The 55025-nt window shown below is 66.9% G+C and carries 59 protein-coding genes (2 of these 59 cut by a window edge); 34 read left to right on the plus strand and 25 right to left on the minus strand.

From position 1 onward, the window contains the following. Positions 1 to 422 carry the 3' portion of an aldolase/citrate lyase family protein gene (locus tag AC3ANW_RS19600; RefSeq protein ID WP_488342509.1) on the plus strand. The gene continues 391 nt to the left of window position 1, outside the view, so only the last 422 of its 813 coding nucleotides appear in the window; the start codon falls outside the window, past its left edge; the stop codon is at positions 420 to 422. A 13-nt stretch (positions 423 to 435) separates the two neighbouring features. Here the strand turns inward: AC3ANW_RS19600 and AC3ANW_RS19605 are convergent, their stop codons facing one another. Genes AC3ANW_RS19605 through AC3ANW_RS19615 form a run of 3 tightly spaced genes read right to left on the minus strand, consistent with a single transcriptional unit; the run spans position 436 to position 2644 of the window. After that, the gene (locus AC3ANW_RS19605; protein ID WP_488342510.1) at positions 436 to 1317 is read right to left on the minus strand and encodes an EamA family transporter; all 882 of its coding nucleotides are present in this window, start codon (positions 1315 to 1317) and stop codon (positions 436 to 438) included. Next, the gene (locus tag AC3ANW_RS19610; protein ID WP_488342511.1) at positions 1314 to 1886 is read right to left on the minus strand and encodes a phosphonate degradation HD-domain oxygenase; all 573 of its coding nucleotides are present in this window, start codon (positions 1884 to 1886) and stop codon (positions 1314 to 1316) included. Before AC3ANW_RS19610 ends, AC3ANW_RS19605 begins: the two co-directional genes overlap by 4 nt. A gap of 5 nt (positions 1887 to 1891) precedes the next feature. Then, positions 1892 to 2644 carry a phosphonate utilization associated transcriptional regulator gene (locus AC3ANW_RS19615; RefSeq protein WP_488342512.1) on the minus strand — a complete coding sequence of 251 codons (753 nt, stop codon included), beginning with the start codon at positions 2642 to 2644 and terminating at the stop codon, positions 1892 to 1894. 170 nt (positions 2645 to 2814) lie between these two features. Here AC3ANW_RS19615 and AC3ANW_RS19620 point away from each other — a divergent pair, with 170 nt between their 5' ends. From AC3ANW_RS19620 to phnX, 6 genes are read left to right on the plus strand one after another with little or no spacing between them, the layout of a single operon-like run. Then, a complete protein-coding gene (locus AC3ANW_RS19620; RefSeq protein ID WP_488342513.1) occupies positions 2815 to 3852 on the plus strand; it encodes a putative 2-aminoethylphosphonate ABC transporter substrate-binding protein in 1038 nt (345 codons plus the stop codon). 15 nt (positions 3853 to 3867) lie between these two features. After that, positions 3868 to 4950 (plus strand): putative 2-aminoethylphosphonate ABC transporter ATP-binding protein, encoded by a 1083-nt coding sequence (locus AC3ANW_RS19625; RefSeq protein ID WP_488342514.1) that lies wholly within the window; start codon positions 3868 to 3870, stop codon positions 4948 to 4950. Then, a complete protein-coding gene (locus AC3ANW_RS19630) occupies positions 4950 to 6677 on the plus strand; it encodes a putative 2-aminoethylphosphonate ABC transporter permease subunit (protein ID WP_488342515.1) in 1728 nt (575 codons plus the stop codon). The genes AC3ANW_RS19625 and AC3ANW_RS19630 overlap by 1 nt, the downstream gene beginning before the upstream one ends. A 14-nt stretch (positions 6678 to 6691) precedes the next feature. Then, positions 6692 to 7369 carry an HAD family hydrolase gene (locus tag AC3ANW_RS19635; protein WP_488342516.1) on the plus strand — a complete coding sequence of 226 codons (678 nt, stop codon included), beginning with the start codon at positions 6692 to 6694 and terminating at the stop codon, positions 7367 to 7369. Continuing rightward, entirely contained in the window at positions 7366 to 8496 is a 1131-nt protein-coding gene (locus AC3ANW_RS19640) for a TIGR03364 family FAD-dependent oxidoreductase (RefSeq protein ID WP_488342517.1), read from the plus strand. Before AC3ANW_RS19635 ends, AC3ANW_RS19640 begins: the two co-directional genes overlap by 4 nt. 32 nt (positions 8497 to 8528) lie before the next feature. Beyond that, entirely contained in the window at positions 8529 to 9374 is an 846-nt protein-coding gene (gene phnX / locus AC3ANW_RS19645; protein ID WP_488342518.1) for a phosphonoacetaldehyde hydrolase, read from the plus strand. Here phnX and AC3ANW_RS19650 read toward each other — a convergent pair. Further along, positions 9277 to 10065, minus strand: coding sequence for an NUDIX domain-containing protein (locus AC3ANW_RS19650; protein WP_488342519.1), 789 nt, complete (start codon positions 10063 to 10065; stop codon positions 9277 to 9279). The genes phnX and AC3ANW_RS19650 overlap by 98 nt on opposite strands. A 69-nt stretch (positions 10066 to 10134) precedes the next feature. Between AC3ANW_RS19650 and AC3ANW_RS19655 the strand changes: the two genes are divergently transcribed. The 3 genes from AC3ANW_RS19655 to AC3ANW_RS19665 all read left to right on the plus strand — a co-directional run bounded on the left by AC3ANW_RS19655 (position 10135) and on the right by AC3ANW_RS19665 (position 12952). Beyond that, positions 10135 to 10428 carry a putative quinol monooxygenase gene (locus AC3ANW_RS19655; protein WP_488342520.1) on the plus strand — a complete coding sequence of 98 codons (294 nt, stop codon included), beginning with the start codon at positions 10135 to 10137 and terminating at the stop codon, positions 10426 to 10428. Between the two features lie 105 nt (positions 10429 to 10533). Beyond that, complete coding sequence (locus AC3ANW_RS19660) at positions 10534 to 11448, plus strand: NAD(P)-dependent oxidoreductase (RefSeq protein WP_488342521.1); 915 nt, start codon at positions 10534 to 10536, stop codon at positions 11446 to 11448. A 13-nt stretch (positions 11449 to 11461) separates the two neighbouring features. Next, positions 11462 to 12952 (plus strand): aldehyde dehydrogenase family protein, encoded by a 1491-nt coding sequence (locus tag AC3ANW_RS19665; protein WP_488342522.1) that lies wholly within the window; start codon positions 11462 to 11464, stop codon positions 12950 to 12952. A gap of 15 nt (positions 12953 to 12967) precedes the next feature. Here AC3ANW_RS19665 and AC3ANW_RS19670 read toward each other — a convergent pair whose 3' ends face one another. Then, positions 12968 to 13921 (minus strand): LysR family transcriptional regulator, encoded by a 954-nt coding sequence (locus tag AC3ANW_RS19670; protein WP_488342523.1) that lies wholly within the window; start codon positions 13919 to 13921, stop codon positions 12968 to 12970. An 86-nt stretch (positions 13922 to 14007) separates the two neighbouring features. Between AC3ANW_RS19670 and aptA the strand changes: the two genes are divergently transcribed. From aptA to AC3ANW_RS19705, 7 genes are all read left to right on the plus strand, one after another. Further along, positions 14008 to 15366, plus strand: coding sequence for an omega-aminotransferase AptA (aptA, locus tag AC3ANW_RS19675; RefSeq protein ID WP_488342524.1), 1359 nt, complete (start codon positions 14008 to 14010; stop codon positions 15364 to 15366). Between the two features lie 6 nt (positions 15367 to 15372). Continuing rightward, a complete protein-coding gene (locus AC3ANW_RS19680) occupies positions 15373 to 15894 on the plus strand; it encodes an ureidoglycolate lyase (RefSeq protein ID WP_488342525.1) in 522 nt (173 codons plus the stop codon). Between the two features lie 129 nt (positions 15895 to 16023). Next, entirely contained in the window at positions 16024 to 17136 is a 1113-nt protein-coding gene (gene rutA / locus AC3ANW_RS19685; RefSeq protein ID WP_488342526.1) for a pyrimidine utilization protein A, read from the plus strand. 19 nt (positions 17137 to 17155) lie between these two features. After that, on the plus strand, positions 17156 to 17899 hold the full coding sequence (gene rutB / locus AC3ANW_RS19690; RefSeq protein ID WP_488342527.1) for a pyrimidine utilization protein B: 744 nt from the start codon (positions 17156 to 17158) through the stop codon (positions 17897 to 17899). A gap of 28 nt (positions 17900 to 17927) precedes the next feature. After that, the gene (gene rutC, locus AC3ANW_RS19695; RefSeq protein ID WP_488342528.1) at positions 17928 to 18320 is read left to right on the plus strand and encodes a pyrimidine utilization protein C; all 393 of its coding nucleotides are present in this window, start codon (positions 17928 to 17930) and stop codon (positions 18318 to 18320) included. Positions 18321 to 18324: 4 nt separating this feature from the next. Next, the gene (gene rutD, locus AC3ANW_RS19700; RefSeq protein WP_488342529.1) at positions 18325 to 19110 is read left to right on the plus strand and encodes a pyrimidine utilization protein D; all 786 of its coding nucleotides are present in this window, start codon (positions 18325 to 18327) and stop codon (positions 19108 to 19110) included. A 120-nt stretch (positions 19111 to 19230) separates the two neighbouring features. Beyond that, on the plus strand, positions 19231 to 19791 hold the full coding sequence (locus AC3ANW_RS19705) for a hypothetical protein (RefSeq protein ID WP_488342530.1): 561 nt from the start codon (positions 19231 to 19233) through the stop codon (positions 19789 to 19791). Between the two features lie 191 nt (positions 19792 to 19982). Here the strand turns inward: AC3ANW_RS19705 and rutR are convergent, their stop codons facing one another. Next, the gene (rutR, locus tag AC3ANW_RS19710; RefSeq protein ID WP_488342531.1) at positions 19983 to 20651 is read right to left on the minus strand and encodes an HTH-type transcriptional regulator RutR; all 669 of its coding nucleotides are present in this window, start codon (positions 20649 to 20651) and stop codon (positions 19983 to 19985) included. 80 nt (positions 20652 to 20731) lie between these two features. Further along, positions 20732 to 21187: a hypothetical protein gene (locus AC3ANW_RS19715; RefSeq protein ID WP_488342532.1), complete on the minus strand. Its 456-nt coding sequence runs from the start codon at positions 21185 to 21187 to the stop codon at positions 20732 to 20734. A gap of 289 nt (positions 21188 to 21476) precedes the next feature. Here AC3ANW_RS19715 and AC3ANW_RS19720 point away from each other — a divergent pair, with 289 nt between their 5' ends. From AC3ANW_RS19720 to AC3ANW_RS19740, 5 genes are all read left to right on the plus strand, one after another. Continuing rightward, positions 21477 to 22724, plus strand: coding sequence for an efflux RND transporter periplasmic adaptor subunit (locus tag AC3ANW_RS19720; RefSeq protein ID WP_488342533.1), 1248 nt, complete (start codon positions 21477 to 21479; stop codon positions 22722 to 22724). A 52-nt stretch (positions 22725 to 22776) separates the two neighbouring features. Beyond that, positions 22777 to 25962 carry an efflux RND transporter permease subunit gene (locus tag AC3ANW_RS19725; RefSeq protein WP_488342534.1) on the plus strand — a complete coding sequence of 1062 codons (3186 nt, stop codon included), beginning with the start codon at positions 22777 to 22779 and terminating at the stop codon, positions 25960 to 25962. After that, the gene (locus AC3ANW_RS19730; protein WP_488342535.1) at positions 25955 to 27388 is read left to right on the plus strand and encodes an efflux transporter outer membrane subunit; all 1434 of its coding nucleotides are present in this window, start codon (positions 25955 to 25957) and stop codon (positions 27386 to 27388) included. The genes AC3ANW_RS19725 and AC3ANW_RS19730 overlap by 8 nt, the downstream gene beginning before the upstream one ends. A gap of 18 nt (positions 27389 to 27406) precedes the next feature. Beyond that, the gene (locus tag AC3ANW_RS19735; RefSeq protein ID WP_488342536.1) at positions 27407 to 27658 is read left to right on the plus strand and encodes a hypothetical protein; all 252 of its coding nucleotides are present in this window, start codon (positions 27407 to 27409) and stop codon (positions 27656 to 27658) included. 94 nt (positions 27659 to 27752) lie between these two features. Further along, the gene (locus AC3ANW_RS19740) at positions 27753 to 28304 is read left to right on the plus strand and encodes a glutathione peroxidase (protein WP_488342537.1); all 552 of its coding nucleotides are present in this window, start codon (positions 27753 to 27755) and stop codon (positions 28302 to 28304) included. A 3-nt stretch (positions 28305 to 28307) separates the two neighbouring features. Here the strand turns inward: AC3ANW_RS19740 and AC3ANW_RS19745 are convergent, their stop codons facing one another. After that, complete coding sequence (locus tag AC3ANW_RS19745) at positions 28308 to 29558, minus strand: arsenic transporter (protein WP_488342538.1); 1251 nt, start codon at positions 29556 to 29558, stop codon at positions 28308 to 28310. A 100-nt stretch (positions 29559 to 29658) separates the two neighbouring features. Here AC3ANW_RS19745 and AC3ANW_RS19750 point away from each other — a divergent pair, with 100 nt between their 5' ends. Continuing rightward, the gene (locus AC3ANW_RS19750) at positions 29659 to 30438 is read left to right on the plus strand and encodes a molybdate ABC transporter substrate-binding protein (RefSeq protein WP_488342539.1); all 780 of its coding nucleotides are present in this window, start codon (positions 29659 to 29661) and stop codon (positions 30436 to 30438) included. Between the two features lie 8 nt (positions 30439 to 30446). Here the strand turns inward: AC3ANW_RS19750 and AC3ANW_RS19755 are convergent, their stop codons facing one another. From AC3ANW_RS19755 to AC3ANW_RS19785, 7 genes are read right to left on the minus strand one after another with little or no spacing between them, the layout of a single operon-like run. Continuing rightward, positions 30447 to 30773 carry a hypothetical protein gene (locus tag AC3ANW_RS19755; protein ID WP_488342540.1) on the minus strand — a complete coding sequence of 109 codons (327 nt, stop codon included), beginning with the start codon at positions 30771 to 30773 and terminating at the stop codon, positions 30447 to 30449. A 23-nt stretch (positions 30774 to 30796) separates the two neighbouring features. Beyond that, positions 30797 to 31489 (minus strand): orotate phosphoribosyltransferase, encoded by a 693-nt coding sequence (locus tag AC3ANW_RS19760; RefSeq protein ID WP_488342541.1) that lies wholly within the window; start codon positions 31487 to 31489, stop codon positions 30797 to 30799. Then, positions 31486 to 32394, minus strand: coding sequence for a helix-turn-helix domain-containing protein (locus AC3ANW_RS19765; protein ID WP_488342542.1), 909 nt, complete (start codon positions 32392 to 32394; stop codon positions 31486 to 31488). Before AC3ANW_RS19765 ends, AC3ANW_RS19760 begins: the two co-directional genes overlap by 4 nt. 43 nt (positions 32395 to 32437) lie before the next feature. Continuing rightward, positions 32438 to 33706 (minus strand): hydantoinase/carbamoylase family amidase, encoded by a 1269-nt coding sequence (locus AC3ANW_RS19770; protein WP_488342543.1) that lies wholly within the window; start codon positions 33704 to 33706, stop codon positions 32438 to 32440. Further along, positions 33703 to 34665, minus strand: a complete 963-nt coding sequence (locus AC3ANW_RS19775) for a dihydroorotate dehydrogenase (RefSeq protein ID WP_488342544.1) — start codon at positions 34663 to 34665, stop codon at positions 33703 to 33705. The genes AC3ANW_RS19770 and AC3ANW_RS19775 overlap by 4 nt, the downstream gene beginning before the upstream one ends. Next, on the minus strand, positions 34658 to 35509 hold the full coding sequence (locus tag AC3ANW_RS19780) for a dihydroorotate dehydrogenase electron transfer subunit (RefSeq protein WP_488342545.1): 852 nt from the start codon (positions 35507 to 35509) through the stop codon (positions 34658 to 34660). The genes AC3ANW_RS19775 and AC3ANW_RS19780 overlap by 8 nt, the downstream gene beginning before the upstream one ends. Continuing rightward, a complete protein-coding gene (locus AC3ANW_RS19785) occupies positions 35502 to 36644 on the minus strand; it encodes an MFS transporter (protein ID WP_488345466.1) in 1143 nt (380 codons plus the stop codon). The genes AC3ANW_RS19780 and AC3ANW_RS19785 overlap by 8 nt, the downstream gene beginning before the upstream one ends. A gap of 217 nt (positions 36645 to 36861) precedes the next feature. Between AC3ANW_RS19785 and AC3ANW_RS19790 the strand changes: the two genes are divergently transcribed. Next, positions 36862 to 37068, plus strand: a complete 207-nt coding sequence (locus AC3ANW_RS19790) for an acyl-CoA dehydrogenase C-terminal domain-containing protein (protein ID WP_488342546.1) — start codon at positions 36862 to 36864, stop codon at positions 37066 to 37068. 124 nt (positions 37069 to 37192) lie between these two features. Continuing rightward, positions 37193 to 37483: a hypothetical protein gene (locus AC3ANW_RS19795; protein WP_488342547.1), complete on the plus strand. Its 291-nt coding sequence runs from the start codon at positions 37193 to 37195 to the stop codon at positions 37481 to 37483. Here the strand turns inward: AC3ANW_RS19795 and AC3ANW_RS19800 are convergent. Further along, on the minus strand, positions 37458 to 37922 hold the full coding sequence (locus tag AC3ANW_RS19800; RefSeq protein ID WP_488342548.1) for a ribonuclease HI family protein: 465 nt from the start codon (positions 37920 to 37922) through the stop codon (positions 37458 to 37460). The genes AC3ANW_RS19795 and AC3ANW_RS19800 overlap by 26 nt on opposite strands. Before the next feature lie 25 nt (positions 37923 to 37947). Further along, positions 37948 to 39516: an AMP-binding protein gene (locus AC3ANW_RS19805; protein WP_488342549.1), complete on the minus strand. Its 1569-nt coding sequence runs from the start codon at positions 39514 to 39516 to the stop codon at positions 37948 to 37950. 105 nt (positions 39517 to 39621) lie between these two features. Between AC3ANW_RS19805 and AC3ANW_RS19810 the strand changes: the two genes are divergently transcribed. The 7 genes from AC3ANW_RS19810 (at position 39622) to AC3ANW_RS19840 (ending at position 47951) form a co-directional block, all read left to right on the plus strand. Continuing rightward, positions 39622 to 40008, plus strand: coding sequence for a holo-ACP synthase (locus AC3ANW_RS19810; RefSeq protein ID WP_488342550.1), 387 nt, complete (start codon positions 39622 to 39624; stop codon positions 40006 to 40008). A gap of 100 nt (positions 40009 to 40108) precedes the next feature. Beyond that, on the plus strand, positions 40109 to 40354 hold the full coding sequence (locus AC3ANW_RS19815) for an acyl carrier protein (RefSeq protein WP_488342551.1): 246 nt from the start codon (positions 40109 to 40111) through the stop codon (positions 40352 to 40354). A gap of 37 nt (positions 40355 to 40391) precedes the next feature. Then, entirely contained in the window at positions 40392 to 41552 is a 1161-nt protein-coding gene (locus tag AC3ANW_RS19820) for an acyl-CoA dehydrogenase family protein (RefSeq protein WP_488342552.1), read from the plus strand. A gap of 34 nt (positions 41553 to 41586) precedes the next feature. Continuing rightward, positions 41587 to 42492, plus strand: a complete 906-nt coding sequence (locus AC3ANW_RS19825) for an amino acid--[acyl-carrier-protein] ligase (RefSeq protein WP_488342553.1) — start codon at positions 41587 to 41589, stop codon at positions 42490 to 42492. Further along, positions 42489 to 43544 (plus strand): DUF1839 family protein, encoded by a 1056-nt coding sequence (locus AC3ANW_RS19830; protein ID WP_488342554.1) that lies wholly within the window; start codon positions 42489 to 42491, stop codon positions 43542 to 43544. The genes AC3ANW_RS19825 and AC3ANW_RS19830 overlap by 4 nt, the downstream gene beginning before the upstream one ends. Positions 43545 to 43554: 10 nt before the next feature. Beyond that, positions 43555 to 46092, plus strand: a complete 2538-nt coding sequence (locus AC3ANW_RS19835) for a glycoside hydrolase family 2 protein (RefSeq protein WP_488342555.1) — start codon at positions 43555 to 43557, stop codon at positions 46090 to 46092. After that, positions 46089 to 47951, plus strand: a complete 1863-nt coding sequence (locus tag AC3ANW_RS19840; protein WP_488342556.1) for an alpha/beta fold hydrolase — start codon at positions 46089 to 46091, stop codon at positions 47949 to 47951. Before AC3ANW_RS19835 ends, AC3ANW_RS19840 begins: the two co-directional genes overlap by 4 nt. Before the next feature lie 189 nt (positions 47952 to 48140). On the opposite strand, the gene AC3ANW_RS19845 is transcribed toward AC3ANW_RS19840, so the two are convergent. Genes AC3ANW_RS19845 through AC3ANW_RS19855 form a run of 3 tightly spaced genes read right to left on the minus strand, consistent with a single transcriptional unit; the run spans position 48141 to position 50652 of the window. Continuing rightward, a complete protein-coding gene (locus AC3ANW_RS19845) occupies positions 48141 to 48944 on the minus strand; it encodes an aldolase (protein ID WP_488342557.1) in 804 nt (267 codons plus the stop codon). Positions 48945 to 48984: 40 nt separating this feature from the next. After that, entirely contained in the window at positions 48985 to 49647 is a 663-nt protein-coding gene (locus AC3ANW_RS19850) for a glutathione S-transferase family protein (RefSeq protein WP_488342558.1), read from the minus strand. Positions 49648 to 49653: 6 nt separating this feature from the next. Continuing rightward, complete coding sequence (locus tag AC3ANW_RS19855) at positions 49654 to 50652, minus strand: Bug family tripartite tricarboxylate transporter substrate binding protein (protein WP_488342559.1); 999 nt, start codon at positions 50650 to 50652, stop codon at positions 49654 to 49656. Positions 50653 to 50752: 100 nt separating this feature from the next. On the opposite strand from AC3ANW_RS19855, the gene AC3ANW_RS19860 reads away from it, so the two are divergent. Continuing rightward, the gene (locus tag AC3ANW_RS19860; RefSeq protein WP_488342560.1) at positions 50753 to 51280 is read left to right on the plus strand and encodes a helix-turn-helix domain-containing protein; all 528 of its coding nucleotides are present in this window, start codon (positions 50753 to 50755) and stop codon (positions 51278 to 51280) included. On the opposite strand, the gene AC3ANW_RS19865 is transcribed toward AC3ANW_RS19860, so the two are convergent. Then, entirely contained in the window at positions 51277 to 52143 is an 867-nt protein-coding gene (locus AC3ANW_RS19865; RefSeq protein WP_488342561.1) for a hypothetical protein, read from the minus strand. The genes AC3ANW_RS19860 and AC3ANW_RS19865 overlap by 4 nt on opposite strands. A gap of 145 nt (positions 52144 to 52288) precedes the next feature. Between AC3ANW_RS19865 and AC3ANW_RS19870 the strand changes: the two genes are divergently transcribed. Beyond that, positions 52289 to 52498 (plus strand): TOBE domain-containing protein, encoded by a 210-nt coding sequence (locus tag AC3ANW_RS19870; protein ID WP_488342562.1) that lies wholly within the window; start codon positions 52289 to 52291, stop codon positions 52496 to 52498. A 3-nt stretch (positions 52499 to 52501) separates the two neighbouring features. Here AC3ANW_RS19870 and AC3ANW_RS19875 read toward each other — a convergent pair whose 3' ends face one another. From AC3ANW_RS19875 to AC3ANW_RS19890, 4 genes are all read right to left on the minus strand, one after another. Next, positions 52502 to 53275, minus strand: a complete 774-nt coding sequence (locus tag AC3ANW_RS19875; RefSeq protein ID WP_488342563.1) for a sulfate/molybdate ABC transporter ATP-binding protein — start codon at positions 53273 to 53275, stop codon at positions 52502 to 52504. Further along, positions 53272 to 54033 carry a molybdate ABC transporter substrate-binding protein gene (gene modA / locus AC3ANW_RS19880; protein ID WP_488342564.1) on the minus strand — a complete coding sequence of 254 codons (762 nt, stop codon included), beginning with the start codon at positions 54031 to 54033 and terminating at the stop codon, positions 53272 to 53274. The genes AC3ANW_RS19875 and modA overlap by 4 nt, the downstream gene beginning before the upstream one ends. A gap of 32 nt (positions 54034 to 54065) precedes the next feature. Continuing rightward, positions 54066 to 54752 (minus strand): molybdate ABC transporter permease subunit, encoded by a 687-nt coding sequence (gene modB / locus AC3ANW_RS19885; protein ID WP_488342565.1) that lies wholly within the window; start codon positions 54750 to 54752, stop codon positions 54066 to 54068. A 106-nt stretch (positions 54753 to 54858) separates the two neighbouring features. Next, positions 54859 to 55025 carry the end of an organic hydroperoxide resistance protein gene (locus tag AC3ANW_RS19890; protein ID WP_488345467.1) on the minus strand. Its footprint extends 256 nt past the window's final position, so the window shows 167 of its 423 coding nt (coding positions 257–423); its start codon lies beyond the right edge, outside the window; the stop codon is at positions 54859 to 54861.

The following is a 55025-nucleotide window of genomic DNA, read 5'->3' on the forward strand; positions in this document are numbered from 1 at the left end:
GCCAGCGCTCCGACTATCTGGACGTGGCCGACGACGAGGTGTGCCTGCTGGTGCAGGCCGAAACGGTGACCGCGCTCGACAACCTCGAAGCCATCTGCGCGGTGGACGGCGTGCACGGCGTGTTCATCGGCCCGGCCGACCTGGCGGCCTCGATGGGCCACCGCGGCGCTCCGGGCCATCCCGCCGTCCAGGAAGCCATCGAGAACGCCATGCGCACCATCATCGCCAGCGGCAAGGCGGCCGGGACGTTGACGTCCGACCCCGCACTGGCGCGGCGATACCTCGACCTGGGCTGCACCTTCGTGGCGGTGGGCGTGGATGTGCTGGTGTACGCCAAGGCCGCGCGTGCGCTGCGGGCCGGTTTTGCGCCCGGCGCCGGCCCAGTCACAACTGCGGTCGGCACGGCCAGCGCCGCCTACTGAAGAAGAAGCCCGCCTAGCTGAAACGCAGCGTGACCACACCCGCCACCACCAGCCCGGTGCCGGCGGCGCGGCCCCAGCCAAAACGTTCGCCGAGCAGCAGCGTGCCGATCAGCGCGGCAAAGATCACCGAGGTCTCGCGCAGGGCGGCGACCAGCGCGACGGGCGCATGGCTCATGGCCCACAGGGCAATCGAGTAGCTGCCCAGCGAGGCGATGGTGCCGCCGATGGCCACCGCCACGCGCACGCGCATGTAGCGAAGGGCGTCTCGCCGCCCCGGACCCGCGCGCCACATCACCAGCGCCATGTAGGGCAGGCCGTCGAACAGGAAGATGGCTGCCGCATAGGCAAAAGGGTCGCCCGAGGCGCGCACGCCGAAGCCGTCGATGACGGTGTAGGCCGCGATGATGCAGGCGTTGAGCAGCGCGAAGGCCAGCGCCTTGCGCCGGTTGCCGCCGCCCGGATGGTCGAGCGTCGCTTGCGCCAGCCCGACCAGCAGCACCCCGGCGCAGATCACCAGCACGCCCGCCCAGGCCTGGACCGACAGCCGGTCGCCGCCCATCACCGCGCCCGTCAGGGCGACCAGCAGCGGTGCGGACCCCCGCATGACCGGATAGGTCAGCCCCAGGTCGCCGTGCCGGTATGCACCCGACAAGGCCACGTAATACGCGATGTGGATCACCGACGATGCGGCGATGTAAGGCCAGGCCGCAGCCGCCGGCAAGCCGAACCAGCAGGCCGCGGGAATGGCGAACAGCACGCCCAGGCTGTGGATCAGCGCGGTGTCCAGCGACTTGTTGCCGCCCGACTTGATGAGCGCGTTCCAGCTGGCGTGCAGCAGCGCGGCGAACAGCAGCGTGAGGACCAGCGGAAGGGTCAGGCTGGCGGCCGGGTTCACGTCACCGTGCCTTCGCCGATACGGCAGCGCCGCGCGCGTGCCAAGTAGTGGGCCAGGTCGGGCGTGACCAGGCCGTCGACCTTGGCCCGGTCGTCCCATAGTCGCAGGCGCACCGCGTCCGCGGCATGCGGTCGGGCGATGAAGACCGCAGCATCGTCTGCCGAAAACACGCCGCCCTGCAGGACCAGGCTGCGCTGCGAATCGGCCGAGAGGCCCGCCTGGTAGGCCGGCCGCGTGGCACACAGGTAACGCTTGGCATCGACATGCCAGCGGATGGCGTCCAGCACACGTTGGGAAAACAGCCCGCGCAGGAAAGGCAGGGCGCTGAACTGGTGCAGGTCGTCCACACCGCGCAGCGTGGGCGTCTCGCCGTGGTCCTGTGCACCCGGCAGCAGATGGCCCAGGTCGTGCAGCAGGCCGGCGGTGACCAGTTCGTCGTCGGCGCCGTCTTGCTCGGCGAAGAAGGCCGTCTGCAGCGCGTGTTCGGTCTGGGTGACCGGCTCGCCGCTGTACCGGGCTGCGCCGTGCCGGCGGAACAGGGTCTCGATGTCATCGAAGCTCAACGACATGCGGTTCAGCCTTCCTGGGTGACGGCACGCAGTGCACGTTTGCGGGCGGGCGCCGTGGGCGTTTCGGGCTCGCCGGCAGGTTTGCCGCCGTAGTTGACCAGCGTGCGCTCACGGCTGTTCATCACATGGTCGAACATGGCCTGGCCCGCGGCCTCGACATCGTGCGCTGCGATGGCCCGCACGATGGCGCGGTGTTCGCGGGTGTAGACAACCATCGACTCACCGGACAGGTTCTGCCGGCGGATCAGCGACAGTTCCTTGATGAGCCGGCGATAGGTGGCCGCGAACTTGGCATTGCCCGCCAACGCCAGCAGCCGGTCGTGGAAGGCCAGGTTATGCAGGTGGTATTCCTGCGCATCGCTCGCCTTGGCGGCGAGGTCCATGGCTTCGACCAGCTGGCGCAGTTGCTTGACCTGCGCGCCGGTGGCGGTGAGCGCCAGCTTGCGGCCCACGTACATCTCCATGACGGCGCGCAACTCGAAGATCTCGAGCGCTTCGTCGAGGTCGATGGAACGCACGAACACTCCGCGGTTCTTTTCGGTGCGCACCAGTCCGGCTTCCTCGAGCATACGGAAGGCTTCGCGCACCGGGCCGCGCGACACACCCAGCTGCGTGGCGATGGTGATTTCGGTGAGCTTGGCCCCGGGCGCCAGTTCGCCGTTCAGGATGAGGCGTTCGACTTCGTTCTGCACCAGCCCGGCAAGCGAGTTTTCCTGCAAGTGAGCGATAGCGTTGCCGATGGGGGAAGGCAGGTTCACGGAACGATTTTCCAGGGACGTTTCAGGTGCAATTTTTCCAGATTGTCTACGATCTGCAAAAAACAATCTACTGACATGGCCTCGATTTTGCTTGGAGCCCGTGTCACGAGGATGACTTCTTCGGCCACCAAAGTTCCGCCCTTTACTCCCCCTCACCCAGGAGCATTTCGATGAAACTCGCAGCCAGGCAACTGATCGCCGCCGCCCTCGGTCTCGTCTTCGCCGCATCGGCGTTTGCGCAGAAGACCCAACTGGTCGTCTACACCGCGCTGGAGACCGACCAGTTGAAGGCCTACCAGGAGTCGTTCAACCGGGTGAATCCGGACATCGACATCAAGTGGGTGCGTGACTCGACCGGTGTCATCACCGCCAAGCTGCTGGCCGAAAAAGCCAACCCGCAGGCCGACGTGGTGATGGGCGTGGCCGCCACCAGCCTGGCGCTGTTCGAACGCAACGGCATGCTCGAGCCCTACGCGCCGCTGAACCTCGACGCCATCATGTCCGCCTACCGCGACAAGAAAAACCCGCCGGCCTGGTTCGGCATGGACGTGTTCGGCGCCACCGTGTGCTTCAACACGGTCGAGGCGAAGAAGAAGAACATCCCCCTGCCCACAACCTGGAAGGACCTGACCAGACCCGAATACAAGGGCCAGGTGGTGATGCCCAACCCGGCGTCGTCGGGCACCGGTTACCTGGACGTGGTGTCGTGGCTGCAGCTGTGGGGCGACGACGCCGGCAAGGGCGGCGGCTGGAAATACATGGACGCCCTGCACGACAACATCGCGCAGTACACCCATTCGGGTTCCAAGCCCTGCAACATGGCCGCGGCGGGTGAATACGTGGTGGGCATTTCGTTCGAATACCGCGGCCACGCCAACAAGGCAAAGGGAGCACCGATCGAGCTGGTGTTCCCGAAAGAAGGCCTGGGCTGGGACCTCGAAGCATTTGCCATCTACAAAGGCACCAAGAAGCTCGAGGCCGCCAGGAAACTGGCCGACTGGGCTTCGTCCAAGGACGCGATGATTCTGTACGGCAAGAACTTCGCCATCACCGCGCAGCCGGGCGTGGCGCCCAAGCTGGCCAATATTCCGGCCGACTACGAATCGCGCCTCATCAAGCTGGATTTCGACAAGGCCGCCGCCGGCCGCGAACGCACGCTGGCCGAATGGGTCCGCCGCTACGACGGCAAGAGCGAAGCCCGCAAATAACCGACGGAGCCGCCCGTGACCTATCTGCAGTTGCAAGGCATCCACAAGAGCTTCGGCGGGTTCACCGCGCTCGACGACATCGACCTGTCGATAGAGCGCGGCGAATTCGTGTGTTTTCTCGGGCCTTCGGGCTGCGGCAAGACCACCCTGCTGCGTATCGTCGCGGGCCTGGAAACCCAGACCTCCGGCCGCATCGTGCAGGCCGGCCGCGACATCTCGGTGCTGCCGCCGGCACAGCGCGACTACGGGATCATGTTCCAGTCGTATGCGCTGTTTCCCAATCTCACCGTGGCGCAGAACGTGGGTTACGGGCTGGTCAACCGACGCGAGGGCAAGGCCCAGGTCGGCAAGCGGGTGGACGAACTGCTGGCGCTGGTCGGCCTGCCGGGCAGCGGTGGCAAGTTCCCGGCGCAGATGTCCGGCGGCCAGCAGCAGCGCATCGCGCTCGCGCGGGCGCTGGCCACGTCACCCGGCCTGCTGCTGCTGGACGAACCGCTTTCCGCGCTGGACGCCACCGTGAGGGTGCACCTGCGCAACGAGATACGGGCGCTGCAGCGACAGCTTGGCGTGACCACCATCATGGTCACCCACGACCAGGAAGAAGCGCTGTCGGTGGCCGACCGCATCGTGGTGATGAACCACGGCGTGATCGAGCAGGTAGGCACACCGATGCAGGTCTACCGCGAGCCGGCGTCGCATTTCGTGGCGAATTTCGTCGGCAAGGTGAACCGGCTCGATGCCGTGGCCGAGGGCGGCCACTGGTTCCGCTGCGGCGAAAAACGGCTGCAATGCGCGGCGGGCGGCGACTCGGACTTCCGCCCCGGCCGCGAGGTTTCGCTATACCTGCGGCCCGAAGACCGCGTCGTCGGCCAACTGCACGCCGACGACCCGATGCGTTGCGCCGGCACCGTTCGGCATATCGAGTTCCTGGGCGGCAATTGCCTGGCCGAAGTCGATGTCGACGGCCTGCCCGGCCAGCCGCTGCAACTTCAATATTCGCTCAATCAGATGGATGAATTCAACGTGCGCGAAGGCGCGTCGGTGCAGTTCTCGCTGCGTGCAGACCGGCTGCGGGTGTTCCCCGCGGCAGCCGCCTGATGAACGCCGCCGCGGCCGTGGTGTCGGTGCGGCCGCCGCCGCTCAAACAGCGGGTGCCGCCGGCCGACCGCGTCGCCCACGCCGGCCTGCTGGCCGTCGTGCTGTTGCTGGTGGTGGGCCTGCTGGCGCCACTGGCGGTGATCCTGTCCAAGGCCTTCGACGCTCCCGAGGGCGCGGCCGGTTCGGGCCTGGGCGCCTTCGCCGCCTACCTGGCTTCGCCGTCGCTGTTGCAGAGTCTGTGGCACAGCGTCTGGGTGTCGCTGGCCGTGACCGCCATCGTGGTGCCGCTGGCGTTTGCCTTCGCCTACGCCCTCACCCGCAGCTGCATGCCCTTCAAGGGCCTCCTGCGCACGGTGATGCTGCTGCCGCTGCTGGCGCCCTCGCTGCTGTCGGCCATTTCGATCATCTACTGGTTCGGCAACCAGGGCGTGGCGAAGGACTTCTGGACCGGCCTGGGCTTCAGCGGCATCTACGGTGCGCCGGGCATCGTGCTGGCAGAGTGCTTCGCCACCTTCCCGCATGTGCTGATGATCCTGGTCACCGCGCTGGCGCTGGCCGACGCGCGGCTGTACGAGGCGGCACAGGCGCTGGGCACCGGCACGCTGCGCAAGTTCATGACGATCACGCTGCCGGGCGCCAGGTACGGCCTCATTTCGGCCGCGCTGGTGTGTTTCACCCTGGTCATCACCGACTTCGGCATACCGAAGGTGGTGGGCGGTAATTTCAACGTGCTGGCCACCGATGTGTTCAAGCTGGTGATCGGCCAGCAGGACTTCCAGCGCGGCGCGGTGGTCGCCTTGCTGCTGCTGTTGCCGGCGGTCGCCACCTTCGGCATCGACTGGTGGGTGCAGCGCCGGCAGACCGCCACCCTCACCGCCCGCGCGGTCGCCCTGGTGCCCAGGCCGTCGCGCGGTTTCGACGTGGCCATGACGCTGTATTGCCTGCTGATCGTCGGCCTGGTGCTGGCGATGTTCGGCATGGCGGTGTTCGCGTCCTTCGCCAAGCTGTGGCCGTACAACCTGACGCCGAGCTTCAACCACTACGTGTCGGGCCTGATCGACGCCGAACTGGGCAACGCCATGCTCAACAGCCTGAAGCTGGCGGCCGGCACCGCCGTGTTCGGCACGGTGGTGGTGTTCGTGGGCGCCTACCTGCTGGAAAAGACCCGGGGCTTCGACGCCATGCGCCCGGTGGTGCGACTGCTGGCCATGCTGCCGATGGCGGTGCCGGGCCTGGTGCTGGGGCTGGGCTACATCTTCTTCTTCAACGCGCCGGCGAATCCACTGAACGGCCTGTACCAGACGCTGCCGCTGCTGGTGCTGTGCACCGTGGTGCATTTCTACACGACCGGACACCTGACGGTGGTGACCGCGCTGAAGTCCATCGACGCCGAATTCGAGGCCGTGTCGGCATCGCTGAAAGTCCCTTTCTACAAGACCTTCTGGCGGGTCACGCTGCCGATCTGCCTGCCGGTGCTGCTCGACGTCTCGCGCTATTTCTTCATCAACGCCATGACCACCATCTCGGCGGTGGTGTTTTTGTATTCGCCCGACACCAAACTGGCGTCGGTCGCCATCCTCAACCTCGACGAAGCCGGCGACACGGGTCCGGCTGCGGCCATGGCGGTACTGATCGCCGGCACCTCGGGTGTGGTCACGCTGCTGTACCTGGCGGTCGGCAAACTGGTGGAACGGCGCACCCAGGCCTGGCGGGCACCGTCGCGATGAAACCGGCGAAGACCATGGCACGCCTGGCCATCTTCGACCTCGACAACACGCTGCTGACGGGCGACAGCGAAGTGATGTGGGTGGAGTTTTTGCTGGCGCGCGGCGAGCTGGGCCGGACCTTCGCCGCCGGCAACGCCGAGATGGACCGGCGTTATCACGACGGCAGCGCCACGCCGGCCGAGTTCTGCGCCTTCTATGCATCGACCTTCGCCGGCCGCACACCCGAGGCCTGGGCCGCCATCCGCATCGCGTTCTTCGAGCAGGTGGTGCGCCCCCGCCTGCCGGCCGCCGCATTCGACCTGGTGCAGCAGCACCGCGACCGCGGCGACCTTCTGGTGCTGAGCACGGCGGCCAGCCGATTCCTGTCGGAACCGTCGGCCGCCGCATTCGGGTTCACCCACCTCATCGCCACCGAGATGCGCCAGCGCGACGACGGCCGGTTTGCCGGCGAGACCCAGGGCACGCTGAACATGCGCGAAGGCAAGGTCACCCGCCTGCTGGCCTGGCTGCACGACCAGGGACTGGCGCCGGACGCACTGGCCGACGCCACGTTCTACAGCGACTCGATCAACGATCTGCCGCTGCTGCGTTCGGTCGGCCAGCCGGTCGCCGTCGATCCCGACGACCGCCTGCGGGCCCATGCCCAGGCAGTGCACTGGCCCGTTCTTCAACTCAACCGAGCATTGGCATGAGTCCCTCGAACCCCCATCATTTCGACCTGATAGTGGTCGGTGCCGGCATCGTCGGCCTGGCCCATGCCTATACCGCCGCCCGACGCGGACTGAAGGTGTGTGTGGTCGAGCGCGACGCAGCCTGCGTCGGCGCGTCCATCCGCAATTTCGGTTTCATCACCGTCACCGGCCAGGGAGCCGGCGATACCTGGCGACGAGCCCGGCGCGCCCGCGAAATCTGGGGCGCGATCGCGCCGCAGGCCGGCATCGAGGCGGTGCACCACGGCCTGTACCTCACCGCATTCCGGCCGCAGGCGCTGAAGGTTCTTGAAGAGTTCATGGCCACCGAAATGGGCGCCGGCTGCCAGCTGCTCGACACGGCCGCCGCAGCCCGGCGCACACCCGTCCTGCAGCTCGACGGAGCGCAGGGCGTGCTGTACAGCCCGCATGAAATGCGCGTCGAGTCGCGCACCGCCATCGGCCAGCTCACCCGCTGGCTGGCCGAATCGCTGGGCGTCACCTTCCGTTTCAGCGAGGCGGTACTGGAAGTCACCACGCCGCGTGTACGCACCTCACGCGCCGTGCTGTCTGCCGAACGGGTGGCCGTGTGTACCAACACCGACCTCAACGGCCTTTTCGCAGAACGCCTGACGCCGCATAACCTCAGCCTGTGCCGGCTGCAGATGCTGCGGGTGCAGCCCGAAGCGGGCTTCCAGTTGCCCGGCTCGGTGATGGCCGACCTGAGCCTGGTGCGTTACCACGGCTACAGCAAGTTGCCGGCCGCCGCACCGCTGCTGGAGCAGATGCGGCGGGAAGAAGGCGAGTCGCTCGACAACGGCATCCACCTGATCGTGGTGCAGAGCGCCGACGGTTCGCTGGTGGTCGGCGATTCTCACCACTACGGCGCCGCGCCCGGGCCGTTCGCCGACGAAAGGGTGGACGACCTCATCCTGCGACACCTGCATGAAACCCTGAAGCTGCGCGAAGCCCGGGTGACCGAACGCTGGGTGGGCATCTATCCGTCGTCGCCGGTGACCGATTGCCTGATCGACCGACCCGACGACGCCACCCGGCTGGTACTGGTGACCAGCGGCACCGGCGCCAGCACCGCCTTCGGCATCGCCGAAGAAGTCTTCGCCGCCTGGTGAAACCCATCCAAAGCATTCGCAAGAGAGACACCATGACATCCAGCAGCCATTCCCGCGACACCCTGAGCGCCGTCGTCTTCGACTGGGCCGGCACCGTGCTCGACTTCGGCTCCTGCGCGCCCATGGGCGCATTCGTGCGGCTGTTCGAGCAGTTCGGCATCGAGCTGACCATCGAGCAGGCACGCGGCCCGATGGGTGTCGCCAAGTGGGACCACATCCATGCGCTGGGCAGCCTGCCCGCCATCGCCGCGCAGTGGCAGGCGAGGTACGGAAAACCCTTCACCAATGCCGATGTGGACCATCTCTACGAGGTGTTCACCCCCATGAACGCCGCAGTGGTGGCCGACTTCGCCGACTTCATCCCGGGCGCGCTGGACACCATCGCCGCCATCCGGGGGCGCGGCCTGAAGATCGGTTCGACCACCGGCTACAACCGGCCCATCATGGAGATCGTCACCCCGCTGGCCGCAGCCGCCGGTTATCTGCCCGACAACCTGGTGTGTGCCGGCGACCTGCCCGCCGGCCGACCGTCGCCGCTGATGATGTACCGCACTTTCGCCGACCTGGGCGTCTGGTGGCCGGAGACGGTGGTGAAGGTGGACGACACCGAGGTCGGCATCCTGGAAGGTCTGCGTGCCGGAACCTGGACGGTGGGCGTGGCCGTCAGCGGCAACGCGGTCGGCCTGCCGCTGGCGGACTGGCAGGCGCTGCTCCCCGCCGAGCAGGACCGGCTGCGGCAGATCGCCGTCGCCAAACTCAAGGGCGCCGGGGCCCACTACGTCATCGACTCGGTGGCCGAACTGCTGCCGGTGCTGGACGAGATCGGTGCGAACCTGGCGCGCGGCACAAGGCCACCGCAGCCGCCGCTTCCTGCGTGAGCCGGCCGGCGGCCACGAGGCGGTCGATTCCGGCATCGGGATAACACGCGAACTGCAGCACCTCGCCGTCGCGGTTGGCCGGCACCAGCCCGTCCGGCAGCGTGCATTCATAGGCGTGCATGGTCTCGACCAGCCAGCCGCAAGAGCCTGAATCGGTCACCGGGCGCTGGACGGTAACGGAACCGGCCGCCCGCAAGTCGATGCCTTCGAGGTCGATGCCGGCCTCTTCCCAGGTCTCGCGGAACAGTGCGTGCTCCACCGTTTCCCCGGCGGCCACCATGCCGCCCATCAGCGTGTCCCAAAGACCCGGATCGGTTGCCTTGTCGAGCGCGCGTTGCTGTAGCCACCAGCCTCCGCCCTCACCCGCGCGGCCGTGCAGTTGGACGGAGGTGGTGGCGATGCCGAGGACACGCACCACGCCGCGTTCGACCGATGCCAGCACCCGGCCCTGCTTGTCGGCGACCGCCAGTTTTTCATCCCGCCAGCGACCGGCGTGGCCGTGCTGCCGCAGCCAGTCGGCGATGCGCGCCAGGGCGGCGTCCGGGTCACCGAAGAGCGTTACCGAATTGCAGGAAGACCGCAGCGGCAGGTCGGTCTGCCGGAGCAGGTCGAACAGCGGCGCCGCGATGGAGCCGACAGCGTGTCCGTCGATCAACAGGGACAGGCGGCCGGCGTCAGGCTGAGGATTCATGCGCGGGAGCGTACCTCGCCGAAAATGGACGGCCCCATTTCGATTCGCAACGGCCTTACAGAAAACACCATGCACAAGATCGTCATCGTCGACTTCACCACCCATGCAGACCATGCGGAAGACTTCGCCGCCGCCATCGCCGAGAACGCCACCCGCTCGGTAGCGGACGAGGCCGGCTGCCACCAGTTCGACGTCGGCCGCGACCCGGCGGACCCGACCGCGTTCTTCCTGTACGAGGTGTACGAGGACGACGCAGCTTTCCAGGCTCATCTCGCATCTGCGCATTTCAGGAAGTTCGATGCGTTGACCGCGCCCTGGGTCACCGGCAAGGTAGCGCGCCGACTGGACCGCGCGGTCCCCTGAACCCTGCCGAAAGGCATCCTGCTCCGGGGCTTTCCCCATTCATCCGGGACCCCCCCGGTTGTACGATCTTTCGACAAGACGACAACTCCGGAGACAGGACAAATGATGCAGCAGCAGAAGCCGCGTGTCGGCATGGTCGGCATCGGCCTGATGGGCCACGGCATCGCAGGCAACATCGTGCGCAAGGGCTGGCCGCTGGCGGTGCTTGAGCATGCAGGCAACCAGCCGCTGGATGACCTGCTGGCAGCCGGCGCCACCTCGCGCAGCTCGGTGGCCGACCTGGCGGCCGAAAGCGACATCGTCCTGCTGTGTGTCACCGGCACGCCCCAGGTCGAGGCCGTGCTGCTCGGTGAAGCCGGCGTGCTGCAGGGCATGCAGCCGGGCACCGTGGTGATCGACTGCTCCACCGCCGTGCCCAACTCCACCGAACGGGTTGCGCATGCAGTGCAGATGGCCGGCGGCCGGTTCCTGGACGCAGCCATGACCCGCACACCGCGCGAGGCCGCGGAAGGCCGGCTCAACCTGCTGGTGGGCGGCGATTCCATGCTGCTGGCCGAGGTGCGACCGCTGCTGGAGGCCTTCGCCGAGAACATCTTCCATGCCGGCCCGGTGGGTGCCGGCCACCGCATGAAACTGCTGCACAACTTCGTGTCGCTGGGCACCGTGTCGCTGCTGGCCGAGGCTGCCGCCTGCGCCCAGCGCGCCGGCATCGACCCCGCCGTGCTGATCGACGTGCTGAGCAAGGGCGGCGGCGGCGGCGCGGCGCTGGAGCGGCTCAAGCCCTACCTGCTGGCGCAGGACCCGTCGGGCCTGAAGTTCAGCCTGGCCAATGCCTGCAAGGACCTGGGTTACTACAACACCATGGCCGAGGACGGCGGCGCCGAACACGGCATCGCGTCGGCCGTGCTGGCCACGCTGGAGCAGGCGCTGGACGAATCCACGCCGCAGACCCTGCTGCCCGAACTGGTGAGTGTGCTGGCCGCCCGTACCGCGCCGGCAGGCTCTTCGATCACCGCATAAGGAGACTCGCCCCATGGACCGCCACCCTTCCGCCATCGAACCCGCCGGCGGCTCGCCCGCCATCCTTGCGGAATTCTTCAATTTCATCGACGGCCGCCAGGTGCCAGCCCATGGCGGCGGCACGCTGGACGTCATCGACCCGTCCAGCGGCGAGACCTTCACCACCATCCCCCGCAGCGGCGCCGCGGACATCGACGATGCGGTGAAGGCCGCGCGCCGGGCCTACCACGGCGACTGGGGAAAACTCACCGCCACCGACCGCGGCCGGCTGCTCCACAAGCTGGCCGCCGCCATCCTGGCCCACCAGGACGAACTGTCGCTGCTCGAATGCCGCGACACCGGCAAACCGATGGCCCAGGCCCGCGCCGACATCGCCGCCTGCGCGCGCTATTTCGAGTATTACGGCGGCGCTGCCGACAAGCTGCACGGCGAGACCATCCCGTATGCCGCCGGCACGACCGTGATGGCGGTGCGGGTGCCGCACGGCATCACCGGCCACATCATTCCCTGGAACTATCCGGCGCAGATCTACGGCCGCTCGGTGGCCGCCGCCCTGGCCGCCGGCAACTGCTGTGTGGTCAAGCCGGCGGAAGACGCCTGCCTGACACCGCTGCGCGTGTCTGCGCTGGGGCTGGAAGTCGGCATGCCGCCGGGCGCCATCAACGTGGTGTGCGGCCTGGGCAGCGAAGCCGGCGCGGCGCTGTCGGCGCATCCGGGCATCGCCCATATTTCCTTCACCGGCTCCACCCAGACCGGCGCCGCCGTGGCCGAGGCCGCCGCGCGCCGGCATGTGCCGGTCACGCTGGAGCTGGGAGGCAAGTCGCCGCAGGTGGTGTTCGCAGATGCCGACATGGAGCAGGCCATTCCGACCATCGTCAACGCCATCATCCAGAACGCCGGCCAGACCTGCACCGCCGGCAGCCGGGTGCTGATCGAGCGCTCGGTGTATGCCGAAGTAGTGGCGGAACTGGCCGAACGCTTCAAGGCGCTGCGGGTCGGTCCGGGCGAACAGAACCTGGACCTGGGCCCGGTGGTCAACCGCCGCCAGCAGCAGAAGGTGCGCGGCATGATCGACGCAGCCGTGGCGGAGGGCATCACCGTCGCAGGCCAGGGCCGGCTGGCCGAAGGTGCGCCGCCCGGCGGCTTTTATGTGCTGCCCACGCTGTTCGCCGACGTGCCGCCCGATAGCGCCATGGGCCAGGACGAAGTCTTCGGCCCGGTGCTGGCCGCCTTTGCCTTCGACACCGAGGCCGAAGCCGCCGAACTGGCCAACGGCACCGACTACGGCCTGACCGCCGGGGTGTGGACCCGCGACGGCGGCCGGCAACTGCGCATGGCGCATGCCATCGAGGCGGGCCAGGTGTTCATCAACAACTACGGGGCCGGCGGCGGCATCGAACTGCCGTTCGGCGGCATGAAACATTCAGGCTACGGCCGCGAAAAAGCCTTCGAGGGCATGCGCGGTTTCACCACCATCAAGACCATCGCCATCAAGCACGGTTGAGGCGGCAGCGGACCGCTAGCCGCCAGGCTCGCGGTGCGCCTCTTCGAGGCAGGCCTGAAACGCCAGCACCGTCCGCGACGGTTTGGGCGAACGCCGCAGCAGGCTGACGAACCTGCAGGGGTAGTGGAACCGCTCCGGCTGCACCGCCCGCATCAGGCCGCGCTGCTCGAACACCTGGGCATAGTGGTCCGGCAGAAACCCCAGGTAACGCCCCGACAGGATCAGCGTGGCGATGGCCTCCTGGTCAAAACCGGTGGCGGCGCGGGCCAGCCTGGCACGGTGACTCAGTTCCATGTTCGGCGAGTGGTAACCCAGGCCGGCGAAACGATGCTCGGCCAGCCTGGCCCAGGTCAGCTTGGCGCCTTCGGCACCGAACAGCGGATGCCGGGCGCCGCAATACAGCAGCATGGTTTCGTCGAACAGGTCGGCATAAAGCAGGCTCCTGGAGGCCCGGTGCGCCGGGATGATGCCGACCTGGTAGCTGCCTTCGAGCACGCCCTGCTCGATCGCGTTGATCGACCCCACATGCACCGACAGCGCCACCTCGGGCGCCCGTTCGGTGAACAGCGCGATGGCCTCGCCGATGCGGGCCGCAGGATTGGTCGCCGTCTTGTCGAACAGCGCCAGTTCGAGCGTGCCGCCCATTCGCTGGTGGATGTCGTCGATGCTGCCGCGGAAGGCGTCGACCGATGCCAGCAGGCGCAGGGTTTCGTCGTACACCCGCTGGCCGTCGGCGGTCAGCGCAAAACCGGCCCGGCCGCGCCGGCACAGGGTCAGGCCGAGGCGGGTTTCCAGGTCCTTCACATGGCGGCTGATGGTCGATGTGCCGATGTTCAGTTCCAGCTCGGCTGCTGCCATGCCGCCGCAGTCGACCACGCAACGGAAGACCTTCAGCAGGCGCAGGTCCATGTCGCTGAGCTGGCCCAGCACCGCCTTGTTGCGGGTGTTGTTCGCTCTGTTTACTTGCATGGATTGCCAAGTGAAGATGGAGATTGCGCCATTCTCCACACTGACGGCGGCGAGAACAATTCCAGGATCTTTTGATGGGAGCCACCATGCCGCACACCACGCCCGACATCGCGCCGAGCACCTCCACGGTACGCACCGACGCCGCGTGGCTGGATGCGCACTGGATGCCCTACACCGGCAACCGCCAGTTCAAGGCCGACCCGCGGTTGATCGTCGAGGCGAAAGGCGCTTATTTCACCGACCACGAAGGCCGCAAGATCTTCGACGGCCTGTCGGGCCTGTGGTGTTCGGGCCTGGGCCACGGCCGGCCGGAGATCACCGCCGCGGTCAGCCGGCAGATCCACACGCTGGACTATTCGCCGGCCTTCCAGTTTGGCCATCCGCTCTCCTTCGAGCTGGCCAACAGGATCAAGGAACTCACGCCCGCCGGCCTGGACTATGTGTTCTTCACCGACTCGGGGTCCGAAGCCGCCGACACCTCGCTGAAGATGGCGCGCGCCTATTGGCGTGCCAAGGGCATGGCCGGCAAGACCCGGCTGATCGGCCGCGAGAAGGGTTACCACGGCGTCAATTTCGGCGGCATTTCGGTAGGCGGCATCGGCGCCAACCGCAAGCTTTTCGGCCAGACGCTGGAAGCCGACCACCTGCCCCACACCCAGCTGGCGGCCAACAATTTCAGCCGCGGCCAGCCCGAGGCCGGCGCCGACCTGGCCGACCGCCTGCTCGACCTCATCACCCTGCATGACGCTTCGAACATCGCGGCGGTGATCGTCGAACCCATGTCCGGTTCGGCCGGCGTGGTGGTGCCGCCCAAGGGTTACCTCAAACGCCTGCGCGACATCTGCACCGCGCACAACATCCTGCTGATCTTCGACGAGGTGATCACCGGTTTCGGCCGCATGGGCGCGATGACCGGGGCCGATGCCTTCGGCGTGACACCCGACATCATGAACATCGCCAAGCAGGTGACCAACGGCGCGCAGCCGCTGGGCGCGGTGGTCGCCAGCAAGGAGATCTACGACACCTTCATGTCGGTCGGCGGTCCCGACTACATGCTCGAATTCCCCCACGGCTACACCTACAGCGCCCACCCGGTCGCATGCGCCGCCGGCATCGCCGCCCTGCAGGTGCTGCAGGACGAAGACATGGTGGGCCGGGTGCAGGCGCTGTCGCCGCATTTCGAAAATGCGGTGCACAGCCTGAAAGGCCTGAAACACGTGACCGACATCCGGAACTTCGGCCTGGCCGCCGGCATCACCATCGCCGCACTGCCCGGTGAGCCGGCACGCCGGCCCTACGAGATCGCGATGAACTGCTGGAAGAAGGGCTTCTATGTGCGTTACGGCGGCGACACGATCCAGCTGGCGCCGCCCTTCATTTCCGAAAAGGCCGAGATCGACCGCATGGTCAACGCCCTCGGCGACGCGCTGGCCGAGACGGCCTGACCGCCCATGGCCGAACTTCCGCTGCTGCCGCATCTGCCATTGGCACCCCTGACGGCGGAAGCCTTCGCGCCTTTCGGTGACGTGATCGAGACCGACGGGCGGCACCACTTCCCGATCAACGGCGGCATGGTGCAGCGTTTCCACGACCTGGTTAAGGTCGACACGCTCGAAGGTGGCGGTGCGCCCGGCATCAGCCTCTTCGTGGCGCAGCCCTACGCCATGCCCATGGCGGTGAGCGCACTGGAGCGCCATCCGCTGTCCAGCCAGGCCTTCGTGCCGCTGGACGACCGCCCCTTCGTGTTGGTGGTGGCACCGGCCGGCGCCGAACCCACACGCGACACGCTCCGGGGTTTCGTCACCGACGGCCGGCAGGGCGTGAACTACGCGCGCGGCGTGTGGCACCACGTGCTGATCGCCGTGGGTGGGCAGCAAAGCTTCGTGGTGGTCGACCGCATCGGCAGCGGCCCCAACTGCGATGTCTTCGAACTGGGCGACGACAACGCCTGCCGCATCGACCTGCCCGGCTGAACGCACCAGCGACGGGAACCCGACCGCACCAGCAGCGGGAATTCGCGCCACCCGGCGAACCGACTTGGACCATTTGGTCAAAAAATGGCTGGCACACGAAATGCGTAGCTCGGGGACCAGGAGGTCCTCATGAAAGTCGGAGTCTTCATCCCCATCGGCAACAACGGCTGGTTGTTGTCCGAGAACGCGCCCCAGTACAAACCGACGTTTGCGCTGAACAAGCAGATCACCCTGTCCGCCGAGCACTACGGCATGGACTTCGTGCTGTCGATGATCAAGTTGCGGGGCTTCGGCGGCAAGACCGAGTTCTGGGACCACAACCTCGAGTCCTTCACCCTGATGGCCGGCCTGGCCGCCGTCACCACCAGGATCAAGCTGTTCGCCACGGCGGCTTCGCTGGTGATGCCGCCGGCCATCGTGGCCCGCATGTCGGCCACCATCGACTCGATATCGGGCGGGCGTTTCGGCGTGAACCTGGTCACCGGCTGGCAGAGGCCGGAGTATTCGCAGATGGGCCTGTGGCCCGGCGACGAGTTCTTCGCCACCCGCTACGAATACCTGTCCGAATACATCCAGGTGCTGCGTGACCTGTGGGGCAAGGGACAGTCCGACTTCAAGGGCGACCATTTCCAGATGGACGACTGCCGGCTCAGCCCGCAGCCGCAGGCCGACATGAAGGTGATCTGCGCCGGCGCCAGCGATGCCGGCATGGAGTTCTCGGCCCGATACGCCGACTACAACTTCTGCTTCGGCAAAGGCGTCAACACACCCAGGGCGTTCAAGCCGTCGGCCGACAAACTGATCGCCGCAGCGGCAAAGACCGGCCGCAACGTCTCGACCTACGTGCTGATGATGGTCATCGCCGGAGAGACCGCGGAAGCCGCCCGCGCCCGGTGGGACCACTACCGGGCCGGCGCCGACCACGAGGCCATCGCCTGGCTCGGCGGGCAGGCGGCCGTCGACACCAAATCGGGCGCCGACACCAACGTGCGCCAGATGGCCGACCCCACCTCGGCGGTCAACATCAACATGGGCACCCTCATCGGCTCCTATGCCGACGTGGCCCGCATGCTCGACGAGGTGGCAGAGGTCGAAGGCACCGAGGGCGTGCTGCTGACCTTCGACGACTTCGTGGAAGGCGTGAAGGCTTTCGGCGAACGTATCCAGCCGCTGATGAAGAGCCGTGCCGACGCCGACACACCCGTGCCGTCGGTCGCGTTCGCCGAAGCCCAGGCGGCCTGAACCTTGCAACCTTCTCCACATGACCGAAAAGAACCGCACCATCACCTCCACCGTCCCGGTCGGGGCGCCGCAACCGTCCGGCGCGCCTGCGCCGCGGGTGATTTCCGCCCGCCCGGAGCCGGTGGCCTTCCAGCCCGGACAGACCGCGCTGATCGTGGTCGACATGCAGAACGCCTATGCCACCGAAGGCGGTTACGTGGACTCGGCGGGTTTCGACATCTCGGGCGCCCGGGGCGTGATCGCCAGCGTGGTGAAAGCCATCGAGGCGGCCCGTGCGGCCGGCGTGCTGGTGGTGTTCCTGCAGAACGGCTGGGACGCCGCCTACGTGGAAGCCGGCGGCCCGGGATCGCCCAACTGGTACAAGTCCAACGCGCTGAAGACCATGAGAAAGAAGCCCGAACTGGCCGGCAAGTTTCTGGCGAAGGGTGGCTGGGACTACGAGCTGGTCGACGCGGTCGAGCCGCTGCCGGGCGACATCGTGGTGCCCAAGACCCGCTACAGCGGCTTCTTCAACAGCACGCTCGACAGCACCCTGCGTACCCACGGCATCCGCAACCTGATGTTCACCGGCATCGCCACCAACGTGTGTGTGGAGTCGACCCTGCGCGACGCCTTCCACCTCGAATATTTCTCGGTGATGCTGGAAGACGCCACCCACGAACTGGGCGGCGGACCGATCCAGCAGGCCACGGTCTACAACGTGGAGACCTTCTTCGGCTGGGTCTCGACGGTCGACGATTTCTGCGCCGCCATCGCGGCCTGACGCAACCCAACCTGCCCCTAGAACACCCATGCCCAAACAAGCCATCATCCCGCCCGGAACCACCACCCCCATCGCGCCTTTCGTGCCCGGCACCATGGCCGACGGCGTGGTCTATGTGTCCGGCACCCTGCCCTTCGACAAGGACAACAACGTGGTCCACGTGGGCGATGCCACGCTGCAGACCCGCCATGTGCTGACCACCATCCAGAGCGTGATCGAGACCGCCGGCGGCACGATGGACGACGTCACGTTCAACATGATCATGATCAAGGACTGGGCCGACTACGCCAAGGTCAACGCGGTGTATGCCGAGTTCTTCCCGGGCGTGAAACCTGCTCGTTACTGCATCCAGTGCGGCCTGGTGAAACCCGATGCGCTGGTCGAGATCGCTTCCATCGCCCACGTCGGCAAGGCAGGCTGATCGAATGGCAATGTTCTTCGAAGTCCTGGGTGAAGGCGCTCCCGGAGCGCCCGGCGTGTTGTTGTCCTCCGGCCTGGGCGGGTCTGCCAACTACTGGAAACCCCAGACCGCCGCGTTGGTCGCGGCCGGCTGGCGTGTAGTGGCCTACGACCAGCGGGGGACCGGCCGCAGTCCGGCCGAACTGGCGGATCCGTATTCCATCTCGGACATGGCCGACGACGTGCTGGAGGTGATGGAAAAAAGCGGCACTGCCAGCGCGCACCTGGTCGGACATGCGCTCGGTGGACTGGTGGGCCTGCAGCTGGCGCTGGATGCGCCGGCCCGCATCAGGAGCCTGACGCTGATCAACGCCTGGGCCGAACCCAATGTCCATTCGGCACGCTGTTTCGATGCCCGGCTGGCCTTGCTCGGCGCGGTGGGCGTGCGGGCTTATGTCGAGGCACAGCCGCTGTTCCTGTATCCGGCCGCCTGGTCGCTGGAAAACGCCGGACTGGTGGTGGCCGAGGTCGAGCATTCGATTGCGCATTTCCCGGGCGAATCCAACATGCGGGCCCGCATCGCGGCGCTGCGGGCCTTCGACGTATCTGCGCGCCTGGCGGAAATCAAGGTGCCGGTGCTGGTGAGCGCGTCGATGGACGACCTGCTGGTGCCCTGGACCATGTCGACCCGGCTGGCCGAAAAACTGCCGGCGGCGGTGCTGGATTTATTACCGCACGGCGGCCACGCACATAATATTACCCAGCCAGCCGCCTTCAATAAAACCCTGCTGGATTTTCTGAAAAACAGCTGACAGGCATTTCGACTTCGTGAATCGGCTACAAATCACCCGCTTTTGTTCCTGTGTCCGGCCGTCTACGTAGACCATACCGGCTCACTACAGGAAGAAGTAAACGAGATGTACCCGATCCCCATGAGTAACCCCCTGCAGCCATTGCAATATGCCGTTCCGGCCCTGCCGCTTCAGGTTAATGGCAAAAACGATCCGACAGCGGAAAAATCAAAATACGACCACGCATATGACGACGTGCTCGGCAGATTGAACAGGATCGAAAGATCAGGCACGCGGCAGGATTTGAACGACATTGGCGAACATCAGACCGGCGAGTTGGTCGAAGATATTTTCAACGGAGAAAGGACCTGCTACGAGTGGGCCGATTCTTTTCATAAATTCGGGTTCTACTCCCAGAAGAATTGGCGACCGACGCCTTGCCCCGACAAAGCCCTGCCCGCCAAACCGACAGAGCCGCCCACGACGACGACGACAGCGACGACGACAACCACTGAAATCCCCGCAGGCCCTCATGCGCGTGGGCGCATGTGTGTGCTGGAAGAATTGGTCGCGGCAACCGGCCCGGGCAAAGCGGGACTGCGCGGCCACACCGACACCCGATATTCGTTGGTCCTCTGTTCAGAGTTGAAGGCAAGGAAAGACAAGGAAGACGAGGACAGCTGGAAGTGCTGGCCGTCATAAGGCGCGGCTTTGCGACGCCGTGAATGCATTTCCTCATGTGACCATCAAAGCCGTTTTTTTTCCTCGAACCAGGTAATGCATTCGCGTCGGCTGCCATTCCTGGCAATACGGATCGCGTCCTTCCTCGGCGCCTGCAAGGTGCTTTCACGGTGGCTGGCGAGCTGCTGCAACAGCTGACGCGGCCGATCGTGTCAGGCCCGCGGCAGAACCCCTGACAACACGATCCGCTGCACGTTGGCCACCGTCTCCTCGAAGAAAACCGGATCGGCCAGCGTGCGGCCGGTCAGAGCCTCGACCTGCACCGCGAAATCGGCGTAATGCTGGGTGATCGACCAAAGGGTGAAGATCAGGTGGTATGGCTCCACCGGGCTCAGCCTGCCGTCGGCGATCCATGCGCGGATGACGCCGGCCTTGCGCTCGACCAGGTCACGCAGCTCAAGCGCCAGCTCCTGGCCGAAAAGCGGAGCGCCCTGGACCAGCTCCAGACAGAACAGGCGCGACGCCTGAGGATCGTCGCGCGACGCCTCCAGCTTGCGGCGGATATAGGCACCGATGGCTTCTGCCGGATCCTGCGATGCACTGAAGGTGCGCAACGGCTCCAGCCACAAGGCCAGCAACTGCCGCAGCACCGAGAGGTAGAGCACTTCCTTGCTCTCGAAGTAATACAGCAGGTTGCCCTTGGACACCTCGGCCAGCGCAGCGATCTGGTCCACGCTGGCGCCGTGCACGCCCTTCTGTGAAAACAGCGCCAGGGCGGCATCCAGGATGGACTTGCGCTTGTCCGCGAACTGCTGCTGCCGGCGGCGGGCGGGCGGCTTCGGGACCGATTTCCCGGTGGGGGCTTGACTGCTTTCTTCCACGAAAAAATCCTCGGCGACAGAGTGCTGGACTCTACCGTGCGAGGACGTTTTTCGGTCCCTTCCGGGACCCGATGGTCTGCTTACGAGCAGTTGACCTGGATCGATTCGATGCGGCCGCCGAAGCCCAGCTTCTTGCGCAGGCTGCCTTCGCGGCTGTTGGCACCGAACTCGACCGAGCGGTCCTTGAACAGGCGATGTTCATACACCGTCAGCTTGGTGTTGGGACCGGTGACGATGCTGTCGATGTCGCGCTTGAGTTGTTTGGCAGTGCCCTTGTCCAGGCTGTCCAGCTGGGTCGGGCCGACCAGCGTCAGCATGTCGCCCTTGAAGTCCTTGGCACCGTAGAACTGGGCCCAGCAGCCCGCTTCGAGCGCCTTGTTCTGGATCTCGACCGGCACCAGCAGGATGGTCGGTGCGGGACGGTTGTCGCCGCTGGCGGTGGTGCCTGCGGGCGGGACCGCGGCGGTCTGGGCGAAGGTCATGGAAGCGGTGAGTGCCAGACCGGCACCGATGAGGACTTGCTGCAGTTTTTTCATGTTTTCAAGTTTCATTGAACCCCGATGCGACTGTCGCATTCGGCTGGTGTGCGGACGATTCTGGCCGGCATCGGGGCGGCCGGTTGTCAGGCAATGGCGCTGCCGGCCGCCAGCCTGAATCTTGAAGGTCCGCAGAGCCATAGCCGGGCTTTGCTGACCGAGACCTGAATGCCATTCGCAGGTTGCAGGGCTCTGCCTCCGTTAAGCAAACCACAAGCATGGGCCGCCAAAACTCGCCCGCAGACAGGCCTCTACCGGAGGCCGCACCGTTCGGATCCGAGGCAAAAAAATGAGCAGCAGCACCCGCAACAATCACGGCAGTTCATCGTTCGACCTGCGCCGCCACGGCTGGTGGGTGGCCGGTGCCGTCGCAGTGGCGGCGCTGGCCGCGGTCTACGCCATGTCGGGCAAACCCCACGCCGAAAACATGCCCGATGTCGAAACGCCGGAAGCCTCGCATGCCGGCAAGGTCGCCGCCGAAACGGTGCGAGTGGCGGCCGGCCAGATGGCAGCGCTGGACATCGGCCCGGCCGGCCAGCGTTCTTTCGCCGACCTGCAGCAGGCCATCGGCAACATCGACTTCAACCAGGACCGTACGGTGGCCGTGTCGACCGCCTACGCCGGCCGCATCGCCCGCGTGCTGGTGAAGGCCGGCGACGACGTGAAGGCAGGCCAGACCCTGTACACGGTCGACGTACCCGACATCGCCCAGGCCGCGTCGACGCTGATCGCCACGTCCGGCACGCTGCGCACCGCCAATGACACCCTCAGGCGCGCCCAGGCGCTGGCGCAGGACAGCAGCATCCCGCAGAAGGAGTTTCAACAGAACCAGTCGGACCAGCAGGCCGCCGACGCCGCCTACCGTGCGGCGCGCAAGACGCTGCAGCTGTTCGGCCTGGCCGAGGCCGACATCGCCCGGATCGAACGCGACAAGGCCATCGATGTGGAGATGCCGGTGAAGAGCCCGATCGATGGCCGCGTCACCGCCCGCTCCGCCCAGGTCGGACTGCTGACCCAGCCGGCCGCATCTCCGGCGCCGGTCACCGTGTCGGACCTGCGTTCCCTGTGGATGGTGGCCAGCGTGCCCGAGTCGGATTTTTCGCTGTACCGCATAGGCCAGCAAGTCAGTGTGCGGGTGCAGGCCTGGCCGGGCAAGACCTTCAGCGGGCGCATCTCGTACCTGGGTGACGCGGTGGACGCCAACACCCACCGCATCGCCGTGCGCGCCGACGTGGCCGACCCGCAGCATGTGCTGCGGCCGCAGATGCTGGCCGATTTCAGCATCGCGCTGTCGGCACCGACCGAGGGCACCGCCGTGCCGGCCACCGCCGTGGTGCGCGAGCCCTCGGGTGCCAGCGTGGTCTGGGTGGCGGCCGGCCAGGACAAGCTGGGCATGCTGCTGCGCCGCCGCAACGTCACCGTCGGCCGCAGCGACGACGGCCAGGTGCAGATCAGTTCGGGCCTTGCGCCGGACGACAAGGTGGCCCGGCGCAATGCGCTGTTCCTGAGCAACCTCTACGAGACCGACGCGGAATAAGGCTCCGGCCCGATCTTTTCCAGCGTTCGCCCGAACTTCTCAGGAGCCGCCCGTGTTTCGTTCCCTTCTGGCCATGGTGCTTTCGCGCCGGCCCGTCACCCTGCTGTGCCTGCTGGCCTTCATGGCCGCCGGCGTCTTCGCCTTCCTCAAGCTCAACGTCGAGGCCTATCCCAACCCGGCGCCGGTGATCCTGGAAATCACCGCCCAGGCCCCGGGCCTGTCGGCGGAGGAGATCGAGCGTTACTACACCCGGCCGATGGAAGTCGGCCTGGCGACCACACCCGGCGTGGACAACATCCGCTCGACCTCGTTCTACGGCCTGGCTTTCGTGCGGCTGACATTCAAGTACGACACCGACTACTACTTCGCCCTGACCCAGGTGGCCAACAACCTGCAGGCCAACGTCAACCTGCCGGGCGGCGTGGAGCCGCAGATCCAGGCGTCCAGCCTGGTCGGCGAAATCCTGCGTTACCAGGTCAAGGGTCCGGCCGGCATGGGGCTGACCGAGCTGCGTTCGCTGCAGGACTGGGTGATCCAGCGCCGGCTGCTGACGGTGCCCGGTGTGGTGCAGGTGGTGACCTGGGGCGGCACCACCAAGGAATACCACGTCGAGCCGGACCCGAAACTGCTGGAGTCGCGCGGCATCACGCTGCAGCAGGTGATCGCGGCCATCGGCAACGCCAACCTCAACGTGGGCGGCCGCTCGGTGAGCCTGGGCGACCAGTCGGTGAACATCCGCGGCCTGGGCCTGGTCGAGAACCTGGCCGACATCGGCAACGTGGTGATCACCCAGCAGAACGGACTGCCGGTGCAGGTGAAGGACGTTGCGAGGATCGTCGAGGGCACCGTGCCGCGCCTGGGCGAGGCCGGCCGCGACGGCGAGAACGACGTGGTGACCGGTGTGGTGATCATGAACCGCACGCTGCACACCAAGGACGTGATCGGCCGGCTGGAAGAAGCCGTGAAGAAGATCAATTCGGACCACAGCCTGCCGGCCGGCGTACAGCTGGCCCCGTACTACGACCGCTCGGTGCTGGTGAACGTCACCACCCACACCGTGCTGCACAACCTGGTCTTCGGCTGCCTGCTGGTGTTCCTGATCCAGTGGATCTTTCTGGGCGACCTGCGCAGCGCGGTGATCGTCAGCGTCAACATTCCTTTCGCGCTGTTCTTCAGCATCATGATCCTGGTGCTGACCAACGAGTCGGCCAACCTGCTGTCGCTGGGCGCGGTCGATTTCGGGATCATCGTGGACTCGGCGGTGATCCTGGTCGAGAACGTGTTCCGCAACTTCCAGCGCGGCACGCCCGAAAAGGCCCTGCTGCTGCGCGCCATGGCCCGCAGCCAGCACGGCTCGGCGCTGACGCCGAAGCTGGGCTGGACCAAACGCCTGCGGATGATCTATCTCAGCGCCACGCAGGTCGACAGCTCGGTGCTGTTCTCCACCTGCATCACCATCGCCGCCTTCACGCCGCTGTTCACCATGCAGGGTGTCGAAGGGCAGATTTTCGGGCCGATGGCGCGCACCTACGGTTACGCCCTGGCCGGTGCTCTGCTGGCTACCTTCACCATTACGCCGGTGCTCGCCAGCTACCTGCTGCCGCGGAAGATCGAAGAGAAAGAAACCATCTTCGTGCGGGCCATCGAACATGTGTATCGCCCGGCCCTGCACTGGAGCCTGGCCAACGCGCGCCTCACCCTGACGATCGGCCTGCTGGCCCTGGCCGCCAGCGGTTTCATGGCGACCCGGCTGGGCAGCGAGTTCCTGCCGGCCCTGGAAGAAGGCAACCTGTGGATCCGCGCCTCGATGCCGCCGACCATCTCGCTTGAAGCCGGCACCGCACAGGTCAACCGCATGCGCCAGCTCATCAAGGAATATCCGGAAGTGCTGACCATCGTGTCGCAGCACGGCCGGCCGGACGACGGGAGCGATGCGGCGGGTTTCAACAACGTGGAGCTTTTCGCACCGCTGGCGCCCTTCGAGAAATGGCGTCCCGGCATGACCAAGGAGCGCATGGTGGCCGAGCTGCAGGGCAAGTTCGACCATGAGTTCCCGGGCGTGGGTTTCAACTTCTCGCAGTACATCCAGGACAACGTGCAGGAAGGCCTGTCGGGGGTGAAGGGCGCCAACTCGGTGAAGATCATCGGCACCGACCTGCCCACGCTGGAAAAGCTGGCAGACCAGGTGATGGAAACCATGAACCAGGTGGAAGGCGTGGCCGACCTGGGCATCTTCCACACGCTGGGCCAGCCCAACATGAACATCCATGTGGACCGCGCCCGCGCCGCCCGCTACGGACTCAACACCGGCGACGTGACCGCCACCATCCAGGCAGCCCTCGGCGGCACCAGCGCCACCACGGTGCTGGAAGGCACACGGCAGGTCGGGCTGACGGTGCGGTTCCCCGCCAGCCAGCGCTCCAGCATGGACGCGGTGAAGGCCCTGCGCATCGGCTACACCACCAGCGGCGGCGGCACCGCCTTCATTCCGCTGTCGGACGTGGCCACCATCAGCGTGGACACCGGCGCGACCTACATCTACCGCGAGAGCAACGAACGCTACATACCCATCAAGTTCAGCGCGCGCGGCCGCGACCTGGGCAGCACCGTGGCCGAAGTGCAGAAGCGGGTGGCGCAGAAGGTGCCGCTGCCGGAGGGCTACCGCATCGTCTACGCCGGCGAGTTCGAGAACCTGCAGCAGGCCAAGGCCCGCATGTCGATCGCCATCCCGCTGGCCATGGCGCTGATCCTGGTGCTGCTGTATGCCCTGTTCGGCAACGTCACCTACAGCCTGCTGACGCTGGCGGCCGTGCCCTTCACGGTGATGGGCGGGATCATGGCGCTGTACCTCACAGGCCAGGTGCTGAGTGTGTCGGCCATCATCGGATTCATCTCGCTGCTGGGGGTTTCGGTGATGGACGGCATCCTGATCCTGAGCACCTTCAAGGAACTGAAGGCCGCCGGCCGCGACGATCTTCAGGCGGTGACCGAAGCCTACGAAAGCCGCATGCGGCCGCTGCTGATGACCGCGCTGTCGGCCTGCATCGGGCTGTTCCCGGCCGCCCTTTCGCATGCCATCGGCAGCGAGGTCCAGCGGCCCCTGGCGACCGTGGTGGTGGGCGGCATGCTGATCGGCCCGCTGTTCCTGCTGCTGGTATTGCCCGCGCTGCGCCTGATGGTGCTGCGCCGCCTGAAACCATCCGCTCGCCGTATCGGCCTGGGAGGCAAACGTGTCTGATGTCCTGTTCCTGAAGCGGGCCGCCAGTGCCTGCGCCCTCGCCTGCGGCCTGATGCTGGCCGGCTGCGCCGCCGTCGGCCCCGACTATGTGAAACCGGTGTCGCCCACGCCCGTTTCGCTGACCCGCGACGCCCTGCCGCTGACCCAGCAGGCCGGCCCGGTGGCCGCCGACTGGTGGCATGTGTTCGGCTCGCCACAGCTCGACACGATGGTCGCCGAAGGCCTGGCCAACAGCCCGACCGTGGCGGCGGCCCGCGCCACGCTGCGTGCCGCACAGGAAAACGTGGCTGCCCAGCGCGGCCTGTTCGCGCCCCAGGTTCAGGCGGGCTACAACGTGGTGCGGCAGAACACCGGCCAGAGCCAGCAGTCGCCGCTGAATTCGGGCGACACGGTCTTCAACTACCACACGGCCCAGCTCAGCGTGGGCTACACACCCGACCTGTTCGGCGGTGTGCGCCGCCAGGTCGAACAGGCCCAGGCCAGCGCCGACAGCATGCGCTGGCAGCTGGAAGGCGCCCGCCTGACCCTGGCCAGCAATCTGGTCGGTGCGGCCCTGCAGACCGCCATGCTGGCCGAGCAGGTGGACCTGACCGGCCAGGCGGTCGACACCATGCAGGAACAGCTGCGGGTGATGCGCAACCTGCAGCGCTCGGGTTATGCCAGCGGGCTGGACGTGGCCACGCAGGAAAACCTGCTGAGCCAGGCGCAGCAATCGCTGCCGCCGCTGCAGAAACAGCTGGAACAGACCCGCAACCTGATGGCGGTGCTGATGGGCCGCACACCCGACGCCGCCCTGCCCGCGCTGCAGCTGGCCGACATCAACCCGCCGCCGCTGCCGCTGGCCGTGCCATCTGACCTGGTGGCACGCCGACCGGATGTGCGCCAGGCCGAAAGCGACCTGCACGCTGCCAGCGCCGCCATCGGCATCGCCAGGGCGGCACGGTTTCCGCAACTGAACCTGAGTGCTTCGCTGGGCGGCGGCGCGACCGACTTCAGCCGCATGTTCTCGGCCGGCAACCCGGTCTGGTCCATCGGCGGCGGCCTGCTGGCGCCGATCTTCGACGGCGGCACCCTGAAGGCGCGGCAACGGGCAGCCGAAGCCCAGTTCGATGCCGCCGCCGCGCAATACCGCGGCGCGGTGCTGACGGCTTTCCAGAACGTGGCCGACACCTTGTATGCGCTGTCCATCGACCAGGGCGCACTGAAGGCGGCCGATGCCAGCGTGGCCGCAACCCGCTCCGGATACGACCTCACCCGGTCGCAGCTGGCGCAGGGTTATGCCTCGCGGCCTTCGATGCTGGCCGCGCAGCAGGCATGGCTGCAGGCGCGCTCGGCCCGGGTGGCGAGCTACGCCACGCTGGTCGGCGACAGCGTGGCGCTTTACCAGGCGCTCGGTGGCGGCACCGACATCCCGACCGAACGTTGAACTTCCAGGAGAAAAGGCATGGATGAATCACAGACCCAGACCACGCCATCGAAGGCACGGCGCGGATTCGCGCTGATGGACCGGAGCCAGCTGAAGGCGGTTTCGAGCAAGGGCGGCAGCGCGCCGCACGCCACCAAACGTGGCTTCGCCATGATGGACGAGCACCGACGCCGCGAGGTCTCGCAGAAGGGCCTCGAAGCGCGTCGGGGCGGCGGCGCCACGCCCACGCCCACGCCCACGCCGGCCGCCCCGCTGCCGGATTCGCCCTGAACACCCGCTGTCCGCGCATTGACCCGCGCCATGCGTGGCGGGACGGCCGTCGGTATATTGAAAAGCTTCCGATGCTTCATTACCGACACCGACCATGACCACCCTGCAAGACATTGCCCTGACCCGTATCGACGGCGCCGCCACCAGCCTGGAGGCCTATCGCGGCAAGGTGCTGCTGGTGGTCAACGTGGCCTCCAGATGCGGCCTGACGCCGCAGTACACCGGCCTGGAGTCGCTGTACCGGGCCAGGCGCGAAACAGGGCTCGAAGTGCTGGGTTTCCCCGCCAACAACTTCAAGGGCCAGGAGCCGGGCAGCGAAGCCGAGATCGCCGAGTTCTGTTCACTGACCTACGACGTGCATTTCCCGATGTTCGGCAAGCTGTCGGTGCTGGGTGCCGACCAGCATCCGCTGTACGCCGCGCTGACTGCAGCGCAACCCGCGGCCATCGGCGAAGGCCCCATGCGCGAGAAGCTCAGGGGCTACGGCGTGGACCCGCAGAACAAGCAGGACGTGCTGTGGAATTTCGAGAAGTTCCTGATCGGCCGCAACGGCGAAGTGGTCGCGCGTTTCGCGCCGGATGTCACCGCAGAGGATCCCCGCCTGGTGGCCGCGATCGACGCCGAGCTGGCCAAGCCCGCGGCCTGAGCCTCAGACCATCAAGGCGCCGAGCGCCGCCACCAGCGCCACCGGCATCACCACCGCACCCACCTTCAGAAACTGCCAGGCCGATACGTCCTCACCCTCGCGGCGGATGGCGACCAGCCACAGCAAGGTCGCCAGGGACCCAGTGACCGACAGGTTGGGCCCCAGGTCGATGCCGATGGCGATGGCGCTGCGCACCTCGGCGGATGCATCGGCGAACTGGCCGATGCTGCCCGCCGCCAGCCCCGCCGGCAGGTTGTTGACCAGATTGCAGCCGAAGGCCGACATCAGCCCGGCGACCCACATTGCCGCCGTGGGTGATGCATCCGCAAGAGACTTCAGCGCCGCCGCCGCCGGCTGCAGCAGGCCGGCCCGCTGCACACCCTCGACCAGCACGAACAGCCCCGCCACCAGCGGCAGCACGCCCCACGACATGTCCTTGGCCAGCGGCCACGGCGCCTCACGTTTTGCGATCTGGATGACCAGGGCGCCGACCACCGCGGCGGCCAGCGCCGGCAGGCCCAGCGGCACGTCGCGCGCCGACGCGACCAGCAGCACTGCCGCCATCAGAACCACCGCGACGGCGGCCAATCTGCCGGTACGGCTCAGCGGAACGGCCTTTTCGGGCGCCCTGGATTCGCCGTTCAGTTCGGCCCGGAACAACCATCGCAGCACCAGGAAGGTCGCCACGATGGACGCCAGCGAAGGCAGCAGGAAACGCTCGAGCCACGGCCCCAGCGCCGGCAGTTGCGAACCGAACACCACCAGGTTGGCCGGGTTGGAGATCGGCAGCACGAAACTCGCCGCGTTGGCGATCAGCGCGCAGGCGAACAGGTAGGGCAGCGGTTTCACGCCCGCCTGGCGCGTGGCGGCATAGACGGCGGGTGTCAGCACCACCGCGGTGGCGTCGTTCGACATGAAGACGGTGACCACCGTGCCGGCACCGTAGATCCAGAGGAACAGCCGGCTACCGGAGCCGTTGGCATGCCGTGCCGCGATGCCGGCCAGCCAGTCAAACAGGCCTTCGCGCCGGCCCAGTTCGGACAACAACATCATGCCGACCAGGAAACAGTAGACGTCCGTGCCCTTGCCGACCGCGCCCATCGCCTCGCGCCACGGCAGCAGTCCGGCCAGCACCAACAGCACCGCACCGGTCAGCGCCCAGACGTATTCCGGAATGCGGCCGGGCCTGAGGATGACGCCGGCGGTGGCGACGGCCGCGATCAGGGGGGTCGCGATGGAAGCGTTCAGATACATGGAAACGACCGGGAGAAAACAGAGGGAAACGTCTGGTGAGGCGCGATTGGACCCCGGATGGTAGAACCCGCCTGTAACCACAAGCCGCCAGGATTTCGCCATGCGCCCTCGTCTCCGTTGTTTCGGTTTCACCCTCCTGCTGACCGCCGGCCTGTTCGCTACCGGTGCCCGGGCGGACACCGTCAAGGTGCTGACCAGCGGCGCCTTCAAGCAGATCGTGCTGGCGCTGGTGCCGGGTTTCGAGGCCCGTACCGGCCACACCGTGGTCGTGTCCAACGACACGGCGGGCGCTCTCGCCAAACGTATCGACGGGGGCGAGGCCTTCGACCTGGTGGTGCTGACACCGGCGGCACTGAAGGCAATGGCGGTGGACGGGCCGCAGGGCAAGGTAGTGGCCGACACGGTGAAACCGCTGGCCAGCGTGGGCATCGGCGTCGCGGTGAAGGCGGGTGCGGCACGGCCCGACATCAGCAGCGTCGAACAATTCCGGCAGGCGCTGCTGCAGGCGAAGAACGTCGCCTACATCGACCCGGCGGCCGGCGGCTCCAGCGGCGTCTACCTGGAAGGACTGTTCCGGAAGATGGGCATCGCCGATGCGGTGCACGCCAAGGCGGTGCTGGTGAAGGGCGGTTACGTGGCCGAGAAGCTGGTGACCGGCGAGGCCGACCTGGCGGTGCACCAGATCAGCGAGATCCTGCCGGTAACGGGCGCCGAACTGGTCGGACCGATTCCCGAGGCGGTGCAGAACTACACGACCTACGCGGGCGCGGTCGGGCGCAGCAGCGAACACCCACAGGCCGCGCAGGCGTTTCTCGACAGCCTCTCAGGCGAGGCCGCCGCCGCCGTGCTGCAACAGAAAGGAATGCTGCCGGCCCGCTGAAGCCGGCTTCAGAAGTCGGCCACCTGCCATTCGTAGTCGAACGAGATGGCGCTGAGCAGTTCGAACCGTTTTGCCGGCTCGGCCGCCAAGGCCTCGATCACCTTGCGGTTGTAGCCGACCAGGATGGCCTTGGCGCGCTCGGACACCTCCTCGGTCACCGCCTGGTCTTCGTACACCCGCACATAGGACTTGGCGGCCACGCCGATCAGGAAATACAGCGCCGCGTTCGTGGTGTCTTCCTTCATGAGGTCGAAGGCGCTCTTGAACAGGGCCTTGAAGGAGTCGCTGCCGGAGCCGGATTGCTCGAAACGTGCGGCGATGTCGGTGAAAGTCATGTCTGTCCTTGATTCTCGAAAATTCAGCGGATGGGTGCAGCGGTGCCGCCGCCGGCGATGCCGCCGTGGGCCTGCGACCAGGACCCCGGATTGTGCAAAAACCGGCGGGCCTCCGCCAGCGAGCGGTCGTCGAACAGGCCGCGCGCCGAGGCCGCCGGCAGCAGGTCGGCCCAGCGGCACAGCGAATGGACACGCAGGCCCAGCGGTGCCAGCTGGGTTTCGGTGCGGAAGGTGCCGTAGTCGAACACCACGAACAGGTTGCTCACCACCGCGCCCGTTTGCGACAACGCCAGGCGGAACTTGATCTTCGACTGGCCGGCGGCCATCAGATCGTCCACCAGCAGCACCTGCGCACCAGCCTCGACCACACCTTCGACCGGCAGCTGGGCGGTGGGTTTCTTGCGCACCACCAGCAAAGGCAGGTCGAGTTGTTCGGCCATCCAGGCGGCCAGGGCGATGCCGCTGGTTTCGCCGCCGGCGATGGCGGTGACGCCGTTCAACGCACCGTCCGCACGCAGCTGCGCCAGGCCCAGCGAGATGATCTCGCGCCGGATGGCCGGGAAGGCCACCAGCCGCCGGCAGTCCATGTAGACCGGGCTGGCCCAGCCCGAAGGCAGGCGAAAGGGTTCGTCGCTGCGCACCGCCATGCAGCCCGCGTCGAGCAGGAGCCCTGCCACGCGGTCTGCGGTGGCGCGGGTGGGGGTCGGTCCGTTCATGCCATGCGCTCCAGTAGTTTTCGCAGCTGCTGTGCGCCGCTGCGGCCTTTGTAGGCCTGTTTCCAGAGCCGGTCGATCATCTCGCGGTACATGCGTAACGCCTCCGGCGACGAGGTGACGGTGGCGATGCCGTTGCGGATGTTGGGCAGCTCGCCGAAACGGAAGGGGCTGACCGCCAGCACCGCATGCGACGGCCCCGAGAACACCTGGAAGGTGGCGGCGGGCATGGCGTCGTCGATCAGGCCGACCTGTACGTCCATGGGTTCGTCTTCCATCAGCTGCGCGATGCGTTCCACCTCGTGGCGGGCGGCGGCGATGCGTTCGGCGCGCAGCGCCTCGGGCAGGTCGAGCCGGCCCACCAGGCCGGTGTGCACGAAACGCTCCAGTTCACGCAGGCCGATCAGGCTGACGATGTGCGGCCGGCGTTTCTCGAAGAATGCCTTGCGTTCGGTGAGGATGGTCAGCATCTGCTCGACATCGGCCAGCCCGGCGTCCTTGCCCTTTCCGGTCACCCGGGGGCCCGCCTCGATCAGCATCTCCCGCAAATAACCCAGGTAACGTTCCGAGGTCAGCAGCAGCGAGATGGGCTCGAAGTGCGACACGATGCGGTCAGAGTTCTGTTCCAGCTGCCGCATGCGTTCCATCAGGCCGAGCACGGTGGCGTGGTATTCGACTTCCACCCCCAGCAGCGAGGCCATCGAGGTGCCCAGCAACACGGCCAGCCGTTCCAGGGTTTCGATCTTGACGATCTCGCCCTTTTCCATGCGGTAGACCACCGCCCGCGACACGCCCAGTTTTTCGGCCACTTCCTCGGCCTGCAGCGACGCACCGATGCGGTAGGCCCGCAGGCGGTCGCCGAGAGCCTGGTAGTCGAAGCTGGAGGTGAAGGATGTCGGTTCGTTCATCGGAAACGGAACTATAGGGGACCGGTCCGGCGGGGAATCACGATCAGCCACGCTCGCAGCCGAGCCGGTCCAGGGCCGCGCTCATCACCGCCACGCCGCGCATGAAGTCGTCCAGGTCCATGGCTTCGTGCGGGTTGTGCGAGCCGTTCTGGTTGCGCACGAACAGCATGCCGCTGGCGATTCCCGCATTGGCGAACAATGATGCGTCGTGGCCTGCGCCGCTGGGGATGGTGTCGTGCGCCACGCCCTGCTCGGCGCAGGCCTCGGCCAGCAACGCGCGGATCGCAGGGTCCATGGTGGCCGGCTCGCTGAGCAGGCGCCGGTCGAACTCGAAACGCACGCCGCGTTCGCGCGCGATGGCCGAGCATTCGGCCTGCACCAGTTGGTAGAAGGCTTCCAGCGTGTCGCGGCTGCGGCTGCGGGCTTCCAGGCTGAAACTCACCAGGCCCGGAATACGCGAGATGGAATGTTCGACCGGATCGGTGCCCACGATGCCGGTGGTCACCACCAGGTCGGTGCCGCGCTCCAGCAGCACCCGCCAGTGATCGTCGATACGCATGATCAGGTCGGCCACCGCGAACATGGCGTCGTGCCGCAGCCAGCGCGGCACCACACCCGAATGCTGGGCATCGCCGTGGCACAGCACGCGGTTGTGCCGCACGTTGCCGCGGATGCCCGAGACCACCGTCAGCGGCAGTTCACGCGCCACCATCACCGGGCCCTGCTCGATGTGGAGTTCAAGATAGGCCTTCACCCTTTTCAGGTCGAACAGCGGTTGCTGCGCGCGGACGGCGTCGACATCGGCACCCGCCCGCGCCATGCAGGTCGCCAGCGTCTCGCCGCTGTTGCGTTGTTTCAGTTCCAGGTCGGCGGATGTCAGCTTGCCGAACAAGGCACCCGAGCCCATGTAGGCCTTGCCGAACCAGGCGCTTTCCTCGCCACGGAAAGCCACGACTTCCAGCGGTAGCGGCGCCGTGCGGCCGGAGCGCTGGCGGTCGACCAGGCACAGCAGGCCGGCCACCACGCCTGCCAGGCCGTCGAAGTTGCCGCCCTGCGGCACCGAGTCGATGTGTGAACCGGTCCACACCACCGGGCCGGCCGCATCGCCGCCGGGCTGCCGGAACACCACGTTGGCGGCGCGGTCGTCGGTGTGTTCCAGGCCGTGGCCGGCGGCAAAGGCGCGCAGGTAATCGGCGGTGGCGGTTTCACCCGCGCCATAACTTTCGCGGGTGACACCCACGCCGTCGAAAGACAGCGCACGCACCTCGTCGAAGAGCTTTTCGGCGATGGGGCGCAATTCGGAGAGATTCATGGATTTCCTTGACCCGACTGCCGAGAGAACCGCAGCCAGCGGTCGGGCAGCTGGCCGTCCAGTTCGATCCGGCCGGTGAGGTCGGCGATGTGTTCCACGCCCATCTCGGCGCAGTAGGACTGCAGCCCGTCGATCACCTTCTGCATGGCACCGGGGTCGATGAAGGAAGCCGTGCCGACCTGCACCGCGCTGGCGCCGGCCAGCATGAACTCGACCGCATCGTCGGCGCTGGCGATGCCGCCGCAGCCGATCACCGGGATGCGCACCGCACGATGGCACTGGTGGACCATCCGCAGCGCGATGGGCTTGATGGCCGGACCCGACAACCCGCCCATCACGTTGCCGAGTTTCGGTTTGCGGCTGCGGATGTCGATGGCCATGCCGAGCACCGTGTTGCCCATCACCAGCGCGTCGGCACCGGCTTCTTCGGCGGCCTGGGCGACCGCCGCGATGTGCGATGCGTTGGGTGTGAGTTTGGCCCACACCGGGTGGCCGGTGCGGCGGCGGATGGCGCTGACGACCTGGTAGGTGCTTTCCGGCGATATGGCAAATGCCATGCCGTCGGCTTCCAGATTGGGGCAAGAAATGTTGGCCTCGATGGCGGCCACACCAGGCAGCGAAAGGCTGGCGACCGCCTCGGCGAATTCGTCCGCCGTATCGGCCGAAACGGACACCACCACCGGCGTGCCGAATCCACCGTAGGCCGGCAGCACTTCGCGCCGGTAGTGGTCCAGGCCCTTGCTGGGAATACCGATGCTGTTGAGCATGCCGCCCCGGGTTTCGGCCACACGCGGCGTCGGGTTGCCGGCACGGCTTTTGGGCGAGACGCTCTTGATGACCAGCGCGCCGAGCCTTCGAAAATCGAGCGCCTCCTGGTATTCGACGGCAAAACAGCCCGACGCCGGCATCACCGGGTTGCGCAGTGCCAGTGCCCCCACCCGCACGGAAAGATCAGCCAAATTCCACCTCCCCCACCACTTCGCGGATGGCGAACACCGGCCCTTCGCGACAGACCCGCAAAAACTGCTTGTCGCCGTCCTTGTCGAACAGCCGTACGCAGGACAGGCAGACACCCATGCCGCAGGCCATGCGCTGTTCCATCGCCACCTGGCCGATGGTCTCCGGATGGGCGGCCAGCACCCTTTGCAGCAGCATCAGCAGACGGTGCGATCCGCAGGTGTAGACGGCGTCGTGCGGTTGCGCCGCCAGCAGGCGTCGCACCAGCGACTCGACCGCGTCGACTTCGGAGCTGCCGTTGCTGTCGTACACGGTGATCACATCGGCTTCGACGCCGCGCAGGAACTCGTCCCGCATCAGGTCTTCGGGCTTGCGGGCCGACATCAACGCGGTGATGCCGATGCCGGCCGCGGCCGCCTGGCGCAGCAGCGGTGCCATCGTTGCCAGCCCCACGCCGCGAGCCACCACCAGGATGCGGCGGAACTCCGGCCGCAGGTCGAAGGTGTTGCCCAGCGGGCCGACGATGTCCATGTGCCCGCCTACGGCGAGCGTGGCCAGCGCGCGGGTGCCCAGGCCGGCGACGTTGTAGAGGAATTCGATCGTGCCGGGCTCGGGGCCGGTGCCGTAGACACTCATCGGGCGCAGCAGAAAGGGCTGCTGGTCCGGCGTGTCGGGGCATCTGAGCTGGTAGAACTGGCCGGGCCGGGTGGCGCCGGCCAGGTCGGCCGGCGCGCTCAGGCGCAGGTAACGGTAGCGGTCGTTGACCGCACGGTGTTCGGTCACCTCGCAGCGGTGCGAGGCCACGCTGTCGGCGTTGCGGCTGAAACAGGCAGTCGGTTCATTCAAGGTCCACCCCCTTCAGCTCGGGAATCAGGAACACCGTCGCCACCATGTCCAGCAGGTAGATGGCAGCCAGCAATGCGATGGCCGTCTGGAACGAATATGCAGTGGCCAGCGCACCCACCACCACCGGCCCGAAACCGCCCACACCCCGGCCGATGTTGAACAGCACGTTCTGTGCCGTGGCCCGCGCTGCCGTGGGGTACGCCTCGGACATCAGTGCGCCGTAGCCACCCAGCATGCCGTTGACGAACATGCCCATCAGCGCCCCGCACCAGAGCATGGCGACCGGATCGTTCAGCCGGGCATAGGCCAGCACCATCACCACCGCACCCGCCTGGAAGATCAGGAAGCTGGGCTTGCGGCCGATACGGTCGGCCAGCTGGCCGAAGACCCAGATGCCGGCCATCATTCCGAGGATGGTGACCGAGGTCCACAAGGCCGATCGGGTGAGGTTGAAGCCCAGCTGCTTCGACAGGAAGCTGGGCATCCAGATCATGATTCCGTAGTAGCCGAAGTTCTGCACCGAACACAGGATGGCGATGCCCGCGCTGATGCGGGTGGTGCGTGCATCCTTCACCAGCAGTCCGAAGGACTGCGCCATCGACGGCCGCGTTGTCGTGGCCCTGACGAAGACCTCCGGCTCGTGCAACTTGTTGCGGATTACCCAGGCGACGACGGCCGGCACGACACCCACCAGGAACATGCCGCGCCAGCCGATCATCGGCAGCAGCAAGGGGGTCAGAAGCGCCGCCGCCAGCACGCCGGCCTGCCAGCCCAGCGCCACATACGAAGAGACCCGTGCCCGGTGCCTTGCCGGCCAGGCTTCTGCGGCCAGCGCCATGCCGATGCCGAATTCGCCGCCCAGCCCGACGCCGGCGATGGTGCGGTAGATCAGCAGGTCCCAGTAGCCGCGGGCGAAGGCGCACAGGCCGGTGAATACCGCGAACAGCACGATGGTCCAGGTCAGCACACGGATGCGGCCGAAGCGGTCGCTGAGCGCACCGAAGACAACGCCCCCGGCGACCGCACCGATCAGCGTCCAGGTGACCAGCGAGCCGGCCTGTCCGGGCGAAAGGTGCAGGTCTGCCGAGATGGCCGACAACATGAAACCCAGGATCAGCAGGTCGAAGCCGTCCATCGCATAGCCGACGGCCGAACCGGCCAGCGCCTTCCAGCCGTAGCTGTCGACCTTTCCATCGTGAGACTCGGGAGCGTTCACCGTTCGATCCTTGAAGTTCAAGTTTCGATATTCGTATCGTTTTTGATACCAGTCAACCTATTTTTTTTCACTGCCCGGCGACGCGCGGGGCGTGCCGGGACACCCCGGTGGGGATCGCCTCCGCTACGTGGCCGAAGTGGTCCATCACATGGCGGGCTGGCAGCCGGCGCGTGGTTCGCTGGCCGCGGCGGACCGGCTCGAATCCGACGGCGATGCCGCGTCTTTCCGGGTCCGCATCGACAACGCACTGTTCTATGCGGCCCATCGTCTGCCGCGCGCGCAGGCCTGGCGCCTGGCGATCCTCTACGGTGCCGAGAGTACTCACTCCACCTCACTGGTTTGAGAATACGTCGCATGTCGTACGTGACAGCGGCATGGACGCGCGCTAGAATTTTTGCCGCCGGGCCCTGCGCCGAGCCCGGCCCACCTCTTCCACGACCGATTTCCAAAACCTGGAGACTTCCGCGTTGTTGCACCACCTCATAGCCGCCATCCAGGAACGTAAGGCCGTCGCCTTCGTCTACCTCGGTGCACGGCGCACCGTCGAACCGCATGCCGTGGGCATCGGGCACGACGGCCGTGAGTGGTTCAGTGCCTTCCAGATCGAAGGCAAGAGTTTCATCCCCGGCCACGAATGGGTCTACTGCAGCCTGCGGGCCATCGAAGACCTCGAGGTGACGGCCGACACCTTCGGCGAAAGCCGCCCGGGCTACTGCCGCGGCGACTCGCGTTTCATCCGTTTCTTCGCCGAACTCTGACCGGCGGCCTGGCTGGCAGGCCCTGCGCGGCGCGGGCCAGCGCATCGGCCTCGGTGTTGCGGTGGCGCGGCACCCAGATCAGGCGCACACGCTCGAAGCCGGCGATCAGGCTCCGCACTTCATCCACCAGTCCCGCAAGACGCACGATGGGCGGCTGGGGCCTCGCACCGTCCAGCTGGGTCACCACGATGCTGTTGTCGCTGTGCAGCAGCGCCTCGCGCCCGCCCAGCGCATGCACTTCCGTCAGTGCCGCCATCAAGGCCCGCAACTCGGCTTCGTTGTTGCAGCCGACCTCGGTGGTGGCCCGTGAAAGCGTGGTGCGCCGGCCGTCGGGCGCCACGATGACGGCGCCGTAGGCCATGCGCCCGGGGTTGGGCACGGCGCTGCCGTCGCAGTGGACGGTCCAGGGGATCGGATCGGAGAGGGGCGTTTCGGACATGCCCAAAACTAGCATGCCGCCCGCGTCAGTCGTTTCTGCCTTCCATCTGCCGGCGCAGTTCGTTCTTCATCACCTTGCCGGTAGCGTTCTTGGGGATTCGTTCGACGAACACATAACGCTTGGGACGCTTGAAGCGTGCGATGGTTTCCAGGCATGTGGCGTCCAGTTCGGCCGTCGCCAGCACGGCGCCGTCGCGGGTGACGACAAAAGCGGTCACCGCCTCGCCCCAGTCGGCATCGGACATGCCCACCGCCGCCACTTCCTCGACCAGCGGATGGCGCAACAGGGCTTCCTCCACCTCGCGCGGATAGATGTTGGAACCGCCGCTGATGATCACGTCCTTGGAGCGGTCGCGCAGGTGCAGCAGGCCGCGGGCGTCGACCAGGCCGATGTCGCCGGTACGCAGCGCACCGTCGACCAGGGTGGCGGCACTGGCCTGCGGCTGGCGCCAGTAGCCGCGCATCACCGTCGGGCCGCGCACCATGATCTCGCCGGCGGTGCCGGTTGGAGCCGGGCCGCCCTGCGCGTCGGTGATGTCGATGTCGATGTTGCTCATGGCGTAGCCGACCGAGCCCAGCAGGGCGTCGTCGCCCTCGGCCACCGCCCGGCCGATGGCTTCGGCCGACACCGCGCTGATGGTCATGGGCGTTTCGCCCTGGCCGTACATCTGCGCGATGCGCGGACCCAGCAACGTGACGGCCGCCTTGAGGTCTTCCACATAGAAAGGCGCGCCGCCCGCCACGATGCAGCGCAGGCCCGGCGCAACCATTGCGCCGCGGTCGCTTGGGTTTGCGGCCGCATGGCGCACCAGGCGGTTGATCATGGTCGGCGCGGCGAACAGGCTGGCCTTGCGGTAATGGCCGAGCAGGCCGAAAACCTCCGCTCCGTCGAACCCGCCGCTGGCCGGCACCACTTGCAGCCCGCCCCGCATCCAGCAGGGAATGCCGTAAAGGCCGCCGCCGTGGGACATCGGTGCCACATGCAGCATCACATCGTGTTCATCCAGCGCCAGAAGATCGGCCTGGAAGGCGAGCGACATCGCGACCAGGTTGGCGTGGTTCAGCATCACACCCTTGGGCCGGCCGGTGGTGCCGCTGGTGTAGAACAGCCAGGCCAGCTCTTCGTCGGCGGCGACCGGTGCATCACGGCCTTCGTCCCATTCGCGCAGATCGGTGCGTTCGGCCGCCGAACGCCAGGCGGCACCTTCCACATCGACCAGCGCCACGCCCGGCAGGCTGGCGGTGGCCGGCACCAGCGACCGCCAGGCGTCTCCGAAAGACAGGCACAGCACGGCGCCCGAATCACCCAGCACATGGGCGATTTCGCCAGCATGCAGCTTGCCGTGCACCGGCACCGCACACAGGCGCGCATGCCACAGCGCCAGCATGGCTTCTGCATAGGCGGTGCTGTTGGGCATGGCCAGCACCACCCGCTCGCCCGGCTGCAGGCCCAGGTCGCGCCGCAGCCAGTGCGCCAGGGCGCGCACCCGCCGGTCGAGTCGGGCATAGGTAGTGGCTGGCCCGGCGCCCTGCGCCAGCGCAGGGCGGTCCGGAAACTGGCGCACGGTGCGCTGGAAAAGACGGCTCAGGTGCACGGCGGGAAGGTCCTCGGCTGACTGGAGGGCAGGTTAAAGTGCGGCGCGACCCCACAAGCTAATGCCCGTCGGCGCCAAACCGACTCCCCAAATACCCGATACCCGATGTCCCCTGTCCGTGTCGGCACCGACCTGGTTGAAATCGCCACCGTGGCGGACTCGCTGGCTGCCTTCGGCCAAGCCTATCTCGACCGGCTGTTCACGGTGGACGAAATCGCCTGGTGCCGGGCCGGCGGAGACGAAATGGTGCAAAGGCTGGCCGCCCGGTTCGCCGCCAAGGAGGCCTGCATCAAGGTGCTGCGCCCACCGGACGGCGGCATCGACTGGCGTTGGATCGAGGTGCGCAAGATGCCCGGCGGATGGTGTGAATTGCGGCTCCACGAGGGCGCCGGGCAACTGGCCCGGGACCAGGGCCTGGCCGACTGGTCGGTCAGCCTGAGCCATGAGCGGCTCTACGCCATTGCCGTCGTCGCCGCAACGGTCGTCCCCTGATCGGGGGCGGAAAACGGATGCGGGCGTCACGCCGCTGGACTAGACTCCGACCAGTAAGCAAAAGTTATCAAGTTGCTGCTTGTAAGACAGGGAACTCAAATTGAGCAATATCGACGACATCCGCCAGGTCCTGAAGGATCACGGCCGCCTCTCGCGCGACGTATCCGAGCTGGACGAAAGCACCGACCTCTACCAGGCGGGCCTGACCTCGCACGCGAGCGTCAACGTGATGCTGGCGCTGGAAGGCAAGTTCGACATTGAATTTCCCGACCGCATGCTCAAGCGCGGAGTGTTCGGCAGCATTGCCAGCATTCTCGAAGCTGTCGAAGAACTGACCACAGCCTGAGTTTGGCGCGGCCACGGCCGCTCGGGGGACCTTCTGCATGAACAACGAAGCCAATATCCGGCTGGCCCACCGCATCGGCAGCGAAATCGCGTCGGTTCATGCGGCGGACGTCGACCGAAACGCCCGTTTTCCGGCGGAGTCCATCGCTGCCCTGAAGGCCGAGAAACTCATGTCGGCCCTGGTGCCGCAGGAGCTGGGCGGCATGGGCATGGAGATGGTCGAGCTGACCGGCATCTGCACTGCGCTGGGCCAGTACTGCGCGGCCACCGCGATGGTGTTCGCCATGCACCAGATCCAGGTCGCCTGCCTGGTGCGGCACGGGCTGGATTCGGAATTCTTCCGCGGCTACTGCCGTGAACTGGTCGAGCGGCAGATGCTGATCGGTTCCATCACGTCGGAAGTCGGCATCGGGGGCGACACCCGTTCCAGCATCTGCGCGGTCGAGGTCGACGGCAGCCGTTTCGTGCTGAACAAGGACGCCACCACGGTGAGCTACGGCGCCTATGCGGACGACCTGCTGGTGACCTGCCGCCGCGATCCCGGCGCCGCCCGCAGCGACCAGGTGATGGTGCTGGTGCGCGGCGACCAGTACACGCTGGAGCAGACATCGCAGTGGGACACGCTGGGCATGCGGGGCACCTGCAGCCCGGGTTTCAAGTTCCGTTCGCAGGGCGACGCGGCGCAGATCCTGCCGGGCGACTATGCCGACTCGTCCAGCCAGACGATGGTGCCGTACTCGCACATCCTGTGGTCCGGCCTGTGGCTGGGCATCGCCACCGACGCCATGAACCGCGCCGCCGCCTTCGTGCGTGCCGCCGCGCGGCGCGATCCGGGCACCGTGCCGCCGACCGCCCTGCGGCTGGCCGAGCTGTCGAACACGCTGCAACTGATGCGCTCCAACGTGCACGACGTGGCCCGTGACTGCGAAGAACTGCAACGCTCCGCGGAAGGCAACGAAGCGCTGCTGACCATCGGCTTCGCCCTCAAGATGAACAACCTGAAGATCTCGTGTTCCACGCTGATGGTTCAGGTGGTGCACGAGGCCCTCCTGATCTGCGGAATCATGGGCTACAAGAACGACAGCAAGTTCAGCCTGGGCCGCCATCTGCGCGACGCCCACTCGGCCCAGCTGATGGTGGGCAACGACCGCATCTATGCCCGCAGCGCCTCGATGCTGCTGGTCTACAAGGATTCCTGAAACCCGCGACGCCGACCGGAGACAAGCCGACGCCATGCAATACGACTCCAAATCGCTTTACGACGGGCTGGTAGCCCACGGATTGATCGTGCCTTCGGGCGAACCCGGCGTGTTCGGCCGCAACGCGGTTTTCGAAGACCTGCTGGAACGATTCAACGGCCTGGTCAGCAAGATCGCCGCCGGCGACGGCGCCGAGAAGTTCACCTTCCCGCCGACCCTGGCACGCGGCGTGTTCGAGAAAAGCGGCTACATGAAGTCGTTCCCGCAGCTGGCCATGGGCGTGGTGTGTTTCTGCGGCAGTGCGGCCGACCATCCCAAGCTGGTCCAGCGCATCGCCGACGGTGAAAGCTACGACGACCTCATGTCGCGTACCGGCGTGGTGCTGATCCCCGCGGCCTGTTATCCGGTCTACCCCAGCTTTACCGGCACGCTGCCCGAAGGCGGCCGGCTGGTGGACATGACGCACTGGGTCTTCCGCCACGAACCGTCGGACGAACCCACCCGCATGCAGGCTTTCCGGGTGCGTGAATTCGTGCGTGTCGGCTCGCCCGAGGCGGTGCTCGAGTGGCGGGACATGTGGCTGCAGCGCGGCCTCGACCTGCTGCGTTCGCTCGGCCTGCCGGCCGAAGAAGAAGTGGCTTCCGACCCGTTCTTCGGCCGCGTCGGCAAGATCCTGGCCAACGCCCAGAAGGAACAGAAACTCAAGTTCGAAGTGGTGGTGCCGGTCATCTCCACCGAAAAACCCACCGCCGTCTGTTCGTTCAACTACCACCAGGACTATTTTTCGAAGACCTTCGAGATCTACCAGGCCGACGGTGAACTGGCGCAGACCGCATGCCTGGGTTTCGGCCTGGAACGGGTCTGCATGGCGCTGTTCAAGCACCACGGTTTCGAACCGGCGACCTGGCCGCAGGCCGTGCGCGCGCAGCTCTGGCCATGACCATGGTGCTGCCCGGAGCATCCACCCCGCAGGCAGCCGATCAGGCCGGCGGCGGCCCGTTGCCGCCGTCGCCCGCGCTGTCGGTGCTGCCCTTGTCGGCAGCCGGCTACACGGTGCATGCACTGCACCGGCAAGACCAGGCCTGGCTGCAGAAGAACTGTTATGTGGACGTGTGGATCGAGGCGCTGCATGCGCTCGGCCTGCAGCCCGAGGCCATGCTGGGTTTCACCGTGGCGCTCAGCTTCGAGGGCGACCAGTGGACCTTCTTCAAGCCGCCCCACCGTGACCTGTGCGACCTGTACGGCATCGAGGTCGAAGAGCTGAACCTGTGGCGCGGCAACCTGGTCGACCACGCGCAGCATCATCTCTCGGAAGGCAAGCTGGTGATCGCCGAGGCGGACGCCTTCTGGATGCCCGACACCGCCGGCACCGACTACCACCAGCAGCACACCAAAAGCACCATCGTCATCAACGCGCTGGATGTGGCGCAGCGCAAGCTCGGCTACTTCCACAACCACGGCTATTTCGAGCTGTCGGGCGACGACTTCACCCATCTGCTGCGCCACGGCTACGAGGCCGATGCCGGTTACATGCCCTTCTTCGCCGAATTCGTGCGGCTGGACCGACTGCGCCGGCCGCCTCAAAAGGAACTGGTCGCCACCTCGACCCGCCTGCTGCGTTCGCACCTGGCGCGTCTGCGGACCGCGAACCCCATCCGCCGGTTCGCCGAGCAGTTCCCCAAGGACGTGGCCTGGCTGCAGTCCGAAGGTCTGCCGCTGTACCACCGCTACGCGTTTGCCACGCTGCGCCAGCTGGGCGCCAACTTCGAACTGACGGCCAGCTATCTCGGCTGGCTGTCCTCGCACGGAGAGGCCGGCCTGGAAGACGCACAGGCGGCCTTCCAGGATATCGCCGGCGGTACCAAGGCCTTGCTGCTGAAGACCGCCCGAGCCGTCAATACCAGGCGCCCGGTTCAGTTCCAGGAACTGCTGGACGACATGGGCCGCGCCTGGGACACCGGCACGGACATCCTGCGATGCCGCTACTGCTGAGGACATCGGTTTGACCGGAGCGTCGCCGGAAAGCGAAACGCCGACCTTCCCGACGGCCTGGGAAATGTGCTGCCTGCCCGCGGGCACGGCCGTCGACCCGCAAGCCCTGGAGGCCGCGGCCCCGCGCTGGTGGCCGGCGACCGTTCCCGGCACCGCCATGGCGGCGCTGTTCGATGCCGGCCAGGCCGACTTCGACCACCTGCCGGCGCTCGACACCCAGGATTCGTGGTGGCGCTGCAGCTTCCAAGCAACGGCTGCCGGCACCGGCACGGCATCGCTGCTGTTCGAAGGACTGGCCACGCTGGCGCACTGCTGGCTGGACGGACGGCTGGTGCTGCAGTCCGACAACATGTTCCTGGCCCATGCGGTGGCGCTACCGGCTGCGCCCGAGGGCCGCCGGCACGAACTGCTGATCCGTTTCGCATCGGTGCAGCAGGCGCTGGCCGCACGCCGGCCGCGGCCGCGCTGGCGCACCCGGCTGGTCGAACAGCAGCAATTGCGCTGGATCCGCGCCAGCCTGCTGGGCCGCATCCCCGGCTGGAGCCCGGCCGCGCCGGCCATCGGCCCGTGGAAACCGGTGCGCCTGCTGGCTCACCGCCCGGTCGAATGGACCTTGACGGACACCTTCGTGGCGCTGGACGGCGACACCGGCTCGGTACGTTTCGACGGCCGGCTGCGGCTCGACTCCGGCGCCATGCCCGCCGCCGCGCGCCTGCGGGTCGCCAGCCATGAAACCGCCCTCGCCCTGCAGCGCCTGGACGACCACACCTGGCAGGCCACGGGCACGCTGAGCCTGCCCGGCATCGAGCCCTGGTGGCCGCACACCCACGGCCGGCCTGCGCTGCACGACATCGGCCTGATCGCCGAAGTCGGCGACACCGCCCATCACCATGCGCTGGGCCGCACCGGTTTTCGCAACATCCGGCTGGATAGCGACGGCGACGACTTCGCCCTGCAGGTCAACGGCGTGCCGGTGTTCTGCCGCGGCGCCTGCTGGACCACCACCGACATCCTTCGGCTGGCCGGCGATGCCGCCACCACCCGCGCCACGCTGGAACTGGCGCGCGACGCCGGCATGAACCTGCTGCGCCTGGGCGGCACCATGTTCTACGAGGCCGACCACTTCTACGCGCTGTGCGACGAACTCGGCATCCTGCTGTGGCACGACTGGATGTTCGCCAACATGGACTATCCGGCCGACGACGACGGCTTCGTGGCCAGTGTCGAGGCCGAGGCCCGGCAGTTCCTGCAGCGCACCCGGCGGTCGCCCAGCCTCGGCCTGTTGTGCGGCAACAGCGAAGTCGAACAGCAGGCGGCCATGCTGGGGCTCGAGCAGCCGCTGTGGCGCAACCGCCTGTTCGGCGAGGTGCTGCCGGCCATCGGCCGGGCGCTGCGGCCGGATGTGCCGTACTGGCCGTCGAGCCCGGCCGGCGGTGTGCTGCCGTTCCAGGTCGATTCGGGTGCATCGCATTACTTCGGCGTCGGCGCCTACCTGCAGCCCCTGGCCGACGCCCGACGCAGCGGCGTGCGTTTCACCTCCGAATGCCTGGCTTTCGCCAATGTGCCGGAACCCGAGTCGCTCGACCGATTCCTGGCCGAGGGACAGTCGCCCTTCCACCATCCGCGCTGGAAGTCCCGGGTGCCGCGGGACAGCAGTGCCGGCTGGGATTTCGACGACGTGCGCGACCATTACCTGGCGCAGCTCTTCGGTGTCGATCCGATGCGGCTGCGTTATGCCGACATGGAGCGTTACCTGATGCTCAGCCGCATCGTCACCGGCGAGGTGATGGGCAAGGCGCTGGGTGAGTGGCGGCGCAACGGATCGTCGTGCGCCGGCGCCGTCGTCTGGTTCCTGCGCGACCTTTGGCCGGGTGCCGGCTGGGGTGTGATCGATGCTTACGGCGTGCCCAAGGCGGCGTGGTTCTACCTGCGCCGGGCGATGGCGCCACGGGCGCTGTTCATCACCGACGAAGGTGTCAACGGACTGGCGCTGCATGCGGTCAACGACGGCCCGGTTCCGTTGGTTGCCGAGCTCGAGATCACCCTCTACCGCCACGGAGAAAAGCCGGTCGCCCAGGGCAGACGCGAGGTCAGCGTGCCGGCCCGCGACAGCCTTCAGGTACGCGCCGACGCATTGTTCGGCCACTTCACCGACAGCAGCTACACCTATCGTTTCGGCCCGGCCGGCCACGACGTGGCGTTTGCGGTGCTGCGCGACGCCGACAGCGGCGCGGTACTGGCTTCGGACTTCTTTTTCCCGCTCGGACACGGTTTCGCGGTGCAGCCCGCGCTCGGCCTTTCGGCCAGCGTGGAAACGGTCGCGCCCGACCGGTACCGCCTCACCGTGCGCTGCCCGCGTTTTGCCCAGGCAGTCGCCGTCGACGCCCCGGGTTTCAGCGTCGACCACAACTACTTTCATCTCCCACCCGGCGGCGAGCAGGCGGTCATGCTGACGGCCCGCAAGCCGGGCACCCGGCTGCGTGCCCAGCTGCAGGCGGCCAATGGAACCGAACGTGTGACGCCGCAGACGCTGGAGACAACTGCATGAGTTTCAAGATTCCGCCGGCACTGGAAGCGAGGCCGGTCAATTTCGACCACGAAGGCCGCAAGCTGGCCGGCTGGTACCACCCGGCCTGCAGTCCCGAAGGCATCAACCGCGACTGCCTGGTGGTGATGTCAAACCCGCTGGGCTACGACGCCATCTGCATCCACCGCCACTACCGCCAGCTGGCCCTGCGCCTGGCGCTCGAGGGTTTCGCGGTGCTGCGCTACGACCACCACGGCACCGGGGATTCGTCCGGCACCGACGAACACCCGGAACGCGTCCAGAACTGGCTGCGCGGCATCGGCGAGGCGGTGGACTTCGGCCGCAAGCTGAGCGGTGTCGGCCATGTCAGCCTGTTCGGCGTGCGGATGGGCGGCACCCTGGCGCTGGCTGCAGCGGCCACCGAATCCGGCGCTGCCGGTGTCGGCAGCATCGTCGCCTGGGCGCCGTTCAGCTCGGGCAACCTGTACCTGCGGGAGGCACGTGCGCTGCGCATGCTGCGCAAAAGCGGCCAGAACGAGAAAGGCGCCGCCAGCGCCGAAGCCCTGGTCGGCGCACCCGAGAACGCCATCGGCGAAGAATCCGGCGGCTACCTGATGACCCACGAGTCCATCGCCGCCATGGGCTCGCTGGACCTCACCGCGATGGTTACCGCCGAACGGCTGGGCGGCCGGTCGGTGCTGCTGATGTCGCGCGACGACATTCCCTACAACCCCAGGCTCGAAAAACACCTGCGCAAAGTCGGCTGCGAAGTCACCACCACCGATGTGCCGGGCTACGCCGGCATGATGCGCGACACTTTCGACGCGGTGGTGCCCGAAGCCGCACTGGCCGAGATCGGCGAATGGCTGAAGGCCCGCCATGCGCCGTCGGACGTGGTAGCCGCGCCGGTGGTGCCGGTGGTGCCGGAGCCCGAGAGTTTCCTGGTCGACGCCGACGGCGGCCGCACCACGGTGCGCGAGACGCCGGTGCGTTTCGGCCCGCACCGCAACCTGTTCGGCATCCTCACCACGCCGGTCGATCCACAGCCGCAGCGCGCCCATTCGGCGGTGATCTTCATCAACACCGGTTCGAACCACCACATCGGCCCCAACCGCATGTACGTGACCCATGCACGGCTGCTGGCGTCCCAGGGTTTCATGGCGATGCGGCTGGACATCGGCGGCATGGGCGAAAGCCCGGCCTCGCCCGGCCAGCGCGACAACCAGCTGTTCGGCAAGCACTCGGTAGCCGAAGTGCATGCCGCCATCGCCTGGCTGAAGACGCTGGGTGTGTCGAAGGTGATGCTGGCCGGTGTCTGCTCCGGCGCCTACCTGTCGTTCCGCAGTGCGCTGGCTGAACCGGCGGTGCACGGCATGGTGCTGATCAACCCGCCGAGCTTCAACTGGCGCGAAGGCGATCCGCTGGACGTGCGGCCGCGCAAGAACATCCGGTCGCTGCGTTTCTACCGCAGCCGCCTGCTTGACCGCGCAACCTGGAAACGCGTGGTGCGCGGCGACGTCAACCTGGGCTGGATCGCGCGTGGCGTCGGCAAGGTGGTGAAGGAACGCCTGGCCCGCAGGCTCAAGTCCGCGGTGCTGAAGGCCCCCGAATTGCCGCTGGCCGCGATGCAGGATTCAACCGACATCCAGAGCCTGTTCCACGGCCTGCTGAAACGCGGCGTGCGGGTGTTCATGCTCTACAGCGACAACGACAGCGGGCTGGACGAGGTGGAAACCCACCTGGGCGCCAATGCCGTCAACATGCGCCGGCAGAAGCACTTCCGGTTCGAGGTGATGGCGGGGGCGGACCACACGCTGACGCCCCTATGGGCGCAGCAGAAGCTGGGCGAGTTGCTGGTGGAGCATGTTGCGCAGCTTTAAATGGGGGTTGGTTTTGTCGCCGGGATCCTGTGGCGCGGCTTCGCTCCGTTTTCTTCTTCGCCGCGCCGCCTCTCGTCCAATGAGACTTAGCGATCGCATTTATTCTTCGCAAATGCTCGAGGTTTGGCCATCGGCGCACCAAGGGGAGCGGAGCGGAGATAACCGCCCGCCGAACCAAATGACTCCAGGCTATTCGGCCACCCGCAAGGCATCGGAATTGCGCGGATCCCTCAAAGCCCGCCGCGCGTAATAGGCAAACGCGATGCTGTTGCGCTTCGGCCTCAGCACCCAGTCATGCGCCTCACGTGCCAGCCGAGGGTCGATCGGCTGGATCTGTCCGGCCGCCATGGCCAAAAGCTGCTGCTTGGCCGCACGTTCGAAGGCGATGCCCAGCACGCAGGCTTCCTCGACGCTGCTCGCCGCGATCAGCAAACCGTGGTGGGCCAGCAGCAGCGCACGTTTGTTGCCCAGCGCGGCGGAAATCAGTTCGCCTTCCTCGTTGCCGACCGGCACACCCGGCCACTTCGGGACGAAGGCGACGTCGTCGTACAGCACGCAGTTGTCCATGTGCGAAACCTCCAGCGGCACCTCCAGCATGCTCAGCGCCGAGCTGTGCAATGCGTGCGTGTGCACGATGCAGTTGACGTCGGGCCGGGCGCGGTACACCCACGAATGGAAACGGTTGGCCGGGTTGGCCATGCCGCCACCCTCGAGCACGTTCAGGTGTTCGTCGACCAGCAGCAGGTTGTCTTCTGAAATCTCGTCGAAACCCAGGCCGAGACGCTGGGTGTGGAAGGTGCCCGGCGTCTCCGCGCGAGCGGTGATCTGGCCCGCCAGACCGGAGTCGTGGCCGTTGTCGAACAGGATGCGGCAGGTCAGCGCCACCTTCTGTCGGGCGCTGTATCCGCTGTCCGCCAGGTGCTGGTCCATCTGGCCGTAGGACTGCTGGATCAGGGTGTCCTTGTCGAATGAGAAGGTGTCTTGTGCGTTCATGGTTCGTCTTCTTTGGATGAAGAAAGGAAAGCCTGTTTTGTCAGGCGGTCGCGGTGGTGATTTCCACCGTCGACAGATTCAGTTCGGGCCGTCCCGGAAACAGCGGCTGGTAACCCGGCAACGCCTCGATGCGCGCCAGCCATGAGCCGATGTGTGGGTAGAAAGCCAGGTCGATTCCACCCAGCGGTGCCAGCCGGGTGTACGGATAAAGCGCCACATCGGCGATGCTGGGCAATGCGGAGCTTGCCACCCAGCCGGCGGGCCCCTGGCGGGCGAGCCGGGCCTCGAGGATATCCAGGGCCTGGCGGGCCTCGACCGCGAAATGCAGCATCGCCTTGTCGTCGGCCGGGCGGTCGCGCAGCAGGCTCAGGTGCAGCCGCAGCTGCGCCAGCGGTTTCATGTGCCGCTCCTGTTCGAACGACAGCCACGACAGCACCTGCGCCTGCGCAACGGGTGTCAACGGCCACCACAGGCTGTCGTGCGCCAGGTAATAGAGGATGGCGAAGGACTCGGCCAGGGTACTGCCGTCGTCCAGTTGCAGCAGCGGCACCTGGCCCATCGGCGCCCGAAGTTTCCAGTCCGCCGAACGCAGGTCACCCTTGTCTATCGACAGCGTGCGGCGTTCCAGCGGCAAGCCCAGCAGCCCGGCCATCAGCCGCACCTTCCAGGCGTTGCCGGACCGTTGGGTGTCGTAGAGCAGCATCGCGATTCAGTCCAGTTTGGTGCCGGCGGCCTGGGTCACTTTCGACCACTTGTCGGTCTCGCTGCGCACGTGTTTTTCGTAGGCTGCCACACCGGTCGGCATGGGTTCGATGCCCAGCTCGGCCAGCCGCGCCACCACCTCGGGCTTGGCCAGCACACGGGTCAGCGCGGTGTTCAGCACCTCGACGGCGGCAGGCGGCGTGCCGTGTGGCGCCACCAGTGCATTCCATGAACCGATGACAAAACCGGGCACGCCCTGTTCGGCGCTGGTGCGCAGGTTGGGCACGGCGGCATTGCGGCGCGGGTCGGCGATCGCCACCGCCTTCAGTCGGCCGGCCTTGATCTGCGGCTGGATCACCGGAATCGCGTCGATCACGATCTGCACCTGGTTGGCCAACGCCGCGTTGACGGCCTCGGCGCCGCTCTTGAACGGAATGTGCACGATGAACGTCCTGGTGCTCAGCTTGAACAGCTCGATGCCCAGGTGCGGCGAACTGCCGTTGCCGGCCGAACCGAAATTGAGCTGGCCCGGATGGGTGCGTGCATAGGTCACTAGGCCCTGCAGGTCGTTCACGCCGGGGATGTCGGCGATGGCCATCATGTAAGGCGAATTGCTGACCAGCGAGACCGGCGTGAAGGCCGCAGGGTCGTATGCCAGCTTGCTGTAGATCATCTTGTTGACCACCTGCGTGCCGACCGTCGCCAGCAACAGCGTGTAGCCGTCTGGCGCTGCCTGAGCCACCGCCTGCGCGGCGATGCTGCCGCCGGCACCGGCCCGGTTGTCGACGATCACCGACTGCCTGAGCTCCTCGCCCAGTTGCAGGCCGATGTAGCGGCCCACCACGTCGGTGATGCCGCCGGCGCCGAAGGGAATCACCAGCCTTATCGGCTTGGCCGGGTATGCGGCCTGTGCCTGGGCGGGCACGGCGGCGACACCAAGGGCGGCGGCGCAGAGCATCGGCGCGAGCAACACCGCTCGGGAGCGGATTCGGGAAAAAATCGACATGACAATACTCCTCAGGGCATCGGCAGGGCAGCGGCTTTTCGAGGGACGCAGACCGATGACCAAAGTTTAATATCGGACACTTGTGTCCTGCAAGAAGCAAATGTCGATCAAGTTGAAATTGCTGCGGGTGCAATCCGGCATGACGCTGGAAACCCTGGCGCAGGCGGCAGACCTGACCCGCAGTTATGTGTCGAAGGTCGAGCGTGGTCTGTCCACGCCCTCCATCGGCGCGGCCCTGAAACTGGCGAAGGCCCTGAAGGTGCCGGTGGAAGAACTGTTCGGCGAACCGTCGGACACCGATCCGATCACCATCACCCGCGCCGCCGACGGTGCGAGCAAGAATCCGGCCCAGGGCGCACCGCGGGTGGTGGCCGGCACCGCGCCGGGTCACCGCATGCTGGCTTTCGTGCTGGAACCCGGCAAGGAACGGGGCCGGGATCACCCCATGAGCCACCACGAGGGAGAAGAAATCCTCTATGTGCTGAAGGGCGCCATCAGCCTGCAACTGGCCAACCGCACCGAATCGTTGTCGGCCGGCGACTGCGCGCACTTCAATTCCACCGTGCCGCACAAGATCACCACCCAGGGCGATTTGCAGGCCGAGGTGCTGCTGGTGATCGCCTCCTAGCGTTCCTTTCCACCCAGGCTCGAGCCGCCGGGCCGATGGTTGCGCAGGCACCAGACCACCGACAGCAGCAGCAGCGGCCCCAGCCGGTCGGACGTGCGCAACGGCAGGCCGCGCTGGCTGCGGCTGAAGACATACAGGCTCATGGCGGCCACCGGCGTCATCAGCAACGCCCGATGCAGCATGGCTTCGTCCACCGCCAGGGGAATGCGCACCGGGCCGTCACTGCCGGCCCCGGCGGCGGTCCTGGCCGCCACCACGGCAAAACCCGTCAGTGCCGAAAGGCCCATCGCCTGCGCCACGCCGGCCAGCGTGCCGCCCGGATATCTGGTGTGGCGGCCGAACATGTGCAGCAGGTTCACGCCCAGGAACACCGCCGATGGAATGACATCGTCCAGCACGCCTCCGCGATCGGCCGCAGCCGGCACGCCGGTCAGCCGCCGGGTGCCGATGCCCAGTGGCACGGTGGCCGCCGCCGCCAGGAACCACGACAGCGACTGCACCCAGGGGTTGCCGGGAAACGTGCCGGCAAGCGCCGACCGCAGGCCGAAGCTCGCCATGAAATCGAGCGCACCGGCCGCGCCCGAACGCAGGAAGGCCGACAGGTCGATGCCGTCCGGTCCCTGGTGTTCACGCAGCGCCTGCTGCACGGCGGGGTCGGCATCCAGATGGTCGAAAAGATCCTGCACCCTGCTTGACATGTCCGCACCGCGGACTGGCGCGAAAGCCGTTGCATCAGCGACCTGTGGAGAGGATGGCTGCGGCAGGCAAGCCGCGTCCGGCGGCGTTACCTGGCGGTGAAAACTGTCTGCGGTGCGGGTGTAGAAGGAATGCAGGTGCCCGGTGAAGGACGGGGATGGAATCACGGTGGCCTCCAGAGTCTGGAAAAGCCGGGAATGTTGCGCAGCCGCCTTTCAGGCTCCGGCGAACGAGACGCAGACAACACCGGCAGGCCGAATGACCCCAGCCATAATCGACGCCGAATTTTCCATTCCTCAAAGAGAAACCACCATGAAAATCAGCGCACGCAACGTTCTGCCAGGCACCATCGTTTCCATCGTCCGTGGCCCGGTCACCACCGAAGTGACTCTCGAGATCGCCGCCGGCGTGCAGATCGTTTCCACCATCACCAGCAACTCTGCCGAATCCCTGGGCCTGGTCGAAGGCGGCAAGGCCTACGGTGTCGTCAAGGCATCCAGCGTGATGGTCGCGACCGACTGATTTTCAGCCCGCCAGCAGTCGCCGCAACAGGGCTTTCTTCGGCGACTGCGATGCGTCCGCCGGCAGCAGGTCGCGTATCGCCAGGGCACGGCTTTCGCCGGCATGCATGTCGATCTCCCGCACTACCTGGCCGGCTTCGTAGACGAAGGCGACGTCGGCCAGTTCGATCACGTCTTCCATGTCGTGGGTGATCATCAGCGCCGGTATGCTCCAGCGCTTTCGCACTTCCGCCAGCTCCTGCCGCAGGCTGCCGCGCAGCATCGGATTGAGGGCAGCGAAGGGTTCGTCGAGCAGCAGCACCTGCGGTTCGCAGGCCAGCGCCCGCGCCAGCGCCACCCGCTGGCGCTGGCCGCCCGACAGGTTCTTTGGCCGGCTGGCAGCCATGCCGGCGAGGCCGAAACTGCCCAGCAGTTCATTCACCCGCGCCCGGTCCGGCGGCGACAGCCTCGGCCGCAGCGCCGACGTCAGCCCGAAGGCCACGTTGTCGAACACCGAGAGGTGCGGGAAGAGCGCGTAGTCCTGGAACAGAAAACCCACCCGGCGCGACGGCGGCGGCAGGTCGATGCCGGCGGTCGAGTCATAGAGGGTTCGACCGTCCAGCCGCACATGGCCGGCGGAGGGTTTCAACAGACCGGCAATTGCCTGCAGCGTCAGCGACTTGCCGGCACCCGACGGGCCGTACAGCGCCGCGAACGGGGCATCCGTCGCGAACCGCACCGCCAGGTCGAAGCGCCGGCGTCCGTCGGAGACCGTCAGCCGCAGGTCGACGTCGATCACGGCTTGCCGAAACCGTAGCGCTTGAACACCGCCTGCGCATCGTCGCCGGCCAGGAAGGTGGTGAAGTCCTTGGCCAGGGCCTTCTGTTTGCTGTCTGCGATGACCGCCACCGGGTAGCTGACCGGTGTGTGGCCGGTCGGCGTGGCGACGACCTTGACCTTGTCGCCGGCGATGGTGGCATCGGTGCTGTAGACGAATCCGGCATCGACCTCGCCGCGGCCCACGTAGTCGAGCACCTGGCGCACGCTGTCGGCCTGCACGAACTTCGGCTCCAGCGGCTCCCACAGCCTGGCGCCGTCGAGCACCTGCTTGGTATAGGCACCGACCGGCACGGTGGCGACCTTGCCGATGGCGATCTTTTTCACCGAGGCACTTGCCAGGTCCTGCAGCGACTTGACACCGACACCGCCTTGCGCCGGCTCGATCAGCACCAGACTGTTGGTGACGAAGTTGCGGCGGGTGTCGGCGTCGATCAGCTTCTGGTCGTTGGCGCGGTTCATGGTGGCCTGGTCGGCGCTGGCGAACACGTCCACCGGCGCGCCCTGCGCGATCTGCTGCAGCAGCGCGCCCGAGGCGGCGAAGTTGAAGCGCAGGGTGCTGCCGGGCCTGGCGGCCTCGAACCTGGGGCCGAGTTCCTTGAAGGCGTCGGTCAGGCTGGCGGCTGCCGACACGGTCAGCTGCTGGGCCGAAACGGCGAGCGGAAGGACGAAGGTGGCGGCCAGGGCGGCGACGGAAGCGAGAAGGCGGAACTTGCGCATGGATGGGATCCTGGAATACGGGGTTGAGAGGTTTAACGAAGGGAAAAGAAACGGTTGGACACCACGAGCACCAGCACCGAGATGACCGATGTGACCAGCACCAGCAACAGCGCGCGATCGTCGTGGCCGGCCTGCACTTCGTCGTAGATGGCCATCGACAGGGTCTGGGTCTGGCCGGGAATGGATCCGGCCACCATGAGCGAAGCGCCGAACTCGCCCATCGCGCGCGCGAAGGCCAGCAGCGTTCCGGCCAATATGCCGGGCCAGGCCAGCGGCAGCGTGACCCGCCAGAAGACCGACCAGGGCGATTGCCGCAGCGTGCTGGCGGCGGCCTCCAGCGAACGGTCCACACCGGCAAACGCGGCGCTGGCGGACTTCAGGACCAGCGGCAATGCGACCACTGCCGATGCCACCACAGCGCCGTGCCAGCTGAAGATGATGGTGTAGTCGAAATGCTGTCGCAGCCAGGCGCCGAGCGGGCTGCGGCGGCCGGCCATCACGAGGATGCCGTAGCCGATCACCGTGGGCGGCAGTACCAGCGGCAACATGCAGATGGCCTCGGCCACGCCGCTGCCAGGGAAGGACCGGCGGGCGAACAGCCAGCCCAGCGCCACGCCGACCGCAAGCGCGGCCAAGGTCGCCACGCTGGCCACTTGCAGGGACAGCCACAGGGGATGCCAGTCGGTGGTCTTGGAAATCTGGAGAAGGGAATTCGTCATGTTTTACGGGATATGACGAATTCTTGCACAGGCCCGCAGCAAACAAAAAGGCCGCCGCCCTCTCCGAAAAGAAGGACGGCGGCCCCTGGCGGCCGAAGCCGGGCGATCAGGCGACGGTCAGCGTCACTTCGATGTTGCCGCGGGTGGCATTCGAGTACGGGCAGACCTGGTGGGCCTTTTCGACCAGCGATTCGGCCAGTGCGCGTTCCACGCCGGGCAGCTTGATGGTGAGTGCGGCCTGGATGCCGAAGCCTTGCGGAATCGGGCCGATAC

The organism is Xylophilus sp. PBN-3R, assembly GCF_057747805.1.

What these genes read in the sequence shown, in the direction of transcription:
- rutD (WP_488342529.1), top strand. Translation starts at nt 18,325, where the DNA reads ATGGCAATGTTCTTCGAAGTCCTGGGTGAAGGCGCTCCCGGAGCGCCC.
- AC3ANW_RS19745 (WP_488342538.1), bottom strand. Translation starts at nt 29,558, where the DNA reads ATGTATCTGAACGCTTCCATCGCGACCCCCCTGATCGCGGCCGTCGCC.
- AC3ANW_RS19770 (WP_488342543.1), bottom strand. Translation starts at nt 33,706, where the DNA reads ATGAATCTCTCCGAATTGCGCCCCATCGCCGAAAAGCTCTTCGACGAG.
- AC3ANW_RS19670 (WP_488342523.1), bottom strand. Translation starts at nt 13,921, where the DNA reads ATGCAAGTAAACAGAGCGAACAACACCCGCAACAAGGCGGTGCTGGGC.
- AC3ANW_RS19635 (WP_488342516.1), top strand. Translation starts at nt 6,692, where the DNA reads ATGGCACGCCTGGCCATCTTCGACCTCGACAACACGCTGCTGACGGGC.
- AC3ANW_RS19740 (WP_488342537.1), top strand. Translation starts at nt 27,753, where the DNA reads ATGACCACCCTGCAAGACATTGCCCTGACCCGTATCGACGGCGCCGCC.
- AC3ANW_RS19680 (WP_488342525.1), top strand. Translation starts at nt 15,373, where the DNA reads ATGGCCGAACTTCCGCTGCTGCCGCATCTGCCATTGGCACCCCTGACG.
- AC3ANW_RS19620 (WP_488342513.1), top strand. Translation starts at nt 2,815, where the DNA reads ATGAAACTCGCAGCCAGGCAACTGATCGCCGCCGCCCTCGGTCTCGTC.
- AC3ANW_RS19800 (WP_488342548.1), bottom strand. Translation starts at nt 37,922, where the DNA reads ATGTCCGAAACGCCCCTCTCCGATCCGATCCCCTGGACCGTCCACTGC.
- rutB (WP_488342527.1), top strand. Translation starts at nt 17,156, where the DNA reads ATGACCGAAAAGAACCGCACCATCACCTCCACCGTCCCGGTCGGGGCG.
- AC3ANW_RS19860 (WP_488342560.1), top strand. Translation starts at nt 50,753, where the DNA reads ATGTCGATCAAGTTGAAATTGCTGCGGGTGCAATCCGGCATGACGCTG.
- AC3ANW_RS19655 (WP_488342520.1), top strand. Translation starts at nt 10,135, where the DNA reads ATGCACAAGATCGTCATCGTCGACTTCACCACCCATGCAGACCATGCG.
- AC3ANW_RS19850 (WP_488342558.1), bottom strand. Translation starts at nt 49,647, where the DNA reads ATGCTGCTCTACGACACCCAACGGTCCGGCAACGCCTGGAAGGTGCGG.
- AC3ANW_RS19705 (WP_488342530.1), top strand. Translation starts at nt 19,231, where the DNA reads ATGAGTAACCCCCTGCAGCCATTGCAATATGCCGTTCCGGCCCTGCCG.
- AC3ANW_RS19845 (WP_488342557.1), bottom strand. Translation starts at nt 48,944, where the DNA reads ATGAACGCACAAGACACCTTCTCATTCGACAAGGACACCCTGATCCAG.
- AC3ANW_RS19650 (WP_488342519.1), bottom strand. Translation starts at nt 10,065, where the DNA reads ATGAATCCTCAGCCTGACGCCGGCCGCCTGTCCCTGTTGATCGACGGA.
- AC3ANW_RS19760 (WP_488342541.1), bottom strand. Translation starts at nt 31,489, where the DNA reads ATGAACGGACCGACCCCCACCCGCGCCACCGCAGACCGCGTGGCAGGG.
- AC3ANW_RS19630 (WP_488342515.1), top strand. Translation starts at nt 4,950, where the DNA reads ATGAACGCCGCCGCGGCCGTGGTGTCGGTGCGGCCGCCGCCGCTCAAA.
- AC3ANW_RS19665 (WP_488342522.1), top strand. Translation starts at nt 11,462, where the DNA reads ATGGACCGCCACCCTTCCGCCATCGAACCCGCCGGCGGCTCGCCCGCC.
- AC3ANW_RS19810 (WP_488342550.1), top strand. Translation starts at nt 39,622, where the DNA reads ATGTCCCCTGTCCGTGTCGGCACCGACCTGGTTGAAATCGCCACCGTG.
- rutA (WP_488342526.1), top strand. Translation starts at nt 16,024, where the DNA reads ATGAAAGTCGGAGTCTTCATCCCCATCGGCAACAACGGCTGGTTGTTG.
- AC3ANW_RS19735 (WP_488342536.1), top strand. Translation starts at nt 27,407, where the DNA reads ATGGATGAATCACAGACCCAGACCACGCCATCGAAGGCACGGCGCGGA.
- AC3ANW_RS19720 (WP_488342533.1), top strand. Translation starts at nt 21,477, where the DNA reads ATGAGCAGCAGCACCCGCAACAATCACGGCAGTTCATCGTTCGACCTG.
- AC3ANW_RS19870 (WP_488342562.1), top strand. Translation starts at nt 52,289, where the DNA reads ATGAAAATCAGCGCACGCAACGTTCTGCCAGGCACCATCGTTTCCATC.
- AC3ANW_RS19755 (WP_488342540.1), bottom strand. Translation starts at nt 30,773, where the DNA reads ATGACTTTCACCGACATCGCCGCACGTTTCGAGCAATCCGGCTCCGGC.
- AC3ANW_RS19825 (WP_488342553.1), top strand. Translation starts at nt 41,587, where the DNA reads ATGCAATACGACTCCAAATCGCTTTACGACGGGCTGGTAGCCCACGGA.
- phnX (WP_488342518.1), top strand. Translation starts at nt 8,529, where the DNA reads ATGACATCCAGCAGCCATTCCCGCGACACCCTGAGCGCCGTCGTCTTC.
- AC3ANW_RS19855 (WP_488342559.1), bottom strand. Translation starts at nt 50,652, where the DNA reads ATGTCGATTTTTTCCCGAATCCGCTCCCGAGCGGTGTTGCTCGCGCCG.
- AC3ANW_RS19785 (WP_488345466.1), bottom strand. Translation starts at nt 36,644, where the DNA reads ATGGACGGCTTCGACCTGCTGATCCTGGGTTTCATGTTGTCGGCCATC.
- AC3ANW_RS19840 (WP_488342556.1), top strand. Translation starts at nt 46,089, where the DNA reads ATGAGTTTCAAGATTCCGCCGGCACTGGAAGCGAGGCCGGTCAATTTC.
- AC3ANW_RS19610 (WP_488342511.1), bottom strand. Translation starts at nt 1,886, where the DNA reads ATGTCGTTGAGCTTCGATGACATCGAGACCCTGTTCCGCCGGCACGGC.
- modB (WP_488342565.1), bottom strand. Translation starts at nt 54,752, where the DNA reads ATGACGAATTCCCTTCTCCAGATTTCCAAGACCACCGACTGGCATCCC.
- AC3ANW_RS19660 (WP_488342521.1), top strand. Translation starts at nt 10,534, where the DNA reads ATGCAGCAGCAGAAGCCGCGTGTCGGCATGGTCGGCATCGGCCTGATG.
- rutC (WP_488342528.1), top strand. Translation starts at nt 17,928, where the DNA reads ATGCCCAAACAAGCCATCATCCCGCCCGGAACCACCACCCCCATCGCG.
- AC3ANW_RS19830 (WP_488342554.1), top strand. Translation starts at nt 42,489, where the DNA reads ATGACCATGGTGCTGCCCGGAGCATCCACCCCGCAGGCAGCCGATCAG.
- AC3ANW_RS19820 (WP_488342552.1), top strand. Translation starts at nt 40,392, where the DNA reads ATGAACAACGAAGCCAATATCCGGCTGGCCCACCGCATCGGCAGCGAA.
- AC3ANW_RS19715 (WP_488342532.1), bottom strand. Translation starts at nt 21,187, where the DNA reads ATGAAAAAACTGCAGCAAGTCCTCATCGGTGCCGGTCTGGCACTCACC.
- AC3ANW_RS19765 (WP_488342542.1), bottom strand. Translation starts at nt 32,394, where the DNA reads ATGAACGAACCGACATCCTTCACCTCCAGCTTCGACTACCAGGCTCTC.
- aptA (WP_488342524.1), top strand. Translation starts at nt 14,008, where the DNA reads ATGCCGCACACCACGCCCGACATCGCGCCGAGCACCTCCACGGTACGC.
- AC3ANW_RS19640 (WP_488342517.1), top strand. Translation starts at nt 7,366, where the DNA reads ATGAGTCCCTCGAACCCCCATCATTTCGACCTGATAGTGGTCGGTGCC.
- modA (WP_488342564.1), bottom strand. Translation starts at nt 54,033, where the DNA reads ATGCGCAAGTTCCGCCTTCTCGCTTCCGTCGCCGCCCTGGCCGCCACC.
- AC3ANW_RS19750 (WP_488342539.1), top strand. Translation starts at nt 29,659, where the DNA reads ATGCGCCCTCGTCTCCGTTGTTTCGGTTTCACCCTCCTGCTGACCGCC.